Source organism: Uliginosibacterium sp. TH139, assembly GCF_002855595.1.
Taxonomy (GTDB): domain Bacteria; phylum Pseudomonadota; class Gammaproteobacteria; order Burkholderiales; family Rhodocyclaceae; genus Uliginosibacterium; species Uliginosibacterium aquaticum.
On sequence record NZ_PKRR01000012.1, the window covers coordinates 1 to 55482 of the forward strand.

The following is a 55482-nucleotide window of genomic DNA, read 5'->3' on the forward strand; positions in this document are numbered from 1 at the left end:
TCTTGAACTCTTCCGTGTACCGCTTGCTGCTCATAGACACCTCGACTTGGTCGCCAGTTTAAGGCTACGAAGTGTCTAGGAAGGCCGGGGCGATTCAGAATCAGACGCTGAGGGCGCAGGCGATCCACGGGCAAGTGCAGCTTTCGGCATAGCAGGCTGTTTGGTGTAGTGTGGCTCATGCGCAGGTGCAGCTTGCGGAAGGCGACACGCCGGGCTTTGATGATTTCTAGCCCAGACCATTCCAATTCAATCGTAGTGTTCATGCCTCGCCCCCTGTCAGAACATAGAGTGCAATGCGATGAAGTACGCCTGTTTCGGTCTCTTCCTGTACCCAAAGCTTTTCGATTTTATGACCTTGATCTTTTAGCTCTTTGATGCGCCCTGCGGGGTGCATGATCTCTAGATTTTTGCGGGCTTCAAAGGTGGAGACCGGGCCTGTTCTCAATCGATCCAGTAGTCGGGCGCGTTGTGCGGCGTTGCTTGTGTCAGTATAAATGGTTTGCATGTTCCCCTCCTTAGGCAGATTTGCGGATCTGCTTGACGCGGGAAATCAGCCACGCATTCACATCGCTTTCATACCAGCCTACGGCACGTGCGCCCAAGGCCACAGGGACGGGGAATTGCCCGGCTGCGATGTAGGCGTAAAGAGTGGAGCGCGAAAGCCCTGTGCGGGCTTCTACTTGGTTGCGCCGAAGGATGTTCAGCGTATTTGGATTTGCTTGGATTTGTGTACCCATGATTACCTCCTAAAGAGTTGTTCCGGCGGGTGCTGGAACTCATGGCTGCACTATCTCGTTTCTTGTTTTTGCTTATAAGCCTGTCTGCGCATAGAGGTTACGGTCTGCACGCAGAGGTTACTCTGTGCGTGCAGAGCGTATTTGTTTGGCGGCTTCTCCGATGTGCTTTTGAGCGGTTCTAAAAGAGATCGAAAACTCTTTTGCTGCTTTTTCGGCGGCAGCATCTTGGCTGCGGAAATTGTTTCTGTTGTCTTGGTACCAGTCGAACACCTTCTGCTTGGTCATGCGGTTATGCTTGTGCCGAGCATCGTTTGCTTTGCGTGTGACGGATCTTAATGCATCTTCTCCACCTTCTTTTTTTTCAAGATTTATTCCCGATTCCCAATCATGGTCTCCATGCGCTAGCCTGTACGCTTCTGATGCTTCATGCAGCAGGTCTAGAGCCTGTTTTGGGGTGTTTTGATGTATCTCTGCGGCCTCAAAAAACCACATAAGCGCATACATCATTTGCATATCAGTATTGGGCGGTCTGTTTTCTAAAGGCAGGTCACGGTGGAGTTCATCTGGTGTCTTTTCGTGCCAAATGGATTCGTGAGCAAAAAACGCCAAGCCTTCCTCTTCTGCTTGGCTGTCTATAGTTCCGTTGCTATCTAGCTCGTCATCTTCGGTGGATGAGCAATATTCGTGAATTATGATTGATTGTTTTATATCGAAATAGTCAAAGGTTCTTGTGGCGAAGGTTGCTAAGGCGGAGAAGTTTTCTTTGTACTTGTCTAGAAGATAGGTGCGAATCTGAGAAAAGCTGCGGGCCCATTTTTCTCCGAAAACCTCAGGCATGGAGGAGGATGAGAGCCGATCAGCACTAACAGACAGCGTTATCGCGCTAGATATGGCTGTTCGTTCTGCGTATTTCGAGAGGCTTTCTATGACTTGTGACCTGTCCTCTTCGGACAGATCTTCTTGTTGTTGCCGTGTGAGTAGCTGGTATTTTCTGAAATCCATGGCGTAGCCTTTTGTTCTTTGTTCTTTGTTCGTTGAATGGTTGCTGCGCTGGTAAGGGTTTTCCGGTTTTCGCCCTGTCGGGCTAGGCGCAGCAAGCCCGCTATGCTGCGTTGCCGTGCAGGGGAATGATCTCCGCCCCGGCTTTCAGCTTGTCCAGATAGTCCGCCCATTCCTGCATCATGGCTCTGCGTTGTGGCAGGTGTGCGGTGCGGTTGTAGGCGCGTCCATTGGGGTCGCGTACTGCGTGCGCCAGTTGGTGTTCGATCAGTTCGGGCCGTACGCCCAGCACTTCATCCAGAATCGTGCGCGCCATGGCCCGGAAGCCGTGACCGCTCATTTCGTCCTTGGCAAACCCCATGCGGCGTAGGGCGGCAAGGATGGCGTTATCACTCATGGGGCGGGCCGTGGTGCGGGCGCTGGGGAAGAGGTAGCGGCCTCGCCCGGTGTGGGCGTGCAATTCGCGCAGCAGGCTCACGGCTTGGGTGGATAGCGGCACCAGATGCGGCTCGCGCATCTTCATGCGTTCGGCGGGAATGTTCCACTCTGCGGCGTCCAGATCAATTTCGGCCCATTCGGCCTGGCGCAGTTCGCCAGGGCGCACAAATACCATCGGGGCGAGGCGCAGGGCGAAGCGGGTCGTATAAAAGCCCTTGTAATCGTCTATGGCGCGCAGCAGGGCGGCGACTTCGGCGGGCTTGGTGATCGCGGCTAGATGCGTTTCCTTAGGGGGCGGCAAGGCGCCTTTCAGGTCGCTGGTGGGGTCGCGTTCGGCCCGGCCTGTGGCGACGGCGTAGCGGAACACCTGCCCGGCGTTTTGCATGGCCCTGTGCGCGGTTTCCACGGCGCCGCGCCCTTCGATCTTGCGCAGGGTTTCCAGTAGTTCCGGGGGCTTGATGTCGGCAATGGGTTTGCTTCCCAGCCGGGGGAACAGGTCGCGCTCAAGGCGGCGCAAGATGCGCTCACCGTGGTTGGGCGTCCATTGTGCGGAAAACTTGGCATACCACTCGCGAGCGATGACTTCAAAGCTGTTGGCGGCTTTTTCTTCCCCTGCGGCCTTCTGTGCCTTGCGCTGTGCGCCGGGGTCGATGTCATTCGCCAGCAGCTTGCGGGCTTCGTCGCGTTTGTCGCGGGCTTCCTTGAGGCTCACGTCGGGATAGGTGCCAAGGGACAGCAGCTTTTCCTTGCCGCCGTATCGGTACTTGATGCGCCACCACTTACCCCCTGCCGGGGTAAGCAAGAGGAACAGCCCTTTTTCGTCAGCCATTTTGACCGGCTTGTCTGAGGGCTTGGCATTACGCACGGCGGTATCAGATAGCGGCATGGGGGTAACTCCGTCAGGGGGTAACTCAGCTACCCCGAAACTTACCCCCGCTTGCCCCTGGATTGCAATAGACTATTTCGGACTGCTATAGACGCAAAAAAAGCCAGAAGCCTTGATTTCTCTAGGTTTGCTGGCCTTCGTTGCACTGCTTTGGACTGCATTTTGGTGGAGGCGGGGGGAATCGAACCCCCGTCCGCAAGACTTCCACAACTGGATCTACATACTTAGCCGCTCTATTTTTGTTTAACCCTGCGCTTAGCCGACCGGCAGGCCGACGCAAGGCGAGTCACCTATGTTTTAGCTCCGCACCAAGTAACCCGATGCAGCACGAGTCCCTGTGAATGACGCTGCTGTAGGTTTTACCCCACCTGACCCAGAGACCAATCAGTGCAGCGGCTTAGGCCTTAAGCGGCCAGAGCGAATTGCTCGTCGTTGGCGAGTATAGATTTCCAGATGGATTTACGAGGTAACTGGGCCTCGGTATGCACCACATCGCTTCTTGACCCACGTCGAAGCCAGGTCGCCCCCGGTTCCGTAGCCGATGCCAACGCGCATCGGTAAAGCAGTTTCATTCTAGCGCGTTCGGCGCGCAGGGCAAAGCAAACTCGTTATTGCCCGGAATCGCCCTTCAGCGCACTTTCGAGCACTTTGGAGACTTGCTCGGAGAGCTCCGGCAGCAGGGTGGCGCGCATGTGTGCTGTGGTCTGCACGCGCAGGCGCTCGGAGAGACCCAGCAGTTCGCTGGCGATGATGGGGGGCAGCTCCTTGGCGAGCCACTGGTTCAGGCTCTGCGAGATCTGCGCATCGAGCTCGATGAGGCGTTCGCTCATGGCCGCGGCAGCGCCTTGTACGGCCTCCTGCCGGGCGGCCTGCAGGGCTGGCCATTGATTGATCTCAGCCTCTTCGCGGCCTTGGCGGATGGCGGCCTGCACGGCATGCTGCTGCATCTGACGCGCTTCGTGGAGGGTCTCGGCGCGCGCCTTGGCGACGGCCTCCTGAATGGCGTGTTGCTGTTCGACGCGCATTTCTTCGCGGACGCGTTCGACGGCTTCATCCACCGCGCGCTCGATGACCTCATCTGGTGGCAGCGGGCTCATGGGCTGGAATTGGCCGCTGGGTGTGTAGTCGTCGAGATCCAGATTCAGCGAAAAGGCTTCCTGCACGCGTGGCGGTACCGCAGGCGCGGTTTCGCTGACGGGTAGGGCTAGTGCGTCGGTGAGTTCAGGCAGCTCTTCCTCGACAACCTCGGTGAGCATTGGGAGTTCTTCTGCGTCCGGGCTTACGCCGCTGGTGCGGTTGCGGCGGATCAGGGCATCGGCCTTGCCTAGCAGGGCGCGATCAAGGGGAAGGTCATCGGCACTGGAGCTGTTCATGAATTTCCCTTGGACAGATCGAAGGCCTGCACCGGATGGGACTGCTGTTTGTAGAAGCGCCAGCGCTCGCGAGCGGTGACGCGACTGGCTTCGTCGGTGCCGACGATCTCGACAAGCTGGGCGTAGCGGGTATAGCCCTCCGGCAGATCGTCGGCAAGGTTCAGCAGCAGATCGTCATGGACTAGTTCTTCTGCCCTTCGTGCGATGAGGACCGGGGTGCGGGCCGCGAGCGGGGAGCTGGTTACAACGTGTGGAACGAAGGATAGCGGCTGCCGTGTCCACAGCAGGTTGTCGTAGCGCTGGGCAGTGCTGGCGTCCGGCGCGAAGACCACCACCTTGTGCCCGGCGCGTACGGCCTTGGTAGTGATGGCGCAGGCCGCCTCGAGGCGGTCCTGCGCATTGTGATAGAAGCGGACCTCGGTCACTGCCCGGCCCGTTGCAGCAGGAACTCGGCCAGCAGTGGCACCGGGCGGCCGGTCGCTCCCTTGTCTGCGCCGCTCTTCCAGGCGGTGCCGGCGATATCGAGGTGGGCCCACTTGTAGGCCTTGGTGAAACGCGACAGGAAGCAGGCGGCTGTGATGCTGCCGGCCGGTCGGCCGCCAATGTTTGCGATGTCGGCGAAGTTGCTTTTGAGTTGCTCCTGATATTCGTCGAAGAGCGGCAGCTGCCAGGCTCGGTCGCCTGCATTCTGGCCGGCGGCAAGTAGTTCAGCGGCGAGCGCGTCGTCATTGGCCAAGAGGCCGGAGGTGTGGTGGCCCAGGGCGATGATGCAGGCGCCGGTCAGGGTGGCGATATCCACCACGCAGGCGGGCTTGAACTGCTCGGCGTAGGTCAGCGCATCGCACAGGATCAGGCGGCCTTCTGCGTCCGTATTGAGGATCTCGATGGTCTGGCCAGACAGCGAGGTGACTACATCGCCCGGCTTGACGGCGGTGCCGCTGGGCAGGTTCTCGGTGGCTGGGATCAGGCCGACCAGGTTGATCGGCAGGCCCAGCTTGGCGACGGTGCGGAAGATCCCCAACACGGAGGCGGCGCCGCACATGTCGAACTTCATTTCGTCCATGCCTTCGCCCGGCTTCAGGGAGATGCCGCCGGAGTCGAAGGTGACGCCCTTGCCGACCAGTACGACCGGAGCCTCCTTGGCCTTGCCGCCCTTGTATTCGAGCACGATGAAGCGCGGCTCTTCGCGCGTACCCTGCGCCACGGACAGGAAGCTGCCCATGCCCAGCTCTTCAATGCCCTCGCGGTCGAAGACCTTGAGCTTGAGTTTGTATTCGCGAGCGAGGCTCTTGGCAGTGTCGGCCAGCGTGCTCGGAGTGCAGTAGTTGGCGGGCAGGTTGCCCAAATCGCGGGCCAGGGCCTGACCCGCAGCAATCGCTGCGCCTTGTTCGACGGCGCGCTTGGCGGCCGAGTCGCTCTTGCCCTGCAGGATGAAATCAAGCTTGGCGGGGCCGGCGGGCTTGTCTTCAGCCTTGGCCTTGATGGCTTCAAAACGGTAGGCGGTGTCGGCCAGCAGGGTCGTAGCGCTACGCAGGCTGGCGGGCAATTCGAGACCGGCGGCAACCAGATCGGTGGCCGCAAAGGCCGCGGATTTGGCCTTGCTGTTTGATAGCCACTTGCCGACGGCAAGCAACGCGGTGCGCAGGGTCTTGGCGTTCAGTTCAGTACGTTTGCCGAGGCTTACCACCAGTACGCGTTCGGCCGTGACGCCGGGCAGTGTGGGCAGGGCCAGCAGGCTGCCTGCCTTGTCGTCCAGGTCGCGCAGGCAAAGCTTGCCGAGCAGGCCCTGGCTGGCGGCGTCCGTGGCGGCGAACTGTGGGCCGGCTTCGCCATCGCTGCTGCGGGCAAGGATCAGGCAGTCGGTTTTGAGTTTCTCGGGGCTTGCTGCTTTTATGCTAAATTCCATGGCCTTTTCCTGATGTAGCGGCGGCGTGCGCCAATTGTCCGGACGCCTGATTATCCCCGCTGCAGCTTGATGCCGTCAAAGCGAGTACTCATTCCATCATGATTTTCCGCCGCGCAGCGATGCGCGAATTTGCAAGTACGGCGGCAGCGATCTTTGTTGCGCTGTTCTTCATTCTGGTTACGGTGATCCTTGTACGCCTGCTATCGCAGGCGGCGGGCGGTCGTCTGCCGGCCGATGCGGTGCTGGCGCTGATCGGTTTCTCGACCCTCAATCACCTGCCGGTCACACTGGCGCTGTCAGTGTTTGTGGCGGTGTTGTTGTCGCTCTCGCGCAGCTATCGCGATTCGGAAATGGTGGTGTGGTTTTCTTCCGGGCTCTCGTTGACCGCCTGGTTGCGGCCGGTGCTGGCCTTCGTTATGCCGATCGTGGTGGTGATCGCGGCGCTTTCGTTATTTCTGTCGCCGTGGGCGCAGGGCAAGGCGCTTGAGTATCGCAAGCGCCTCGAGACGCGGGATGAAGTTTCGCGGGTGGCGCCCGGCGTGTTCCGTGAATCCGTTTCGGCGCAGCGGGTGTTCTTTGTGGAATCGGTGGATCGCGAGGCTGGCAAGGTTCGCAATGTGTTCATCAATTCGTCCAAGGATGGTCGCCAGGATCTGACGGTGGCGGCTGAAGGGCTGGTCGAGTCGGCCTCCAATGGCGATCGTTTTGTGGTGCTTTTCAACGGTCATCGTTACGAAGGCGAGCCTGGTTCGGCCGAGTACCGCGTGATGGCGTTCGAACGTTATGCGGTGCGGATCGAGCCGAAAGAAATCGGGGTGATCGAATTCACTCCGCGCACGCTGACCACGCTCAATCTTTTCCTGCTCCCCAGTAATGCCAACAAGGCCGAGCTGGCCTGGCGTTTCGGGATTCCACTGGCGACCCTGTTGCTGGCTTTGCTGGCGATTCCGCTGTCTTTCGTAAACCCGCGTGCCGGGCGAGCCAATAGCCTGATCTTTGCAGTGCTGGCGTTTGCGGTCTATTTCAACCTGCTCGGGGTCAGCCAGGCCTGGATTGCCAAGGGCAAGCTGGATGTTCTGGCCGGCATGGCCTGCGTGCATGGCGGCATGTTCCTGTTACTGGTGCTGCTGTTTGGCTGGCGTATGTTGCCTGACCTGAGGCGTTTCAAGCGATGAAGACTGCTCGCGGCTATTTGCGCCGGGAAATCATTTATTCCACCCTGCTGGTGCTGGGGGCCTTTCTGTGCCTGTTTGCCTTCTTCGACTTTCTGGCTGAGCTCGAGGATCTGGGCAAGGAGGGCTACCGTCTCAAGCACGCGGTGATCTTTGTGGCGCTGTCGATCCCGAGCCGGGCCTACGAGGTCATGCCGATCGCGGTGCTGATCGGCACGCTTTACGCGCTGACCCAGTTTGCCCGCAATTCTGAACTCACCGTCCTGCGTGCGGCCGGCGTGTCCACGCGGCAGTTGCTGGTCGCCTTGATGCGCATCGGTCTGTTTTTCGTGGTGCTGACCTTCGTGCTGGGTGAATACGTGGCACCTCCGCTTGAGCGGATTGGCCAGAAGTGGCGTTTGCGAACGACCAATGCCACCGTGCCGCAGGAGTTGCGCACAGGAATGTGGATGCGCGATGGTCGTTTGTTCGTGAACGTGCAGCGCGTCCTGCCGGACGCCTCGCTCGAGATGGTGAAGATCTACGAGTTCGATTCTGAGCATCGTCTGGCGACACTCAACGTTGCCAAGCGCGGGGTGTATTCCGTAGAGCAGGGTTGGCTGCTCAGTGAAGTGGTGCAGACCCGCTTTCATGGCGACCGTACCGAGCTCTTGAATATCCCTTCCTTGCGTTGGGCTTCTGAACTTACGCCGGAGTTGATCAGTGTCGTGATGGTGACGCCAGAGCGCATGGCCCTGGCGAGTCTGTATCAGTACAAGCGCCATCTGGAAGCCAACTCACAGCGTACCGGGCGCTATGCCGTGGCGTTCTGGAAAAAGCTGGTCTACCCGCTGGTGACGCTGGTAATGATGGTCTTGGCACTCCCCTTCTGCCTGGGCAACCAGCGGTCGGTGAATGTGGGCGCGCGCGTGCTGACAGGCGTGATGCTGGGGATCGGTTTCTATCTGCTCAATGCCTTGTTTTCGAATCTGGGCGTGCTGAATGCCTGGCCGGCCTTGATGAGCGCCGCGCTGCCCAGCCTGTTGTTCTTCCTGCTGGCCGTTGGCCTGATGTGGAAAGTTGACCGGCGCTGAGTGCGGGTTCAGTGCTTAGTCGGCGTCCTGGCGCAAGGCCGGGTTGAAAACGATGCGGGTGCCGGCTAGCCGGTCGTGCGGGAATTGGCGTTCGCGATCGACGAAAGCGGTCCAGATCAAGCCGACTCCGCTCAAAAGCAGCAGCATGGAAGGCCAGGCCAGTGCGTAGCGCAGCAGGCTGCGCCCCAGCGAGGGTGGTAAGCCGCTGTTTGCGTCTACCAGTTGCAGCTGCCAGGTCTGCATGGCCAGGGTCTGGCCGCGCCGGTGCCAGAGCCAGATGAAGTACGCCCCCAGCAAAGCCAGCAGATGCAACCACTCAAGCCAGCCGGGCGGGGTGATGCCGAAAGCTACGCCCAGCGTGAGCAGGGGGGCTAGAAAGCCGAGGGCAAGCACGCCCAGCAGAAGCAGGGATTCATAAAGCATGGCGGCCAGGCGGCGACGCAGGCTGGCGAGTTCTACTTGCGGGCGGTTGGGCATTGGCGTGTAGCGCTTATTCGCGCTCGATTTCTTCTTCCGGGGGCGGAGGCGGTACTTCGACCGGCACAACGACAGGCACTACTGCTGGCGCACTGGCGGTGGCCACGCGAACGCGGGTGGAAGGGTTTTTCAGGGTAAGCGCCTTGGGCGGACGCAATTCAGTGGTGCGCGATTGAGTCGGTGCCGAAGCATCAGGGAGCGGTGTCGGCGCGGGTGAGCGCGCCAGTGCCGGGCTCTGGGCGCGCAGGCGGGCCTTTTCTTCTTCGGGCAGCGCCTGGTACTCCTGCCATTTGCGCTCTAGTGCCCGGCGTTGTTCGGGCGCGTTGGCTTGGAGCTGACGGTACTGGATACGTGCGAGTTCGCGCTGCGCAGGGGTCAGGCTCAGCCATTCCCGCATCCGGTCCTGCATGCGTGCCTGTTCGACATCGCTCAGGGCGGCGAAGCGGCGTGCGATGCCCAGCCAGCTCTGACGGCGCGAGTCTGGCAGTTTGTCCCACTCGCGGGCGAGCGGCGCCAGGGCCGTGCGTTGCTGGGCATTGAGCTGGCTCCAGCGCGGTTGGGCGCCGCCAGGCAGCAGGCCGCTGGTCTGCGCGTGAGCGCTGACCATTAGCCCGAGGATAAGGATTATTGTCGCGAGGAGTCGGCCAGCCACGACTGGAAGCCCCGGTCGAGATACGCGTCGATCGGCAGTTCATCGCTGAGCAGGGCAGAGTCGATGTCTTCCTGGCTCTCGATGTGTTGCAGTGACAGGGTCTGGTTGCCGGCCAGCAGCACCAGAACCAGGCCGAAGGCCATGGCCAGTGGGCGCAGACGCTCTTCGAGCCAGCTCCAGCCGGAGCGGCCAACGCTGGCCAGCGAGAGTTCGCCGGATTGTGTCGGCAAGCCGGCCAGCGCCGCCTGGCGGGCGGCGAAGAGGCGTTCGGTCACCGGCACGTCTAGTTGAGCGGTGCCCGCATTGAGCTGATTGCGTACAAACAGGCCCAGCTCGCGTTCTGCGGCGAAGTCCAGGGGGTAGGGGGATTGTTGGGGGGTCATAGTTCAATTCCTTTCGCACGCAGCGCAGCCGCCAGCGTGTGACTGGCCCGGGAGCAGTGCGTCTTTACGCTACCCTCGGAGCAGCCCATGGCGGCGGCTGTCTCGGCAATGTCCATTTCCTCCCAGTAACGCATGAGGAAGGCTTCGCGTTGACGCGCGGGCAGTTTGGATATTTCACTTTCTATGATGGACAGGGTTTGTGACTGTTCTAGGCGCCCTTGTGGTCCGGCAGGCAGCATGCCGGTGTCTGCGGTTTCGATGCTCTCCAGCGGATCTGGTTCCCCTTCCTCGCCGCTGCCGAAGGCTGAAAGCAGGCTGACCCACAGGTTGCGCACGCGGGAGCGGCGCATGTGGTCGCGGATGGCGTTCTGCAGAATGCGCTGAAACAGCAGGGGCAGCTCTTCCGCCGGGCGTGCCGCGTACTTCTCGGCGAGCTTGAGCATGGCTTCCTGCACCACATCCAGGGCGGCCTCCTCATCGCGCAGGGCGAACTGGGCTTGCCGGAAGGCGCGCCTTTCGACGCCGGCTAGGAAATCTGAGAGTTCGATGCGTGAAGCCAGAGTCTGACCTGTTGCCTGTGGGTGCGAACCGGCCGGCGCCTTGACCAATCCTGATGGCGCCGGTAAGGTAATGGGTTCTTTTGTTGGGGTGTGTGGGTGCGGGAATGGTCTTGACCGGTGCGGAAATTGTAGTGAGGTGCCTGCAGGAAGAAAAGGTCGAATACGTATTCGGCTATCCTGGCGGGGCTGTGCTTTTCCTGTACGACGAAATTTTCAAGCAGGACAAGTTCCGTCACGTATTGGTGCGCCATGAGCAGGCTGCTGTGCATGCGGCCGATGGTTACGCCCGTACCACACAGAACGTCGGTGTGGCCTTGGTGACCTCCGGCCCCGGCGCAACCAATGCTGTGACAGGCATTGCCACGGCCTACATGGACTCGATCCCACTGGTGATCATCAGCGGCCAGGTGCCAACTGCCGCCATCGGCCTGGATGCCTTCCAGGAAGTCGACACCGTGGGCATTACGCGTCCCTGCGTGAAGCACAATTTCCTGGTGCGGGATGTGCGTGACATCGCCGTGACCCTCAAGAAGGCATTCCACATTGCCCGTAGCGGTCGGCCAGGGCCGGTGCTGGTCGACATCCCGAAGGATGTGACCGCCCAGCGCTGCGAATACGCTTACCCCGAGCAGATCAGCATTCGCTCCTACAGCCCGACCCCACAGGCTGAGCCGGAACAGATCCGCAAGGCGCTGCAACTGCTGCTTGCTGCCAAGCGCCCGATGATCTACACCGGCGGTGGTGTGGTGCTGTCGAATGCCGCAGAGAAATTGACCCGGCTGGCACGTTTGCTGGGTTTCCCGGTGACCAACACCCTGATGGGGCTGGGCGGCTATCCCGCATCTGACAAACAGTTTGTCGGCATGCTGGGCATGCACGGGACTTATGAAGCCAACATGGGCATGCACTACTGCGACGTGCTGCTGGCCGTTGGGGCCCGTTTCGATGATCGCGTGATCGGCAATACCGCGCACTTTGCGCAGGAGCCGCGCAAGATCATTCATATCGATATCGATCCCTCGTCGATTTCCAAGCGCGTAAAGGTTGATGTACCCATCGTCGGAGACGTGGGTGATGTGCTGGATGCCATGATCGCCGGGCTGGAGTCTGGCGGGCGCCCGAATCCTGAGCTCACCAGCGCGTGGTGGCGCCAGGTGGATGAATGGCGCAGCCGTAACAGCATGGTCTACAAGAATTCCGACGAGATCATCAAACCGCAGTTCGTGGTCCAGAAACTGTGGGAAGTAACCGGCGGTGAGGCCTTCGTGGCCACGGACGTCGGCCAGCATCAGATGTGGGCGGCGCAGTATTACGGCTTTGATGAGCCGCGCCGCTGGGTGACTTCGGGCGGTCTTGGCACCATGGGGTTCGGTCTGCCTGCCGCCATGGGCGCGCAGCTGGCGCATCCGGATAAGCCGGTGGCCTGCATCACGGGCGAAGGGTCGATCCAGATGTGCATTCAGGAGCTTTCCACCTGCAAGCAGTATCGCCTGCCGATCAAGATCATTTCCCTGAACAACCGTTATCTGGGCATGGTGCGGCAGTGGCAGGAAATCTTCCACGGCAACCGCTACTCGGAGTCCTACATGGATTCGTTGCCTGATTTCGCTAAGCTCGCCGAGGCCTACGGCCATGTTGGCTTGCAGATCACCAAGCCAGGCGACGTGGAAGGCGCGCTGCGCGAAGCCTTTGCGCGCAAGAACGATCTGGTGTTCATGGACTTCCAGATTGATCAGACTGAAAACGTCTACCCGATGATCCAGGGTGGCAAGGGTCTCAACGAGATGATCCTGTCGTCCGAAGACCTGTAAGAGGCCTGCAGATGCGTCACGTACTTTCCCTGCTGCTTGAGAACGAATCCGGAGCACTGTCGCGCGTTTCGGGCCTGTTCTCCTCACGTGGCTACAACATTGAATCCCTGACCGTGGCACCGACCGAGGATGCCTCGTTGTCGCGCATGACCATCGTGACCAGTGGTTCGGACGAAGTCATTGAACAGATCACCAAGCAGCTCAACAAGCTGGTGGATGTGGTCAAGGTGATGGATGTCTCCGAGGCTGCTCATATCGAACGCGAGCTGATGCTCGTGAAGGTTCATGCGGTGGGCGCTGCACGTGAAGAAATGAAGCGCATGTCGGAGATTTTCCGTGGCCGCATCATCGATGTGACCGAATCGAGCTATGTCATCGAGCTGACGGGCACGCAGGACAAGCTTGATTCTTTCCTCGGCGCGATCGACTCCGCGCTGATTCTCGAAACCGTTCGTTCCGGGGTGTGCGGTCTAGGCCGTGGCGACCGGGTTCTGAAAGTTCAGTGACAAGCGACATGTGATACGTGGCTTGGCCACTTATCACGTATCACGTCTCACCCATCACATGGAGAAAACAATGAAGGTTTATTACGACAAGGACGCTGATCTCTCCCTCATCAAGGGCAAGCAGGTCGCCATCATCGGTTACGGCTCGCAAGGCCATGCCCACGCGCAGAACCTGCGTGACTCCGGCGTGAATGTGGTCGTTGGTCTGCGCAAGGGTGGTGCTTCGTGGTCCAAGGTTGAAGCCGCCGGCATCAAGGTTGCAGAAGTGAATGACGCGGTGAAGATGGCCGACGTGGTCATGATCCTGCTGCCGGACGAGAACATCCCCGAGGTGTACAAGAACAACGTCGAGCCGAATATCAAGCAAGGCGGCGTGCTGGCGTTTGCTCACGGCTTCAACGTGCATTACAACCAGGTCGTGCCGCGCGCTGATCTGGATGTGATCATGGTTGCCCCGAAGGGCCCGGGCCACACCGTGCGCTCCGAGTACCTGAAGGGTGGTGGCGTGCCGTCCCTGATCGCTGTGTATCAGGATCGTTCCGGCAAGGCCAAGGACATCGCTCTGTCCTACGCGGCAGCCAATGGCGGCACCAAGGGTGGCGTGATCGAGACCGATTTCCGCGAAGAAACTGAAACCGATCTGTTCGGCGAACAGGCTGTGCTCTGTGGCGGCGCTGTCGAGCTGGTGAAGATGGGCTTCGAAACCCTGACCGAAGCTGGCTACGCTCCCGAAATGGCCTACTTCGAGTGCCTGCACGAACTGAAGCTGATCGTCGATCTCATGTATGAAGGCGGTATCGCCAACATGAACTACTCGATCTCCAACAACGCCGAATACGGCGAGTACGTGACCGGCCCGGAAGTCATCAACGAGCAGTCCCGCGAAGCCATGCGCAATGCCCTGAAGCGCATCCAGACCGGTGAATACGCCAAGATGTTCATCCTCGAAGGCCGTACCAACTACCCGTCGATGACGGCTCGCCGTCGTCTGAACGCAGTGCACCCGATCGAAACCGTCGGCGGTCAGCTGCGTTCGATGATGCCGTGGATCTCCAAGAACAAGCTGGTTGATCAAAGCAAGAACTGATGTAGTTTTGCCTTGAGGGGGTAGAGGGAGTGGCTTTGGCCCCTGCCTCTGCCCCCTCGTTGTATTCTGCTGCAGTGAAACCGGAGCACATGCAGATGGTCTGCAAGGCTGCCGATGGCAACAAGGGAACACCATGAGCGATCCGATCCAGATGGATGAAGACACGCCTGAGGCCGATGTGCGCAAGCGTTCGCGTGCGATCTACATCCTGCCCAATCTGTTTACCAGCGCGGCGCTGTTCGCTGGTTTCTATTCCATCGTGCAAGCCATGAATGACCGCTTTGAACTGGCGGCCGTGGCAATCTTCATTGCTATGGTGCTGGATGGCTTGGATGGCCGTGTGGCACGCCTGACCAACACCCAGAGCCAGTTTGGTGCCGAATACGACTCGTTGTCCGACATGGTCGCCTTCGGTGCGGCGCCCGCGCTGGTGGCTTACGAGTGGGCCATGAAGGATCTGGGCAAGTTTGGTTGGGTGGCCGCCTTCATTTACTGCGTGAGTGCCGCCCTGCGGCTGGCGCGTTTCAATACCAATATTGCGGTGGTCGATAAGCGTTACTTCCAGGGCTTGCCCAGTCCGGCGGCTGCGGCATTGCTGACGGGTTTTATCTGGGTGGTTAATGATAACGGTATTGCTGGGACGGCTCATCTGGGCTGGATCCCCGTGCCTTGGTTGGCTGCAGGCTTCGCGATCTTTGCCGGCTTGTCGATGGTCAGCAATGTGCTGTTCTGGAGTGGCAAGAGCATCAATCTGCGCCGGGCCGTCCCGTTCTCGGTGGCGCTGGTGTTCATTGGCGCGCTGCTCGCGGTGCATTCCGATCCGCCCAGCGTGCTTTTCGGCCTCTTCGTGTGCTACGGCCTGTCGGGCTATGTGATGAGTCTGTGGCGTCGCCTGCGCAAGGCCCGCGCTGCAGCCCCCCGAATCAAGTAACAAGTTTTCCGGAGAAATTGTGATGACGGATCGTCTGGTCATTTTCGACACCACCCTGCGTGACGGCGAACAGAGCCCGGGCGCAGCCATGACCCGTGACGAGAAGGTGCGCATTGCGCGCCAGCTCGAGAAGATGCGCGTGGACGTGATCGAGGCCGGTTTTGCTGCCGCCTCGAACGGTGATTTCGAATCTGTGCGTGCCGTGGCTGAGGCCGTCAAGGATTCCACCGTGTGCTCGCTGGCACGTGCCAACGAGAAGGACATCGCGCGCGCCGGCGAAGCCATCAGGCCGGCTAATGCTGGGCGCATCCACACCTTCATCGCGACCAGTCCGATCCACATGGAGAAGAAGCTGCGCATGACGCCGGATCAGGTCGTCGAGCAGGCGGTGCGCGCTATCGGCTGGGCCCGTCAATTCACGGACGATGTGGAGTTCTCGGCCGAGGATGCCGGGCGCAGCGAGCTGGACTTTCTGTGCCGGGTATTCGATGAGGTCATCAAAGCTGGTGCGAAGACCATCAACGTGCCGGATACGGTCGGCTACAGCATGCCGGACCAGTACGCGGCCCTGATCCGCAGCCTGATCGAGCGCGTACCGAATGCGGACAAGGTGGTGTGGTCAGTGCATTGCCACAACGATCTCGGCCTCGCGGTCGCCAATTCGTTGGCTGCCGTGCGTGCTGGTGCGCGTCAGGTTGAATGTACGGTGAATGGCCTTGGCGAGCGTGCTGGCAATGCTGCGATGGAAGAGCTGGTGATGGCGATTCACACGCGCAGCGATGTCTTTCCGGTCACAACGCGCATTGACACCACGCAGATCGTGCCGGCTTCCAAGCTTGTATCGCAGATCACGGGTTACCCGGTGCAGCCGAACAAGGCCATCGTGGGGGCGAATGCCTTTGCGCATGAATCCGGCATTCACCAGGATGGCGTGCTCAAGCATCGTGAAACCTACGAAATCATGCGCGCCGAAGATGTGGGCTGGACCACCAATCGCCTTACTCTCGGCAAACTTTCCGGCCGCAATGCTTTCCGTGCGCGGATGCAGGATCTGGGCGTCGTGTTTGAATCCGAAGAGCAGCTCAACGCGGCCTTTGCGCGCTTCAAGGAGCTTGCAGACAAGAAGCAGGAAATCTTCGACGAGGATCTGCAGGCGCTGATGTCTGACGAAGTCGTGACGCCTGAGCAGGAGCACTACAAATTGCTGTCCTTGCGGGTGTGCTCGGAAACCGGCGAAGTGCCGTCTGCAGGAATTACGCTGTCGGTCGGCGGGGTTGAGCACAAGGCTGAGGCCAATGGCTCCGGGCCGGTCGATGGCGCTTTCAAGGCCATCGAATCGATCGCGCAGAGCGGTGCTGCGCTGCTGCTTTACTCGGTGAATGCGATCACCGGTGGCACCGATGCACAAGGCGAGGTTACGGTTCGCCTGAGTAAGGGTGACCGGGTAGTGAATGGTCAGGGCGCGGATACCGACATCATCATCGCTTCAGCCAAGGCCTACATCAATGCGCTGAACCGGCTGGAGTCGAGTGGCCTGCGCGTCGATCCGCAAGGCGAGGGTGTTTGATCAGGCGCTGGCAGGCGTCACAAAGGCGTGCTGCGGCACGCCTTTTTCGTTCACTGTCATGCCTTCTGGCGTGAAGGGGCGGATTGGCGGGCGAAGAGCGCACATAGGCAGAAAATGGCCAGCGCCAGCAGGGCTTCGCAGCCACCCAGCACTGCGCCGATGCCCTTGACGGTGCTGGCGCTCACCACGCCAAAGGTGAAATAGATCCAGATGGCCAGGCTCATCCACTGGAAGGTGTAGCGCCGCCCCTTCAGGAAACCGGGCAGGGCGGCCAAGAGTGGAAGCACTTTCAACACCAGCCAGGAGCCGCCAGGACGTAGCGGCGCCAGCCACAGTTCGGCGGCCAGGCACAGAGCGATCAGGGCCAGCAGGCAGACAGTGGCAGCAGTGCGGGTGACGGACAGGCTGGGCATTGGGGCGGACGGCGTTGGGCGTGGCCGTCTGAGTCGTTAGAATGCCCGCATTATACGGTTCTGGTGTTGCCCCCCGCCCCATGAAAGCACGATTCGCAGACCATCCCCTGTTCCAGTTTGCCCGGCTTGTACAGTACAAGTTCGGTGAAGTGCGGGTGATGCAGACCGCAGGTGCGCTGACCTACACGACCCTGCTGTCGCTGGTGCCGATGCTCACCGTAGTGCTTCTCGTGATGCGCCAGTTTTCGCCCTTCATGAAGCTCGGCGAGGGGATGCGCGGCTTCTTGTTGCAGAACCTGCTGCCGGAAAAGGCCGGCAAGGTGGTGGCGACCTACGCCTTGCAGTTCTCTGAGAAGGCCTCCAGCCTGACCATTGTCGGCACCGTCTTTCTGGTGGTCACCGCGATCATGCTGTTTGCGACCATCGACCGCACCATCAGCAGCATCTGGCTGATCCGCCGTCCGCGCCCCTGGTATGTGCGCATCCCGATCTACTGGTTGGCGCTGACGCTTGGGCCGGTGATCTTTGCGGTGGGCGTGGCGGCAACGGGGGATCTGATGCATGCCTCGCTCGGGATGATGGACAACCCCGCCGGCTGGCTGCGCAAGTTTGCCGACCGGGCCGCCACCGCCTTGCTACTGTCGGCACTCTTTGTATTTCTTTTCCACGTCGTGCCGAATCGGCGCCTGAAGTTCTGGCATGGCCTCGCCGGCGGGCTGGTGGCAGGTGTCGGGGTAGTACTGGTGCAGCGCCTGTTCGGTTTCTACCTAGCCAAACTACCCAATTTCACCCTGATTTACGGCACCTTCTCGGTACTGCCGATTTTCCTGATCTGGGTCTATCTGAGCTGGCTGGTTATCCTGTTGGGTGCCACCGTGGCCGCAGTGCTGCCCGCTTTCGGCATGCGTAGCCGCCTCTTGCCCCTGAGTCCGGCCGGCCGTGTGGTGGCGGTGATGCGCCTGGCACAGGCTTTGGTGGCAGCGCAGGATATCGGCCAGGCCGCCGAAGTTGACCAGCTTGCCGCGGCCTGTCGTATGACGCCTGGGCAGACCGAGCAGATGTTGGAGGACATGCGTCTGGCCGGATGGACGGTACGCACCGAGGATGGCGCGTGGATGCTGTGCGTGGCTGGCGAGGCCTTGCAACTGGGGGAGCTGATTTCCTGCCTAGTGATCGGCGTGCAGCGCAGCGAGGTGCTCGATGCTCGCTTCTCTGCGGCTGACCGGGCTTTGCTGGACTGCAGCCTGGGGGAGCTGCGCACAACCCTGGCGCGGCCGGTTGGGCGACTTTCTGCCCCGGGTGCGGGCTAGATCGGGTAGGGGTCGACCTCGAACTGAAACAGCTCCACATTCGAGGTCTGCAAGTCCAGACTCAGCAGGCGGCATTGCGCCACGTAGAGCCGGTCGATGTCGGAGATCAGTGAGAAGCGGCGCGAGATATAGGTGCCGGCCGGTGCCAGCACGGCCTGATGCTGGCGCAGAGCGGGCAAAACGGGTAGGACGAGTGCGCGAACCATGCCGGCCTCACGCTCGCTGCCCTTGAAACCGACCTGGATTGGAATCGCGCCGCGCGACAGCATCTGCAGGCCGATTTCGATCTGATTGACCGCGTCGCTGCGGATCCAGCGCACCACGCACAGGCTCCAAATGTCGCTGACATCGCGCCGCAAGGCAATCGCCATGCCGGCCAGCAAACCGCTGCTGCGTCCCTGCAGGGTCATGATGGCGTAGCCGCCGGGGCTTTCATTGACGACGCCCCATTCGCTGACCAGCGCCGGATCATCACCATGGCGCAGTACTGTCCAGATCGCAGTCAGACCCACGCAGGCCTGTACCGTGTATTCCTGCCGCCGTCGCGGCTGCTCGCGGCGTGGCGGCGTGGCCCAGCGGCTGCGCAGGCGTTCCAGCAGGGTGGCCGGATGTACATCCGGGAAGTCCGGATGTACATCCAGATCACCGCCGGTGCGACCGCTTTCGTGGCGGGCCAGCTGTTCGCCGGCACGGCGTGCCAGGCCGGTGGTTGAGAAATACAGCAGGCTGCGGCCTTCCGGCGCATCGCGCCGCACACAAGCCTGAGGCTCTGCACTGCCATAGGGGTCCAGCCAGTACCAGGCGCCATCCAGCGCAGGCGGGCGAATTTCCTGCACGCTGATACGGGAGAGGTATTCGGCGGCCCAGTCCAGCTCGGCCGGGGACAGGCTCTGCGGCTCCAGCGAGGCCATCGCGAGCAGGCGTTTGTAGGCGTAGAGCGCCGTTTCGACCGGGCTGGCAGCCTGTTCGAGTGCACCGGCTTCGCTGCGCGACATGGCGTAGAGGCGCCAGGCAATCCGCCAGGCCTCCGGCTCAGGATCGAGTCCGGCTTGACCCAAGGTGAGGTAGTTTTCGCCGAGCAGGCGAAGGGCACGTGCTGACGCGGTTTCGTTCAGACGTTTCTGCGGCGTGCCGGCACGGGCATCGGCATCGGTCAGGACACGTTCGAAGCCCTGGGCGACGCGCTTGAGGACCTCGGCGATCTGGCGCGCCCTGTTGAGCAAGGCGGCCGGCAGGGGCAGGGCTTCGCGGCGCAGTGCCTGACGGTGTTCCAGGCACAGGCGCAGCGCGCGGCCGTAGAAGAGTTCGATGCAGTGATGGAACTGCTGGCTGCTGATGGTCGGGCTGTGCAGGGCGTCGAGCTGCTGACCGAGCGCCAGGGCCTCGGCGGCAAGGTCGGCCGCAGGCTGGCCGCTGAGCCAGTCTAGGATCGGGCCGGTCGGGTCGGCGGAGAGGTCAGGGTCGATGGACATGCCATGCACGGCGAGGGACAGGAAGGCCAATTCTAGCCCGGATATCTCTCGTGGAAGAGGGGGGGCTCCGGCTTCTAGATTAAACTTGCCACTTTTGCCGCGCAGAACCCCATGGCCCGTAATCGTGAGGGCGACTATTCCAGTCCGCCCGTGTTCGACTCCCAGCTCAATGCCCTGAAGCTACCGCCTCACTCTGTCGAGGCAGAGCAATCTCTGGTGGGCGGCTTGCTGCTGGATAACTCGGCCTGGGATCGGGTTGCGGATCTGGTCAGTGAAGTCGATTTCTATCGCGACGAGCACCGCCGCATCTTCCACCACATTGCCAAACTGATCGAGCAGGGCAAGCCGGCCGACGTGGTGACGGTGTTCGAATCGCTCGACAAGAGTGGCGATGCGCAGCATGTGGGGGGGCTTGCCTATCTGGGCGAGGTGGCTAACAACACGCCGTCAGCGTCGAACGTGCGTCGTTACGCCGAGATCGTGCGCGAGCGGGCTATCCTGCGCAAACTGGTCACGGTGGGTGACGAGATCGCCTCTGGCGCGCTAGCCCCGGCCGGGCGCGACGCCAACCTGATTCTCGACGAGGCCGAGTCCAAAATTCTGTCGATTCGCGACGAGGGCGCGCGCCAGAACACCGGGTTTGTGCCGATCCAGCCGGTGTTGGGGCAGGTGGTGGAGCGTATCCAGGAGCTCTACGACCGTGACAACCCTGCGTCGGTGACCGGCGTGCCGACCGGTCTGGCAGATCTCGACAAGATGACCTCCGGCCTGCATGGCACTGACATGATCATCGTCGCCGGCCGCCCGGGTATGGGCAAGACCTCATTTGCACTGAACATTGCTGAATCGGTGGCGCTGGATGCTCAGTTGCCGGTGGCGATCTTCTCGATGGAAATGCCGGCCACCCAGCTGGTGATGCGCTTCATCTCCTCGGTGGGGCGGCTGGATCAGCACCGTTTGCGTACCGGCAAGCTCAATGATGACGAGTGGCAGCGTCTCTCATATTCGCTGGGCAAGTTGCATGAAGCGCCGATTTTCATCGACGAGACGCCGGGCCTCAACCCGATCGACTTGCGCGCCCGCGCCCGTCGTCTGCATCGCCAGCATGGTGGCAAGCTCGGCCTGATCATCATCGATTATCTGCAGCTGATGACTTCGCACAAGCAGAGCGATAACCGCACGGCCGAAATCTCGGAAATTTCGCGTTCGGTGAAGTCGCTCGCCAAGGAACTCAACGTGCCGATCATGGCGCTCTCGCAGCTCAACCGCAGTCTGGAACAGCGTGCCGACAAGCGCCCGATGGCCTCTGACTTGCGTGAATCCGGCGCGCTTGAGCAAGATGCGGACATCATCATGTTTGTGTACCGCGATGAGATCTACAACCCGGATACCCAGGACAAGGGCAAGGCCGAGCTGATTATCGCCAAGCATCGTAACGGCCCGACCGGCATGGTGCCGATGACCTTCATCGGCGAGTACACCCGTTTCGAGAATTACGTGCAGGGCGCCGGGTACTGAGTTCATGCCGTCAGCTCGCGCAGGCATTTCCTCCGGTTAACAGACTTTTACTTCCCGGAGCTTGCCGCACGGCGCTTTTTGCTGCGGCAGTTTGTTGCAGTACGTTACAATCCGGCGGCTTTACCGAGGCCGAAATATGACGGCCCGGCTTACCCAGTCTTGATATCAGGGGTTCATGCATGTCTGACGCCGTACAGCCCGGTGGCAAACCGGATCGCGAATTCTGCAGCACTAGTGATGCGGCCCAGATGCTGGGCGTGTCGCTGGGCACCGTGCAGCAGATGGTGGAAAACGGCCTTCTTGATGCGTGGAAAACGGCCGGTGGCCATCGCCGTATTCGCGTGACCTCGGTTGAAGCTTTCCTGCGCAAGCGTCAGGCAGGTCCGGTGACGACTCCGGCACCGTCGACCGAGTTGCGTGTGCTGATCGCCGAAGATGACCGCCTGATGCAGGCGCTTTACGAAAAGACGGTGGCAACCTGGGAGATGCCGATCAAGGTCAAGATCGTGGCTTCTGGCTTCGAAGGCCTGATGGAAATCGGTCGCAACCCGCCGGATCTGCTGGTGGCCGATCTGGTCATGCCGGATCTGGATGGTTTTGCAATGATTCGCAAGCTGCGTGACGATCCGCAACTGGCGGGTATGGACATCATCGTGGTGACCGGCCTGACCGCCGAGGACATCGAAGAGCAGGGTGGCCTGCCTGAAGATGTGCTGATTTACGGCAAGCCGATTCCATTCCGCGAGCTCAAGGGTTACATCCAGGCGCGCCTGATGCAGATGCAGCGCCGGGCTGTGCGACCCTGAGCCTTCCCGGAAGTAGAGATCGAACGGCAGCCTTGGCTGCCGTTTTTGTTTTCGATGCCCCGCCCTGTGTGCTCAGACCGCGCTGCGGTGGGCGATGTAGGCGCGCCAGCCGCTAAACGGGCTGATGTCTTCAGCCTCCGTGAGGGCCGTGTGTTCGCACAGGAAACCCTTGAGCGTTTCGCCGTTGTCCAGGATCAGGCTGCCGATGCCCAGCGGGGCTGGGATGCGGGCGACGAAATCACCAAAGGCGGCCGGGGCCAGCTCCCAGACCTCGACGGCGATGGCTACGCCACCTGAGCTGACCGCTTGCAGGCCGGGCTTGGGCGGCACGCTGCCGGGCAGAGCGTAGAGCCGGTAGGCCGGCGCGGTGTGACAGGCCCGTACGAAGCGGGCGGCGCGCTCGGTCAGTTCGTGATTCAGCGGCATGCCTGAGAGGTGGGCGCCGACCACTGCCAGGCGGATCCATGGGGCCTCCGGGGTGGCCGGCCATTCCATTCGTGCGCCTGGCGGCGGCAGTGCGTGGCGGGTGTGGCCGACGCGACAGTCGCTGCTGCGATGCAGGGTGTCGGCCAGGCGTGCAAGCGCGGCATCATGCCAGGCCGGTGCCAGCAGGGTGACACCGGCGGGCAGGCCGTCCGGGCGCAGTGGCCCGGGCACTGCCACGGCGCATAAATCCAGCAGGTTCGCGAAGTTGGTGTAATACCCGAGCTGGCTGTTGAGGCGCACCGGATCGGCCTGGATGGCATTGATCCGATGCTGGGTTGGCGCACTTGGCAGGGCCAAGAGGTCCAGGTTCCGCCATACGGGGGCGACCTGCTGGCGCAAGGCCTGCAGGCGGGTCTGCGCCTGCATGGCCTGTGCGGCGTCGAACTCGAGACCGCGTGCAATGACTGTGAGGACGGTCGGGTCCAGTGATTCGGGCTGGTTCTGTAGCATGCCCTTCGTGGCTTCGAGGCGTTCAGCCACCCAGGGGCCATCGTAGAGCAGCGCCGCCGTTGCAGCGAAAGGTGCGAAATCAAACTCGACCAGCTCGCCCAGCGTGGCGAGTTTTTCCAGCATGTCGGCGTAATGCGCCGCGGCTTGCGCGTCGCCAAAGAATTCGCGCTGCTCGGCGCGCAGCACGCCGATCCGGGGCCGGGCCGGCAAACCGGCCGCTTGCGCATGGCGTGACCATGGATCGGTAGGGTCCGCCCCGCCGGCGACACAGAGCACCTGCCAGGCTTCACTGGCGCTGATGGCGAATACCGACACGCAATCGAGTGAGCGGCAAGCGGGTACTACACCGGTGGTGGGGAGCCAGCCGCGCGTGGGTTTGGCGCCGACGATGTTGTTGAAGGCGGCCGGCACACGCCCGGAGCCTGCCGTGTCGGTCCCCAGTGCGAAGCTCACGCAGCCTTCCGAGACGACGACGGCCGAGCCTGAGCTGGAACCGCCGGAGATATGTTCGGTACTGAAGGTGGAGCTAGGGGTGCCATAGGGCGAGCGGGTGCCGACCAGGCCTGTGGCGAACTGGTCCAGGTTGGTCTTGCCGATGAGGATCGCGCCGGCATCGAGCAGGCGCTGCACCACTGTGGCATGAGCTTCTGCGATATAGCGGAAGGCGGGGCAGGCGGCGGTGGTGGGCAGGCCGGCGACATCGATGTTGTCCTTCACGGCAAACGGGATGCCGTAGAGCGGGCGCTGCGGGCCAGGGCCAAGTGCTTCCAGCTCCCGCGCGCGTTGCTGCAAGGCGGGGGCATCCAGGCGATAGATCCAGGCTGCCGGATTCGAGGCGGCCAGCAAGGGCTGCAATGCGCTGAGCAACTGTAGCGGCGTGAGTGCACCACTCGCATAGTCCTTTTGCAGGGCGGTAATGGAGAGATCGCGGCCAGAAGAGAGCGTCGAGTCGGTCATGGGAGCGTCCAGGTCGGTAGAGAGTGCTTGTATACAAGTAGGTGTGCAATCGTCGTGCCAACTTGACCGGGTGCTTACGGCTTCATTCAAGGTTTTGATTTTTATCGACTTGTTGGGCGTTCTTGAGCTCCGGGGGGCTGTCGCCGGGGCAGGGGTGCGCACCGCAGCGGGGGATGGCGTGGCACTCCGCCCGCTTCTGGTGCGGGGCGCCAACAGTTCCCCCAGCTCCCTGCCGGAGTGGCGCGGATCAGTCAGAGAAGGCTGGGGCGCTTGCCGCTACAAGGTTTGGGAGGGCGTGGCGGGAGGGCTGTTCAGCAGAGGCACAAGTAGGGGAACAGAAATTGCATTTGATCTTGTATGCAAGATTGTTTCCAGACCCCATGAAAGAGGAGCCCCCATGCAAAGCGAAGTGGTGATGAAGGAGAACCCCTGGCTGGCCTATGTAGAGCAGGTGGCTGTGCTGCAGGGGTATGCGCTGGATGCGCCGCAGCTCGCGCGGGTGGCGGAGCAGATGGCATTGGTGGCGCGTGTGGCGGCGCCGCTGCTGGCACTGCCACTGGCGGCCGCCGTGGAACCGGCGCCGATCTTTCGCCCATGAGCGCCGCAGAGGCGTGGCTGGGACGCAATGCCTGGCAGATGGCGGAGGGGGTGGCAGGCGGAGAGGTGAGCGCACGTGAGCTGGCAGAAGCCAGTTTTGCCCGCATGGATGAACGGGATGGAGCGCTCCTTGCCTATACCGACCAGACCCGCGAGCGCGCCCTGCGCGAGGCTGCCGCAGTGGATGCGCAGCGGGCACGGGGCGAAGCCCTGGCGCCGCTGGCTGGTGTGCCCTATGCCGTGAAGAATCTGTTCGACATCGCCGGCCTGCCGACCCTGGCCGGCGGGCACCGCGCGCGTACTGCGGGCCCGGCGGCCGCGGACGCCACCCTGGTCGCGCGTTCGGCCGCGGCCGGTGCCTGTCTGCTGGGTGGGCTGAACATGGATGCGTATGCCTATGGCTTCACCACCGAAAACAGCTTTCATGGCGTGACCCGGAATCCGCTCGATCCTAACCGCGTGGCGGGCGGCTCCTCGGGTGGCAGCGGCGCCGCGGTCGCGGCGGGGCTGTGCGCCTTCTCGCTGGGCTCGGATACCAATGGCTCAATCCGCGTGCCGGCTTCCTTCTGTGGCATCTACGGCCTCAAGCCCACCTACGGCGGGCTCTCACGGGGCGGCAGCATGCCTTTTGTGCACAGCATCGATCACGTCGGTCCCTTTGCGCGTTCGCCACGTGATCTGGCGCGGATCTTCGATGTGCTGAGCGGGCTTGATCTGCGGGACCAGGCCTGTCGGCGCGTAGTCGGTGCGGCGACCGAGGCCGCAGTACTACAGGCGCAGCAGCAGGGGCCGGGAGCGCTGCGGGTGGCGCGGCTGAGTGGCTACTTTGATCAATGGTCCGGCCCGGAGGCGCGCCGAGCCAGCGAGCGTGTGGCGCAGGCGCTGGCCGCCAGCGACGAGCTGGATATTGCCGATGTGGCGGCAGCTCGCGCCGGAGCCTTCGTGATCACCGCCAGCGAATCCGGCCAGCTCTACCGCCCGGCCTTGCAGACTTGGTATGAGGATATGGAGCCGAATAATCGGGACCGCATGCTCGCTGGCAGCCTCATTCCAGCCAGCTGGTATGTGCAGGCCCAGCGCTTCCGGCAGGTTTTTCTGCAGCGCCTGCTGGATTATTTCGAGCGCTTCGATCTGCTGATTGCGCCCGCTACGCCGGTCGTGGCGACGACGATTGCCCAGCCCGAGCTGAACTTGCCGGGCGGGCGGGTGCCCACGCGCCCCTCGATCGGCCTGCTGACCCAGCCGATTTCTTTCATCGGCCTGCCAGTGGTGGCGGTGCCGCTGCCCACAGACACAGCCCTGCCGATTGGTGTCCAGCTGATTGCTGCGCCGGGCCGGGAGGATGTGGCGCTGGCTGCGGCGGCGGTTCTGGAGGCGCAGGGCCTGTGTTTTCGTCAACCGTGGATCAGGGAGGGGTAATGCCGATCAATGATGAACGCATGTGTGCCGAGGTGAGCAAGGCCTCGGATCGCTACGAGGCGGCCTTACTGGTGAACGATCTGGCCGTGCTCGACGAGCTGTTCTGGAAGGATGGTCGGGTCGAACGGGTCAATGCTTCGGATGAGCAGGTCGGTATCGATACGATCCGGGCTTTCCGTGCGGCGCGTCCGCTGCGTGGCCTGGCGCGCGAACGGCTGGCTCGGCGCATCGTGTGTTTCGGCACCCACAGCGCCACCGTGAACATCGTTTTCCGGCGTAGTGTGGATGGCCGCATCGGCCGCCAGAGCCAGACCTGGGTGCGTTTCGGGACAGACTGGCGTATCGTCTTCGCTCACATCAGCTATCGCGAATGATGCCCGATGGCTGGCCCTCCACTGCCTTGAAGTGCGCATGAGCCCAGACGATCTCTCCTCCGCTTCCCCAGGCCTGGCCGGCTCGCGTGTCGATCACGTGTATGCCCGTGTCAAGGACGACATTTTTGAATTCCGTTTGCTGCCCGGCGATCGCTTCACCGAGAGCCAGGTGGCTGAGCGCCTTGGGGTGAGCCGCACGCCGGTGCGCGAGGCGCTCTACCGGCTGGAGCGGGAGGGGTATCTGTTCGTGCACTTCAGGAATGGCTGGAGCGTGCGTCCCTTTGATTTCGTGATGTTCGAGAATCTCTACGAGCTGCGCATGATCCTTGAGAGTGCGGCGGTGCGAAAACTCTGCGACCAGACCGATCTGAGCCATGTGGAGGTGCTCAAGGCCGTCTGGCTGGTGCCGGAGGAGGGGCGCGTGCGCGATGCCCGCGCGGCGGCCGAGCTCGATGAAATCTTTCACACTACCCTGGTGGATGCGGCAAACAACCCTGAGCTGGCCCGCGTGCATAACGATGTGATCGAGCGCATCCGCATCATCCGTCGGCTGGACTTCACCCAGGGCTACCGCGTGGAGCGCACTTACGAGGAGCACGCCCAGATCCTTCAGGCCATTCTGCGCCGGCGCGCCGATCAGGCTGTGCTGCTGCTTAACAGCCATATCGCCGAGAGCCGCGCCGAGGTGCGCAAGATCACCCTGCACCGGCTCCAGTCTGCGCGCCAGAGTTAGACTGCTCGCACCGCGGTGGCCAGTCTTTGCAAGGCCTCGTCCAGCAATGCCCGGCTGCAGCCGAAGTTCAGGCGCAGGAAGCCGTTCAGGCCGAAGTCGCGGCCGTCCGAGAGTCCCAGACCGTGTCGTTCGAAGTGGCGCTGCGGGTCGGTGAGGCCCAGCCCGCGGCAGTCCAGCCAGGCCAGATAAGTGGCTTCCACCGGCGCCATGGAGAGGCCCGGCAGGGCATTCACACCCGCCAGCAGGGCGCGCGCATTGCTCTGCAGGTAGGCCAGCAGGGCTTCACGCCAAGGGCCGCCGTCACGGTAGGCCGCTTCGCAGGCAACAAGGCCCAGCACGTTGACGTCCGGGATCAGGCCACGTGCGCTGGCCAGGTATTGTTTGCGCAGATGGGCATTCGGGATCACTGCGAAGGCGCAGCCGAGGGCCGGGATGTTCCAGGTTTTCGAGGGCGCCATCAGGGTGATGCTGCGCTGGGCAATGGCTTCATCCAGCGCGGCGATCGGCAGATAGGGCTGGGCCGAATCGATCACCAGGCCGCAGTGGATGTCATCCGAGCAGATCAGCCAGTCATGTTTTTCGGCGTGCCATGCGAGGCGGGTGAGCTCTTCGCGGGTCCACACTCGGCCGACCGGGTTGTGCGGATTGCACAGCATCAGGAGGCGCGCGCTCTGGGTGGCGAGCAGTGCGTCGAGGCCATTCCAGTCATATTCCCAGCGCCCGCCCTTGAGCACCAGCTCGCTGCGCACCAGGCGGCGCTGGTGATTGTCCGGCGCCAGCAGCATCGGCGGGTAGATCGGCGGGAAGGTCAGCACGCCGTCGCCGGGGTCGCCAGCGAGGCGGCAGGCGAGGTTGAAGCCTTGTACCACGCCGGGCAGGAAAACCAGCCAGTCTGGCTCGATCTGCCAGTCGTGATCGCGCGCGATGCCTTCCACGATGGCTTCGCGCAGGGCTGTGGAGACATGGGCATAGCCGAATACGCCGTGATCGAGACGGGCCTGAAGGGCTTCACGCACGGCGGGGGGCGCGGCGAAATCCATATCGGCCACCCACATTGGCAGCACGTCGCGATGAGCATAGCGTTGCCACTTGATGCTGTCTGAGTGACGGCGGTCGGGCGGGGTATCAAAGTCAAAAGCCATGGTGTGGAATTCCTGAAGTGATCAGGGATTGTAGGGCGGGCGCGCGTAAAAGAAGAGGGCGCCGCAGCGCCCTCCTTGAAGCAGGTTTGAGCTGGCTCAGACTGCCAAATGCTCAAACAGCGGGGTGGAGAGATAACGCTCACCGAAGCTCGGGATGATCACCACAGTGGTCTTGCCGGCATTCTCCGGGCGGCGCGCCACGGCCAGCGCTGCCGAAACCGCTGCACCGCTGGAAATGCCGACCAGCAGGCCTTCTTCGGTGGCCATTCGGCGGGCGATGTCGAAGGTGTCAGCGTTGCTCACGCGCAGTACTTCGTCATACACGCCGGTGTTGAGGATGCCCGGCACGAAGCCGGCTCCGATGCCCTGAATCGGGTGCGGGCCGCGCGCGCCACCGGAGAGCACCGGGCTGGCGTCGGGTTCCACGGCAAAGACCTGTACTGAGGGTTTCTTGGCCTTGAGCACTTCGCCCACGCCAGTGACCGTACCACCGGTGCCGACGCCGGCGACGAAGAGGTCGACGGTGCCGTCAGTGTCGCGCCAGATTTCTTCGGCCGTGGTGTGGCGGTGAATCTCGGGGTTGGCCGGGTTCTCGAACTGCTGCGGGATGAAGTAGCGTGAGTCCGCAGCGGCAAGGTCTTGCGCGCGCTTGATCGCGCCCGGCATGCCTTCCGGCCCCGGGGTGAGGATCAGCTCGGCACCGTAGGCCTTGAGCAGCAGGCGGCGCTCACGGCTCATGGTTTCGGGCATTACGAAGGCGCACTTGTAGCCTTTGGCCGCACAGACCATGGCCAGACCGATGCCGGTGTTGCCGGAGGTTGGCTCCAGCACGATGGTGTCCGGGCCGATCTTGCCGGCCTTCTCGGCCGCTTCGATCATGGCTGCGGCGATCCGGTCCTTCACGCTGTGGGCCGGGTTGAAGAACTCGAGTTTGGCCAGCACGCGGCCGTTGATGCCGGCGGCGAGGCGATTGAGTTGCACCAGCGGGGTGTTGCCGATCAGCTCGGTGACATTGGCGGCGATCTTCATGCAGTCTCTCCTTGAGTGGAATACCGGGCGATTCTATGCCGGGCCCGCTGGAATGAGGAGCCTGGCAAGGGGAATGAGAAAGGGGCCCAAAGGCCCCTTGTGGATTCAGTGCATGCTTACTTGGCCGCACCCGGGCCCGAGTTGCGGAACTCGAACAGGCGGTTGGCCGGGAACACGGTGGCGACCTTCGGGTTGCCGAACTGCACGGTCTGCGCCTTCTCGGAATCGAAGGGGCGGCTGGTGGTGGCGGCCTTGTTCCAGGGTGACTCGGCGTCGATGTGAGCGCCGATCCAGGAGCTGCGGATTACCAGCATGCCATTGGGCATGTGTACCTTGTCGTCCTTGGCCTTGTAGGTGCCGCTGCTGTCATCCCAGGCACGGCCCAGGCTGATCTTCTTGCCTTCCTTGTTGGCATCCGAGGTGAACTTGGAGTTGGTCACCAGATAGCCGAAGGGGTAGATGTCGGGATGGCTGGGGGCGAACACGAAGCCGCCTTCGGCGCCTTCACGATCGGTCAGGGACTTGAATTCCACCTTGTCGAAAACAGTCACAGCGTGGCCGAAGATGAAGTCCACATCACCCTCGATGTAGCTGTTGGTGATGAAGACGCGATTGATCGTGGCGCGATCCTTTGATTTCACCATCAGCGTGTCCTGATTGCCGAGGAGGCGCACATTGTCGAGGATCACCTTGTCACCGCGGGTGTTCAGGGCCACCGCCTGGGTGCCGCTCTTGGGATTGGGGCGCTCGTCGTAGTCGTTCGAGATGGTCAGGTTCTTGGCCTGGAAGCCATCCGAGTAGGCGAGGAAGGTGCTGCTGCCGGAGGTGCCGTAGGTGTCAGCGCCTTTGCGGCCTTCGCAGGCGTTGGCGGTGGCTTCCTTGTCCTTCTTGCTGCCGCTGGCGAGGTTGCTCACGATCAGCACCTTGCTGGCATCGCCGTCCAGGCCATAGAAGGTGACCGGTGCGGTTTCCTTCAGGCAGATCTGTTCACGGTAGGTGCCGGGCTTGACCAGTACATACACGCGCTCGCTGCCGCCCTTGGCGGTGAGGGTGTCGACAACCGACTGGATGGTCTTGTGTGTGCCGCTGCCATCGGCCGCGACGATGTAGGTGGGCTTGAGCTTGGCGACATCGCCGATGCCATTGGTGAGCGGGTCCCACGGATCATTGCTCGGCTCTTCGATCAGGCCGCCCTTGGCGAAATAGGCCGCCATGGTCTGGCCGGCCGCCTTGTCGACGGCCAGTTGCGGACGCTTGGCGGTGCTGGTGGCCAGCGGGCCTTCCAGCGACGTGGCGCAGGCGCCCAGCAGCAGGGCAGACAACACGGCAAGGCTCAGAGTCTTCTGATAAGTCTTCACGCAAATCCTCCTTGGAATGGAGCAGGCAGAACCCTGCTCGTGGAACCGGAAACAGGAATCTACGCCGCTGCCCCAGCCTCTGCCAAGTGCATTTCTTTTGCATGTTGGCCGGGAACAACGAGCGAATGCCGACCCCACCGCAAAACAAGCGGAAGGTGTCGGTCAGGGAATTGAAAATGACGAAAAGGAGGAGGCGCGAAAAGCCGTGTGACGGGCGTTGGTGGTGCTCAGAGCGAACGGATCTTGCCGAGCAGGGCGGTGGTGGAGCGATCCACTTCAAAGGGGATGGAGTGTACGCTGCCGCCCCAGCCGAGTACTTCGGTGTAGCCGACGATCTTCTCGACCGGCCAGTCGCCACCCTTGACCAGGATATCGGGGCGGCATTCGAGGATGCGTGCGATGGGCGTGTCCTCGTCGAACCAGGTCACCATGTCGGCACAGCGCAGGGCGGCCATTACGGCGGCGCGATCTTCCTGGGTGTTGATCGGGCGGTCATCGCCCTTGCCCTGACGTTTTACGGAAGCGTCGGTGTTCAGCGCCACGATCATCGAGGCGCCGAGTGCACGTGCTTGGGCCAGATAGGTCACATGGCCGCGGTGGATGATGTCGAAGCAGCCGTTGGTGAACACCAGCGGGCGCGGCAATTCGGCGATGCGGCGGGCGAGATCTTCGGGGGCGACGATGCGGGATTCGAATTCGGGGCGGGCGTAGCTCATGGCGGCAGGCATGCAAAGGGTTGAAGCCGCCAGTTTAGCAGCCACGCCGGGCCTGGCGCGGCTTGCCGAAGCGCCGCTTGCTCAGACCCTGAAACGCTCCAGCGCGACATTGATATCGCGCGCCATCACGCTCAGCGAGGACACCGATTCACTGGCACCGCGCACCGAGCGCTCGGCCTCTTCGAGCATGGTGGCGATGCGCTCGACCTGGGTGGCGATATTGGTGCTGGCCGCGTTCTGTTCGGCGGTGGCGTGCGCCACATCGTGGATCTTGTCGAGCGTGGAGCGGGTGCTGCTGCTGATCTCGCGCAGCGAGCAGGCAGCCTCTTCTGCACGTGAAACGCTTTGCGTCACCTGTGGCCCGGCCGCCTGCATGCTGCTGACCACGGCGCTGATTTCGGCCTGGATGGCGATGATGGTGCGGTTGATTTCCTGGGTGGCGCGCGCGGTGCGCTCGGCCAGCTTGCGAACCTCGTCAGCCACCACGGCGAAGCCGCGTCCCTGTTCTCCTGCCCGCGCTGCTTCGATGGCGGCATTCAGGGCGAGCAGATTGGTCTGCTCGGCAATCTCCTGAATCTCGTTGGCGATGCCGCCGATCTGGCGTGATTGTTGGTCCAGCTTGCCGATCTGGTGGGTGGCCGAGTCGATTTGCTGGGCGACCTTCTGGAATTCGCTGGCGGCGCCGGCTATCTGGCCTTCCCCGCTGCTGGCCAGTTCCGCCGTGTGACTGGAATGACCTTCGGTTTCGTGAGCACTGTCGGCAATCATGCCTACGCTGACCGTCATCTCCTCGACCGAGGCGGCGGTAGACGCCGTGGCTTCGGCAGAGTCGGTAGCCGCCTCGCTGATTTCGCTCATGGTGCGGTCGATCTCGCCGGCCGTGCGAGCCAGCGCTGATGATTGAGCCTGAATCTGGCTGATCATGGCCTTGAGGCTCTCGCACATGCTCGCCAGTGAGGCGATCAGGCTGCCCGGCGGGGGGCTGCCGAGGCTCAGATTCAGCTCGCCGGCGGCCATGTGGTTGACCATTTCGGCAGCATAGGCCGGATCGCCGCCGAGCTGGGCGTAGATGCGTCGCGAGGAGTAGATGGCAAAGCCGATCGAGGCCGCGAGGATCAGAGCGCTGACCAGCAGCATGCGCAGGGCGTAGGAGAGGAAGGTGGCATCGATATCGTCGGTGAAGAAGCCGGTGCCGACCGTCCAGCCCCAGGGCTCGAACACGGTCACGCCGTTGAGCTTGTTCAGGAGGTCTTCGGGCTTGGCGCCGGGTTTGGCGGTGGGGATGTCGGCAAAGGCGATCTTGCCCTGCTTGGCTAGCGCTTCGCGGTAGACCTCGACGACATGGCGGCCATCGGCCATCTTGGCGCCTTTGTCCACCTTGCCGAGGCGGGCCGGATTGACGTGGGCAACGAAGACGTCCTCCGCGTTGCGTGCGAACAGGTAGTTGTTTTCGTTGCGCAGGCCGGCGAGTGCTTCAGCCGCGCGTGCCTGGGCTTCCTGGCGGCTGAGTTTGCCGGAGGTTTCCTGGGCGTGCAGGTGCTCGAAGAGGCCGATCGACATCTTCAGCAGATTTTCGATCTGGGCATGGCGCTCAGCCTGCATGCTGGCACGCAGGCTGTAGAGGCCGAAGCTGCCTACCAGCAGCAAGCCCACGGCGCCCATGGCGATCATCACGATCAGTCGGGTACTCAGCTTCATGGTCATGTTCCCTTTTGGACAGATCCAGAAGCCTGTCAACGGCAAGAGCAGGAAATGACTTGACTGTCCTTCAGGACGGGGACGTGGCGTGCCAGTCGTGCAGCGCGAGCAGGGTGTCTGCCATGCCAGCCAGATAGCGCACACCGTCAATGGCGGCAGGCTTGTCGGCAAGGTGGCGTCCTCCGGCCCAGATCTGTGTGCCGGGGGCAAGATCGGCGGCCAGGGTGCGCAGGCCGTTGAAGGCCGCGCGGGCTGGAAAGGCGCCGCTGAAGGACAGCAGGATGACGTCGAAGCCGCCGTTCTGCGCCGTCTTGCGGATGTCTTCCAGCGGTGTCTGGGCGCCCAGTGAGGTGCAGGCCGCACCATGGCTGGCGAGCAGGGCCTGGGCAAAGAGCAGGCCGAGGCTGTGCAATTCGTTCGGAAAGGTGGTCAGCAGCACGCGCGGGCTGCCGGTGCGGATGGGCAGGGTTGTGAGTGCCGCCCGCAACAGGTTCTGCATCTGCTCTGTATATAAATGCTCATGCGCCACTCCGAGTTCGCCGCGCGCCCAGGCCGCTCCGATAGCGATCGACAGCGGGGTGGCGAAGTGGAGCACAAAGTCTTCCAGCCCGAGCGCCTGCAGGCGTTCCTGGAGTGCTGAACTAAGAGCGTCTGCTGCACTGGCTTGTAGCAAGCCGAGCATCCCCTGGATCTCGGCAGGTAGAGCGGCAGGCGCATCGCGCTGCACCAGCAGCGCAGCGAAATCAGTCGGCGAGGCGGCAAAGAGTTTTCCCGGGCGATGACCCTGGTCCATCAGGCGGCGGATCTGGCGCAGGCGCTCAACCTGTTCGCGCGGATAAATGCGCTCGCCATTGGCATCACGCAAGGGTTGCGGGAAGCCATAGCGCTTCTCCCAGACCCTCAGGGTGTCCTTGAGCAGGCCGGTATCCCGCTCCACGGCGGCGATTGAGAGCAGGCCTGGCGCGTCCGGCCGTGTTTCTGCAGACGAGGGCTGATCGCCTATGGCGGTGGCCAGTTTGCTGCGCGGCGATAGTCTGGAGGAAGACATTCAATAGTTGACCTGTATCAATCTGCTGTCTATCGTAGAGTCACGCATCTGGTTTGTCTAGGACAAAACTTGATTCGGATCCCCCGCAAAGCATGACCGTTACGTCCCTGAACGAGCCGCATTCCAAGGGCTGAAGCCCACCCGACCGGAGCCTGCAATGAAATTGAACGATATCCCCGCAGGGGGAGAGGCCTTATCACGCCGCGATTCAGGCGCCTCACGCCGGATTGCGGTGATCGGTGGCGGGATTGCTGGTCTCGGTACGGCCTGGCTGCTTGGGCGTCGGCATGCGGTGACGTTGTTCGAGGCCGGCCACTACGCCGGTGGCCACGCCAATACGGTGGACATCACGGTTGATGGCGTGACGCATCCGGTTGATACCGGTTTTCTGGTTTTCAATCGCCGCACCTATCCAAATCTGTGTGGCCTGTTCCGTGCGCTGGATGTGCCGATCGCTGCAAGCGACATGTCCTTCGGCGTGAGCCTGCAGCAGGAGGGCATCGAGTGGGCCGGTACCGACCTCACGACCCTCTTTGCCCAGTATTCGAATCTGGTGCGGCCCGCGTTCTGGGGCATGCTGCGCGATCTGCGCCGCTTCAATGCCGAGACTACTCGGCTGGCGCGCGAACATGCGGCGCCGGATGTTTCGCTCGGTGAATACCTTGACGCCAACGGCTATGGCGAGGCCTTTCGCCACTGGTATCTGCTGCCGATGGGGGCGGCGATCTGGTCCTGCCCTACCGAGCAGATGCTGGCTTATCCGCTCGCCACCTTCCTGCGGTTCTGCCACAACCATGGCTTGCTCCAGGTGCTCGATCGCCCGCAGTGGATGACGGTGCGGGGCGGCTCGCGTGAATACGTGAAGCGGATGTTGCCGGGTATTCCCGATTTGCGTCTGAATTCACCGGTGGCCGGCGTGCGTCGCGATGCTGCGGGCGTGAGCGTGCTGACGGCGGCCGGTGCCGAGCATTTCGATGCCGTGGTGTTTGCCTGTCATAGCGACACCACTTTGCGCATCCTGGGTGACCAGGCCAGCGTGGGGGAGCGCTCGGTGCTCGGTGCGGTGCGCTATCAGCCCAATCGCGCACTGCTGCACACTGATCCGGCGCTGCTGCCGGCGCGGCAGAAAGTCTGGTCTGCGTGGAACTACCTGACCGGCACCGGCCAGGCCGATCAGCGTCCGGTGAGCGTGTCCTATCTGCTCAACCAGCTCCAGCCGCTGCCTTTCAAATCACCGGTGGTGGTGTCACTGAACCCCTTCCGGGAGCCCGCACCAGAGCATCTGATTGCCAGCTTCGAGTACGACCATCCGGTCTTCGATCAGCGAGCCATCGATGCCCAGGCGCATCTGCCGATGCTGCAGGGCCAGCAACACACCTGGTTTGCAGGCGCCTGGACGGGCTATGGTTTTCATGAAGATGGCATCAAGTCCGCAGTCGACGTGGCCGCCATGCTCGGCGTGGTGGCGCCCTGGAAGGCGCGTCAGTTCGATTTCGCCGGAGCGACGGCATGAACACCGCGCCTGGCCTGGCGTTTGGCGCGGTGATGCATGAGCGCTTCGCGCCGGTCACGAACCGCTTCAGCTACGCCATGTTCACCGTCTGCCTGCCACTCTCGCGTCTCGAAGATGCCGCTTCGCCGCTGCTGGGAATCGAGCGCCTGCGTCTGTTTTCCTTCTACCGCAGGGATCACGGTGCGCGTGATGGCTCGCCCTTGCTGCCCTGGTTGCGGGCCATCCTGCAGCGCAAGGGGCTGGCGGAGGTCTGCGATGGCGAAGTGATGCTGCAGACCATGCCGCGCCTCTTTGGCTTTGTCTTCAACCCGGTCAGCTTTTGGTATTGCCTGGATCGGGAGGGCCGCGTGCGGGCGGTGCTGGCCGAGGTAAGCAACACCTTTGGCGAGCGCCACAACTACCTGATTGCGCATGAAGACCAGCGCGAAATCCGGGCTGGCGATGAGCTGCGTGCGCGTAAGGTTTTCCATGTTTCGCCTTTCTATCCGGTGCGCGGCGAATACCGCTTCCGTTTCCATACCGCCGGCCAGCATCTGGCGGTGGTGATCGATTATTTCGACGGTGGCTTGCTGCAGCTCGCGACCCGCGTCTCCGGCCGCCTGCAGCCCCTGAGCGCAGCGAACCTATTCAAGGCCTGGCTGCGTTGCCCGCTGCTCACGCTTGGTGTGGTGGCCCGCATCAATCTTCAGGCGCTGCGCCTGCTGGCCCGGCGCGTCACTTTTTTCCGCAAACCCGCAGCTCCGATCGAGGAGACCACATGAACGCCCGAAGCGATGGCAGCGTGATCAACGCTGCTGAACTCAGCCCCACTTTGCCGGCACTGCGCCGCAAGCCCTCCCGCGCCATGCGCCTGTTGCTGGACATGCTGGCCAGGATCGAAGGCGGTAGCCTGCTGCTGCGCCTGCCCGATGGCAGCAGCCATCTCCTGGGCAGCGGGCCACAGGCAGCTACGCTCACCCTGCATGACGAAGCCGTTTTCGGCCGCATCCTCGCCGCCGGTTCCATTGGTTTCGCTGAAGCCTTCATGGACGGCGCCTGGGAGACGGACCATCTGCCGGCGCTGCTGACCCTGCTGGCCCAGAACCGCGCTGTGCTGGAGCGGGCCATTCATGGCAATGCCCTGCGCCTGGCCGGGCACTGGCTGTGGCATCGCCTGCGCGCCAATACCCGGCGTGGCTCTAAGAAGAACATCGAGGCGCATTACGACCTTGGCAACGATTTCTATCGCCTGTGGCTCGATCGCACGATGAGCTACTCCAGCGCCCTGTGGCCGACCCCGGACGCCAGCTTCGAGGAGGCCCAGCTTGAGAAGTATCGCCACGCCCTGCGCAGCATCGGGGTGCAACCGGGTCAGCATATTCTTGAGATCGGCTGCGGCTGGGGTGGGCTGGCCGAGGTTGCATGCAAGGAGTTCGGCGCCCGCGTGAGCGGGGTGACGCTCTCACACGAGCAGCTGGCCTGGGCGCGCGAGCGCGCCGAGCGCGAAGGCTTCGCGGACCGCGCTGAATTCAAACTCTGCGATTACCGCGATCTCACCGGGCAGTACGACCACATCGTCTCCATTGAGATGATCGAGGCGGTGGGCGAGGCCTTCTGGCCTTCCTACTTCGCTCAACTGCGCGCCCTGCTCAAGCCGGGCGGGCGAGCCGTGGTCCAGGCGATCACTATCGACAATCGCCTGTTTGCCCACTACCGCAAGGATGTGGACTTCATCCAGCGCTACATCTTCCCAGGCGGCATGCTGCCTTCGCCGGAGGTGTTTCGTGCCCAGTCCGCCAAGGCTGGCCTGCAGCCAGTGGCCGAGCGTGCCTTCGGACTGGATTACGCGCGCACTCTGAACGAGTGGCTGCAGCGCTTCAATGCACAGCTTGATGCGGTGCATGCGCAAGGTTTTGACGCACGTTTCGTGCGCATGTGGCAGTTCTACCTCGGCTACTGCGAAGCCGGCTTCCGCGCCCGCAATACGGATGTGTGGCAGTACGTGCTGAGCCACCGCGGGGCTTGAACGCCATGCTCCGCGTTCTGTGCCTCCTGCTCATCAGCCTGTTCGCCGGCAGCGTCTTTGCGCTGCCCGAGGCCGCACGCCAGAACGCGCCGGACTGGCGGGCGCTGGGCCAGGGTGAGATGCGCTGGTTCGGCCTGCGCCTGTATGGCGCCGAGCTGTGGGTGCGCGGTGCCGGATGGTCACGCGAGGGGCCCTTTGCGCTCAAGCTGACCTATGCCCGTGAGATTCCCGGGGGGCGGATCGTGGATGCCAGCGTGGGCGAGTTGCGCCGCCTGGGCTACCGCGATGAAGTGCAGCTCGTGCGCTGGCGTGAGCACATGACCCGCGCCTTTCCGGATGTGCGGGCCGGGGACAGCATCACTGGCGTGTTTCTGCCCGGGCGCGGTGTGCAGTTCTGGTTCGGTGAGCAGCTGCGCGCGGAAGTGACGGATCTGGAGTTCGCGCACGCCTTCTTTGATATCTGGCTAGATCCGCGTACCCGTGAGCCGGCATTGCGCGAACGCTTGCTGGGTTTGCGCGGATGAGCAGCGACGCGGCCGGTGCGCGTGCGTCTTCCGCCACGGTGCCCAAGCTCTCCGCCGCAAGCTTGCTGGCTTACGGTTTGCTGGGTTTGCCGCTGGCCTTCGTGGCCCTGCCGATCTATGTCCATCTACCCAAGCTCTACGCCGACTTTGGTTTGTCGCTTGCCACGATCGGCGCAGTGCTGCTCGCGGCGCGTTTGTGGGATGCCGTCATCGACCCGCTGATCGGCTGCTGGGGCGATCGTGCCCGGGATCGGCGCCGGGCCATTTTTGCGGCCGTGCCATTGCTGGGTGCTGGTTTTCTCGGTCTGGTGCAGCCCCCGGTCGGGGCGGGCGCGGCCTGGTTGCTGGGCATGCTGCTGCTGGTCTATCTGGGCTATTCGCTGGCTTCGGTCAATCACCATGCGCTGGGGGCCGAGCTTTCGCCGGATCCGCAGGAGCGCACCCGCATTACCGCCATACGTGAGGGGCTGGCCTTGTTCGGTGTGGTGCTGGCCGCTGTGCTGCCAGGCCTGCTTGGGGCGACACTGGCCGAGGGCCTGGCACGGCTGGCCTGGTTGTTTGCCGGGGTTCTGGTGCTGGCTGTACTGGCGCTGCGTCGGCTTGCACCGCTTGCGGCGCTCGCTCCGGCAGCCCGCATGAGTCTGCATGCGGCTTTGCGCAGTCGGCGCTTTCGGCGCCTCTTGGCGGTTTTCGCGCTCAGCGGCATTGCGGCGGCAATTCCGGCCTCGCTGCTGCTTTTTTTCGTAGCCGATGTGTTGCAGGCCGAGGCGCAGTCTGGTTCCTTCCTTGCCATCTACTTCGTGGCCGGGGCGGCGGGCCTGCCGCTGTGGGTGTGGCTGGCACGGCGGCGCGGCAAGATCTTCGCCTGGGGCTGCGGCATGCTGCTGGCGGTGGGCGTCTTTGGCTGGGCTGCCACGCTGGGCGCAGGCGAAGTGCTGGCTTTTGGCCTGATCTGTGCGCTGTCGGGGATTGCGCTGGGGGCGGATCTGGCTTTGCCGCCCTCCATTCTCGCGGACCTGATTACGCGCGAAGGGGGCGGGGCGGGCAGTTACTTTGGCTGGTGGAACTTCGTCGCCAAACTGAATCTCGCGCTGGCAGCTGGCGTGTCGCTGCCCCTGCTGGGCTGGCTGGGTTATGTGCCGGGCGGGCGGGATGAAACCGGCTTGCTGGCACTGGCCTGGATCTATGCCGGGGTTCCGGCGTTTCTCAAACTCATGTCACTGCTGCTGCTCATTCGGCAGCGCAAGGAGATCGCATCATGAAACGCACACTGCTCGGGCTGATCGCAGGCCTGTTCCTGCTGGCGGGCTGCGCCAGCGTCGAGGTGGGGGACTACCGTGCCGAAAAACCCGCGCTCGATTTGCGGCAGTACTTCAATGGCCGTCTGGATGCCTGGGGCATGTTCCAGGATCGCTCCGGCAAGGTGATCAAACGCTTTCATGTGGCAATGCGGGCCAGTTGGCAGGGCGAGGTCGGCACGCTGGACGAGGATTTCACCTATTCGGACGGCACCAAGCAGAAGCGCATCTGGACCCTCACGCGCCAGCCTGACGGCAGCTACATTGGCCGCGCGGACGACGTAGTGGGCGAGGCGCGTGGCGAGCTGGCCGGCAATGCGCTGCGCTGGCGCTATGTGCTGGCCCTGCCGGTGGATGGCAAGGTGTACAACGTGAATTTCGATGACTGGATGTACCTCATCGATGACAAGGTGATGCTCAACCGCTCCTTCATGAGCAAATTCGGCTTCGAGCTGGGGCAGGTGACCTTGTCATTTACGAAACAGGACTGAGTTCAGCAGCCTGCGCCGGAGTGCCGGATGGCGCGCTCACGGGGCTGGTCAGCAGAGGATTGTGATGAAGCCCTTAAATCCGAAGATCACCGATTGGCGTGGCCGCCGCGTGTGGCTTATCGGCGCCTCGACCGGCATTGGCGAGGCGCTGGCGCGCGAACTCTCCGCGCTGGGCGCGCGGCTCATGCTGAGCGCCCGCAATGCTGATCGCTTGAGCCAGCTCGCGCGGGAACTGCCCGGTGCGCTCATCCTGCCGCTGGACATCAGCCGGAGTGAGGCGTTGCAGCCTTTGGCGCAGGAGGTAGAGCGTCTGCTCGGCGGGCTGGATGTGGTGGTTTTCAATGCGGGCACCTATCAGCCATTGCGGGCCTGGGAGCTCACGCCGCAGAACATCCGTGCCACGTTGGAGGTGAACCTGCTGGGTGTGATGGACGGAGTGGCCGCCGTGCTGCCGGCCATGCTGGCGGCCGGGCAGGGGCATCTGGTGATCGTGGGTAGCGTGGCGGGCTATCGTGGTTTGCCCAAGGCGGCGGTATACGGCCCCTCCAAAGCTGCGCTGATCAACTTTGCCGAATCGATCTGGCTGGATCTTGCGCCGCGCGGCGTTGCCGTGAGTCTCGTCAACCCCGGTTTCGTGGCGACACCGCTGACTGCGCAGAACGATTTCCGCATGCCGGCGCTGATCAGCGCGCATGAAGCGGCCACGCAGATCCTTGCCGGGCTGGCGCGGGGTGAATTCGAAATCCACTTTCCGAAACGCTTCTCACGCTTTCTCAAACTGCTGCGCCTCTTGCCGGCGCGGCTCTACTTCGCGCTTGTGTCACGGACGGCTCGCTGATGGAAAACACCCTGCAAGGACTCGTCGAGTGGTACCAGACCCTCAGCCCTGACAGCGTCGCCCGGGCGGGTGAGTTTTACGCGCCGCAGGCGCACTTCAAGGATCCCTTCAATGATGTGCGCGGTGTGCCGGCCATCGAACGGATCTTCCTTCATATGTTCGCGCAGCTGGAGTCCCCGCGTTTTGTGGTGCGTGACGTGTGCCGTGGGGAGGGCAGCGCCATGTTGTGCTGGGACTTCGCTTTTTCGGTCCGTGGCGTTGCATATCGGCTACAAGGCAGCAGTCGGCTGGAATTTGACCCGAATGGGCAGGTTTCATCCCACGTGGATTACTGGGACCCCGCAGAAGCCCTGTTCATGCGGGTTCCGCTGCTTGGCTGGGTGTTGCGAAAACTTTACAAAAGCCTTTCCGCCACCTGAGGGCTTGCGTATTGCGTCACGTTTTTTAGAGTACTCTTCCGGCACAACATCAACAGGCCCTTGCGGCCCCAGAGACAGGCGGGTGGAGTGATGAACGTATTTGCGCGCAATATCCTTCTGGTCGATGACCATGCCCTTTTGCAGCATGCCTTGAAGGCCATGCTCGAACCGATTCTGGCGGGGGGGGGAAATCATCTGTGCTGCATCAGCTCAGGAAGCCGTTGCCGCGTTGCGGGCGGGCAAGACCTTCCACCTCGTGTTGCTGGATCTGAAACTGCCTGACAGCGACGGCCTGCGACTGATGACGCTGCTGCGCCGCGAAGTTCCGGGCGTGCCGGTGGCGATCTTCTCTGGTCAGGATGCTCCGATCTATCGCCAGCTTGCGCGTGAGGCCGAAGCCGATGGCTTCCTGTCCAAGTCCATGGACCCGAGTGCGCTCGTCGATGGCGTGCGCACCCTGCTGGCCGGCCGTCGCTTCTATGACGATCAGCTTGAGCGCAACCGGGGCAATGGCAGCAACGGCGAGTCGCGTCCGCGCCCCAAGCTGAGCCCCAAGCAGGAGCGCGTGCTGTGCTGTCTGATGGAAGGGCTCTCCAACAAGGAGATAGCCCAGCGCCTGGATCTTTCCGAGCGCACCGTGAAGATGCACTTGACCTCGGTGTACCACGTGCTGGGCGTGAATACCCGCTCACAGGCCATTCTCGTGGGCCAGACCCTGAATCTGTCGATGCCGCCGGAAGATGCGTGAAGCGGTAACCGGCAGCCCCGCCGCCCGTTTGCTGCTATACATGCGCCTGCTGATGGTGGCGGGCTGTGTTGCCTGTCTCGGTGTATTGCTTGGCCATGATGGCCTGACGATCCTGGGTGTGTTGTGGAGCGTTTTTGCTGCGGGCATCTTTGCTGCCCTGTGGTATTTGCTCGAGCGTTTGCAACGTTTGCCCGCCAGGATTGAGGTGCTCGCTACGCCGCAGCAGCAGGAGGGAGAATTCCTCTCTGCGATGGGCCACGATCTGCGCCAGCCAGCCCAGGCCATCGCGCTCTTTGCGGCGACCTTGTCGGCCCACCCCTTACCCGACTCCTCGCGCAAGCTGGTCAGCGGCATCGAGTCAGCGGTGGAGCAACTCTCCGAGCAGCTCGAAGCGGTGTTTGCGATTGCCAAGCTGGAGGCCGGCCGAGTCGAATGCAGCACAAGACCGCTGTCACTTGACGGCTTGTTCTCGCAAGCAATCAACAGCCATCTGGATGAAGCGCACGAGCGCCAGTTGCACTTGCGCCACGTGCCTACCGCGCGCCGGGTGCTGGGGGATGAAGCGATGCTGCTTAAGGCCATTGATCGCATGGTGGCGCATGCCGTGGCGATTACTGGTGAAGGTGGTGGGGTCGTGCTGGGTGCTCGCCAGCGCGGCTCCATGGTGCTGATTGAGGTATGGGACAGCAGCGAGGGGATTGCGGTTGAGCTGTTGCCACAGGTTTTCATCCCGGGGTCCAGCTACGGTCAGAACCTCAAGGATCGTGGTCTGGGGCTGGTGCTTGCGCGCCGCCTTGCTGTCCTGCAGGGCGGTCAGCTGACACTGGCTTCGCGTGCCGGGCGGGGTTGTCTGTTGCGCCTGGCGCTTCCGGCTGCCTGAGTCGTCTCCCGCGGAAAAAGCAAAGGGCCGCATTGCGCGGCCCTTTTTACGTCTGGCTTATTGTGCCGGCGCTGCTGGCTGGCTTGGTTGGACGCTGAGTTGCCGGGCTTTCTCCGGCGAAATGACTTCGATCACGTTGACGACCTTGCGGACCCCTGAGGTCGAGCGGGCGACCTGTGCCGCAACATTGGCTTCGGTTTCGGTCAGCAGGCCCATGAGATAGACCGTGCCGGACTCGCTGACGACTTTCACATTGTTGGCCGACAGCTCCTTGGCATTGACCAGGCGGGTCTTCACCGAGGAGGTCAGCCAGGCGTCATTGCTGCGCGCAGTGAAGGAGGCTGGGTAGCCGATGCTCACTTCGTTATAAACCTCCAGTACATTCGGCACGCTGCGGGCATGGGCTTCGACTTCGGCGCGACTGGCTTCGTCAATTGCCTGTCCAGTCAGCAATACCCAGCGGTGGTAAGCCGTGGCCGAGACATTGGTCTTGGCTTCAAGCGCAGCCGGGAAGCCACGGTTGAACTTGTGTTCGATTTCCGTATCCATCAGTTGTTCGCTGTAGGCACGGCGGTCCATCGTGGAGGCTACTCCAGTGCCTACGCCGGCAACTACCAGCGGGACGCAAGCTTGCAGCAATCCGCCAGCAACGAGGATGCAGCTCAGGGTTCGCAGTTTCATTTCATTCCTCTCCCATCAGCAGACAGTCGATGCCATCACAGATGCAGTGGATGGCGAGCAGGTGGATTTCCTGGATCCGGGCGGTGCGCTCATGTGGCACGCAGACGTGTACATCGCCTTCGCGCAGCATGCCGGCAAGCATGCCGCCGCCTTTGCCGGTGAGCGCTACCACGCGCAGGTCACGTTCATGGGCCGCTTCGATGGCCGCGAGGATGTTGGGTGAATCACCGCTGGTGGAAATCGCCAGCAGCACATCATGCGGCTGGCCCAGCGCACGAACCTGCTTGGCGTAAACTTGTTCCCAGGAGTAGTCGTTGGCGATGGCACTCATGGTCGAGCTATCGACCGACAAGGCAATGGCTGCCAGCTCTGGGCGCTCGCGTTCGTAGCGACCGATCAACTCGGAGGCGAAGTGCTGGGCATCTGCTGCCGAGCCGCCGTTGCCGCAGGCGAGGATCTTGCCGTTGGAGAGCAGGGTTTGCACCATCAGTTCAGCGGCATCTGCCAGCGGCAGCGAGAGCTGCTCGGCGGCAGCCAGTTTTGTCTGGGCGCTGTCTTCGAAGTGCAGGGCGATGCGGGAAGCGAGATCCATCGTGCTTACACCGCCAGACCAGTCAGCTCATCACAACCCAGGGCGATGTTCATGCACTGAATGGCCGCGCCGGAAGCGCCCTTGCCGAGGTTGTCAAAACGGGCGACGAGCAGGATCTGCCCGGCATGGCCAAACACGAAGAGCTCGGCACGGTTGGTATCGTTGCAGCGCGTGGCGGGCAGGAAACCGGCTTCCACCACTTCGCTACCGCCCAGCGGCATCACCTTCACGCAGGCTTCGTCGGCGTAGTAACGCTTCAGTTCAGCATGCACGGCCTCTGGCGTGAGGCCGTTCAGCAGACGCGGCAGCAGCGGCACCGATACCAGCATGCCTTGCGCAAACGGGCCGACCACCGGGCTGAATATAGGAGCGTGGGCGATGCCTGTCAGCGCCTGCATTTCCGGCAGGTGCTTGTGGCCGAGGCCTAGCGCATAGATACGTGGTGAGAGCATGTGATCGGGCAGGGCGCCCTGGCCTTCGTAGTCGGCAATCATTTCCTTGCCGCCGCCGCTGTAGCCGGTGAGCGAAGTGCAAGTGAGCGGGTAGTCCGCTGGCACCAGACCTGCCGCGACCAGTGGCGCTATCGTCAGGATGAAACCGGTGGCGTGGCAGCCCGGTACGGCAATGCGCTGGGAGCTGCGCAGGCGTTCGCGCTGGCCATGCAGTTCGGGCAAGCCATAGACCCAGTCCGGATTCGTGCGATGGGCGGTGCTGGCATCCAGGAAACGGGTGCGGGTGTTGCCTGCTGCCAGCAGGGCGACAGATTCCTTGGAGGCCGCATCAGGCAGACACAGGAAGACTACGTCGGCGGCGTTGATGTACTCGGCCTTAACGGCGGGATCCTTGCGCTTGTCTTCGGGGATCGTGAGGACTTCGACGTCTGCGCGGCCAGCCAGCCGCTCGTCGATCTTGAGTCCGGTGGTGCCGTGACGGCCGTCGATGAAAACCTTGTAAGTCATGGATGCCTCTGGGGATGTCTGCTTCTTCAGAGCGGATTGTAAACGAGAGGTTCAAAAAGAACCCGGCCCTTGGGCGATCAGAGCTGCCGCCGGGTGTGCGTCGCAACAAAACAAAACCCCCGCCGGTTGCCCGGAGGGGGTTTTGTACGCGATCAATGCTGCCGATTCGTGACCGGATCGGCGTCAGCAGAGATTTAGCGAGCTTGCCAGCCGCCGTCGACGTTCACGATGGCGCCGTTCACGTAGTCAGAAGCTTCGGAAGCCAGGAACACTGCGGTGCCGGCCAGGTCTTCCGGCTCGCCCCAGCGACCGACCGGGATGCGATCCAGGATGGCCTTGTTGCGGGCTTCGTCAGCGCGGATCGGAGCGGTGTTGGCGGTAGCGATATAGCCCGGGGCGATACCGTTACAGTTGATGCCCTTGGCGCCCATTTCGTTGGCGATCAGCTTGGTGATACCCGCGATGCCGTGCTTGGATGCGGTGTAACCCGGCACCAGGATGCCGCCTTGATAGGAGAGCATCGAGCAGATGTTGATGATCTTGCCCTTGCCGTTGCGGCCAACCACGTGGCGGCAGAAAGCTTGCGACAGGTACATCGGTGCATACAGGTTGATCTGCATGACGAAGTCGAAGTCTTCTTCGGTGTGCTCGAGGAAGGGCGCGCGGCGGATGGTGCCCGCCACGTTTGCCAGGATGTCGACTTGACCAGCCAGCGCGACGGCCTGATCGATCACGCTTTGCGGCGCGCCCTTGGCGGTCAGGTTGGCTTGCAGGTACCAGTATTTGCCACCGGCCTTGGCGACAGCGGCTTCCATGGCGGCGGTCGATTCGGCGGCCATCGGTGCGAAGTCGGCACAGATGACGTTAGCGCCAGCTTCAGCCAGCTTGGCAGCGATAGCAGCGCCAATGCCTTGGGCACCACCGGTAACGAGGGCGACCTTGCCCTTCAGATCAAACGGATTGCTCATTCTGTAACTCTCCCGATATTGAAAAAGCCCGCTCGTAAGGGGAAGGGGCTGAGGCACCGTGACGCCCTGGCTGCCGCCTACGGTCTGAAACCGAAGGCGGGAGTGTAAGCCAGCCGGTTTACAGGAACCAGACCGGGCGACACAAAAGCCCTCCGAGTTTACCCGAATCCATAAGGTGTGGCACTTGCGATAGCCACAGGCTTTTGCTTGAGCGGGTTGGATTTGCGCAGGATCAAGGCCGGGGCGGGAGCGGTGCAGCCACCTCGATCTCGATCCGCCGGCGCGGATCCACATGAGCGCGCAGACGGCTGATGCGGGCTTCCAGTGCTTGGCCCTGATCCAGTGCCTGGGCAACCGCGCCGTTGTCCGAGCGCGGCAGGTAGCCCAGCGCCTGCCCCTGCCAGTCGACACGCACCGCCAGGGCATCGTAGGGGTTGGCGGCTTCGCGGCTGAGGCTCAGTGCGTCACCTTCACGCAAGTGCGGCCAGAGCTGTTCGGCGCTGTGATGACTGAAGCCGGCGAGGGCGCTACGTTGCAGGACGAGGCGCGGATGCTGGGCGAGGGCGGGGGAGATGCCAAGGAGCAGGGCGGCAAGCAGCGGGCCACGCATATCAGGTGCGCTCCATGCTGAAGGCAGCCTGGATCCATTCCGGAGCATGGGCATCCAGCTCGTTCAGAAGTACTGCATCAAAGCGGCAGGGGCGTTGGCGGTAAACGCTCCCGGCGCCTTGTAGCCAGTATTTTGCGGCCAGCACGATGCGCCGCTGCTTGGTTGGGGTGATGCTGGCGGCGGCGCCGCCGAAGTCGCGGTGGCGGCGCAGACGGACTTCGACGAAGGCAATGTGACCGGCATGCTCGGCGATCAGATCAATCTCGCCGCCCTTGCAACGCACGTTGCGGGCCAGGATCCGTGCGCCGCGTGCAACCAGATAGGCCTCGGCCAGCCGCTCGGCCTGCACACCCGAGCCTTGCAGCGCATGGCGGCGCAGCAGACAATCGAGCACTTTCCGGAATCCCGCGATCAAAGCGTCCATGGCCATCCTGCTCAACGAAGAAAATCCGCTCCACGCCTCGCCGGCATTGTATGTGGTGGCCACCCCGCTCGGTAACCGGCTGGACATCAGTCTGCGCGCGCTGGCCGTGCTGCGGGTGGTGGGGACGATTGCAGCGGAAGACACCCGCCACAGCCTGCGTCTCCTCGATGCGCATGGCATTAGTTCGAAGATGCTCGCGCTGCACGAGCACAACGAGCAGGAGGGCGCGACGCGCATCATCGCTCTGCTCGAAGCCGGCCAGCATGTGGCCCTGATTACCGATGCCGGTACGCCGGCCGTATCCGATCCCGGTGCGCGGCTGGTGGCGCGTGTGCAGGAGGCGGGCTTTCCGGTGGTGCCGGTGCCCGGGGCCTGTGCGGCGATTGCGGCACTCTCGGCTTCGGGTCTGGCGGCGGCGCATTTCCATTTTCACGGCTTCCTGCCGCCCAAGCCGACAGCGCGCCGCACGACGCTTGAAGGCCTGCGCGGCATCGATGCGGCACTGGTGTTCTACGAGGCACCGCACCGCGTGCTGGAGACGGTCGAAGATCTGGCTGCCGTGCTGGAGCCTGAGCGCGAGCTGGTGTTTGCGCGCGAGCTGACCAAGCTCTTCGAGCAGATCGCGCGCATGCCGCTGGGGGCCGCACTGGAATGGTTGCGCGCGGACCCGAATCGCCAGCGCGGCGAGTTCGTGCTGCTGGTGGGGCCGGCACCGCAACGCGAGGGCCTTCCACCCGAAGCCGAGCGGGTGCTGAAGCTGCTGCTGGCCGAGTTGCCGCTCAAAACAGCGGCCAAGCTGGCGGCCGAGATTACCGGTGCGGCCAAGAATGCGCTGTATGAACTGGGCCTGCGCCTGAAGGCTTGAGTCGCTCGCTCAGTCGCTCGCCACCCGCTCCTCGCGCAGGTTCTGCTGGTACTCGCGCGGGGTGCAGCCCAGTTCGCGGCGGAACACTGCATGCATGTACTGCAGCGAGGTGAAACCGCACTGCACGGCAATCCGGCTGCATGAGAGCTGACCATCGCGCAGCAGGTCCTGAGCCCGGCCAAGCTTGGTATGCATGATCTCGTCATGCACCGTGTAGCCTAGCTCCTTGCGGAAATAGGCGTCCAGCGTCGAGCGGGCGATCCCGAGATGATCCACGACCTGTTCGGCCTTGATGCCTTGGGCGGCGTACTGGCGGATGTAATGGCGGGCGCGCATCACATACGGGTTGCTCAGCGGACGATGCTGACTGGAGGCCGCAACATGAATGCCGCTTGGCGCCACCAGCACCGGAGCGGCGTGCTCGCGGCCCCCGCGCAGCAGGCGGTGGAGCAGGTGGGCGGCGGTGCGCCCCATCTGGTCGGTGCCCTGGATCACCGAGCTGAGCGGGATGCGCGAAAGCGTGCGGGTGAGCGGATCGTTGTCGATACCGATGATGGCCACCGCTTCCGGCACAGGGATCTCGGCGCTGAGGCAGGCCTGCAGGATGTGACGCGCGCGCGCGTCATTCACGGCGATGATGCCGATGGGTTTCGGTAATTGCTGCAGCCAGTCGATCAGCTGCTGCTGGGCGCCTTGCCAGCTCTGGGCTTCGGTTGTGCTGCCACGAAAGAGCGAGCCTTCGGCGCCGGTTTCAGCGAGCAGCTCGTTGAAGGCCTGCTCGCGCTCCTGGGCCCAGCGGTTGCGTGGCGTGGGGGGCGTGCTGTACATCGCGAAACGTGGCAGGCCGGCGCCCATCAGGTGTTCAAAGGCGCAGCGCACCAGCTGGTGGTTATCCGTTGCCACATAGGGGATGCCCGCTGGGTAGTGGGCCGGGTCAGCGTAGGAGCTGCCGACGGCCACCACCGGACATTGGATGCCGGTCAGTGCGCTAGCGATGTCCGGGTCGTCGAAGTCGGCGATGATGCCGTCGCCCTGCCAGCCGGCCATGTTTTCAGGGCGGCAGCGAAAGTCTTCTTCCATGAAGAGCTCCCAGGCGGCCCGAGTGGAACCGAGGTAGGCGCCAATGCCGGCAACAATCTCGCGGTCATAGACCTTGTTGGCATTGAAGAGCAGGGCAATGCGATGAGACTGCAGGCCGCTGCTGGCCGGGCCGGAAGAAAAGCCAAGGCTGCTCATTGCCGCCCCCTGCCTTGCGCGGTGCGGCGTTTCTGCCAGGTCGGATATTCCTGCTCGAGCAGCGCGCGTGGCAGTTCGGTAAACCAGTTGTATTTGACGCGTCGCTCGTAGGCAATTTCGGCGAAATCACTGCGCTTGACGCTGTCGCGCGAGCTGAACAGGGGCTTGCCGCTGTCCAGATCGTAGAAGCGTGCCCAGGTGCCGGGAGCGGCGGGGTCCTTGACCAGCACATAGTCGAAGCCCATCTCCAGTGTGCGGTCCTCGCGCTTGATGCGTTTCTGGCCAGGCAGGCGGGCAGCCTTGAGCCAGTTCGCCCCATCCTGCACGGCACGCACCACGGCAGGCGAAGGCTGTTCCAGACTCATCAGGAAGCGCAACACATTCACGCTCTCGCCGCCGCTGATCGAGGGAAGCTCGTAGGAGCGGCCCATGGCTGGCGCCAGTGTGTTCTCGTCGTACTGGGCGCACCAGCCGGCTTTCTTGCCGCCTACCACGAGCTGGGTCTTGAGGATCAGATCGATGCCACGGCGCAGGGCATCCTGTGCGCGAGTGCGGCGGGCGGTGTCTACGAAGCGGAATTCGGCCGTGGGCTGAGCAATATCGCGCATCACTTCGAGCACGTTGGCCATCGCATCATCATTGAAGGTGATGCGCTTCTTGTAGCCGACCGGATCGGGCCAGAACTGTTGCCAGCCGCCATTGGCAAGCTGGGCGGCGAAGATGTAGTCGAGGCCACGATTGAAACCGGCGCGGTACTTCTCGTCGCCGAAGGCGCTGAAGGCGCGGGCCAGCACCTTGATCTGCTTCATCGTGGAATCGTTGTCGATCGTGGATTTGCCGCGCCAGCCTGTCAGTGCCGCCGTATTCACCGGCACCAGCATATTCACCGTACGCTCAAGCTTGGGCCAGCCGCCGTCGGCATTTTGATAGCCGAGTACGACATCGGCGAGCTGGCGACCTTCGGCGCTGTTGTAAAAGGCCGCACTCTGCTCGGTCATGCTGGCCTCGGTGATCTTGCCGCCGCTGGCTTGCTGACTGATCTTGCTGGAGGCAGGCAGGATGAAGGTGGCCGAGAAGCGCTGGCGCGCTTCATCCCATTTCGGGAAGGCGCCAAACAGGCTGAAAGTGGTTTCGAGCGGCAGCCACAGACTGCCATTGCGCCACTCCGGCGCGATGCCTAGATCGACCGGGCTGCCATTGCGTTCGGCGCGGCTCTCTCCTGCATGCGCGCTCAGGCTGATGCCGGCCAGACTGTAGCGGCCGCTGTGGCTGGCGGCGTCGAGCTGAGCCTCGCCACCGAGTAGTCCGATGATGTCCTGGATCGGTGCGAACATTTTCTTGCCCGGCTTCAGTTCGGGCTGGGTGTACTGCCCTTCTTCGAGCTCCTGGTAGCCGCCATCCATGGAGAAATTCGGCTCGCCCATGATCAGGGCAATGCTGACCAATTGGCTCTGCGCTGCCCCGGGCACGCTTGTACTGGCGGCTGCAGGCGGGCGTTCTTGCTGGACTGCACAGGCAGCGCAGAGCAGGGCAAGGGCGCTGAGAGCGAGCGGGCGGCGGAGGCGGGCGGGCATGGTGAGTCTCCTGATCGATTTTCTTGCGGCGGGCGCTGAGGCACGCTCATGCGGCGGCAGTATAATCAAATCAGTCAGTTTTTGATGTACGTACATCAACTTTGGTCCCAACCTAAACCCGCGAACCCGAAAAACATGAGCCCCGTGAGCAAGCTTCGAACCAAGATCCATGACGTGGCCCAGGCTGCCGGCGTGAGCGTGGCCACGGTGGACCGGGTGCTCAACAAGCGCCCGGGCGTGCGTCAGCAGACCGTGGCAAAGGTGGAGGCGGTGCTGCGTCAGCTTAACTACAAGCCGGATGTGCACGCCGCGCGTCTGTCGCGGGGGCGCGACTTGCGCTTGGTGTTTCTGTTGCCGCGTGGCCACAACACTTTCATGAGCTTGCTTGCTGACGAGGTGCGTGCCACGGCCGAGCGCCTGGCCTTTGAGCGCTGCCTGATCGAACTGCGGCATGTGGAGGCCTTTGATGGTCCGGCTGTTGCCGGCACCCTCAATGCACTCGATGCTGCGGACTGGGATGGCGTGGCCGTCGTGGCGCCGGATGCGCCGGGCGTGCGCGAGGCCATCGATGCCTGCGTGGCGCGCGGCCTGCGGCTGGTGACCCTGGTGTCGGATCTGCCTTCCTCTGCCCGGCAACACTTTGTGGGGGTCGACAACATTGCTGCCGGCCGTGTTGCGGGCCGCTTGCTGGGGCGCTTCAATGCCGGGCGCAGTGGGCGAATTGCCCTGATCGCTGGTTCCATGACCCTGCGTGACCATATGGAGCGTCACCTGGGGTGCGAGCAGGTGCTGCGCGCCGAGTTTCCGGGCTTGTTGAGCTTGCCGGTAGTGGAGGGGCGTGATGAGGCGGAGACAACGGCAGGGGTCGCACGGCGGCTGCTGGCCGCGCATCCGGACATCGTGGGTCTCTACAATATTGGCGCCGGCAATCGCGGCCTGATCGAGGCCTTGCGCGAACTGCGTCGCCCCGGCGAAGTGGTCAGCGTGGCCCATGAACTTACCCCGCATGTGCGCCAGGCGCTGCTTGATGGAGTCTATGACGCAATCATTTGTCAGGATCCGGCGCATGAAGTGCGTAGTGCGGTGCGGGTACTGCAGGCCTTGTGCGAAGGCGGTGAAATCGTGCGTACCCAGGAGCGGATCCGCATCGAAGTGTTCCTCAAGGACAATCTTCCCTGACTGCCGGTCTGCCACCTCAAACATGGATTCAGCTTTGTTCTGAAACCTGCCTTGTGGCTTTATGAATTTCACCAGTGTGATCGCAGGCATCTTTTGATCAACGATAATCAGAAAATGCTTTCGAACCCGCATGCTGCGGCGAAAATCTGATCCACAAGAGGTGTCGTTTGAGCTGCTATCTGGGCATCGATCTGGGAACGTCCGAAGTCAAAGTGCTCCTGCTGGATGATCAGCATCAGCGCCTCGCGACAGCGGCCCATCCGCTGGGATTGTCGCGACCTGTCCCGCTCTGGGCTGAGCAGAATCCGGCTGACTGGTGGCAGGCCTGCTGTGCCGCGCTCGACGAGCTGGCTGCCAGCTATCCGCAATTCATGGCCCGGGTGCGCGGCATCGGCCTCTCGGGTCAGATGCATGGCGCGGTGCTGCTGGGCGAGGGTGATGCGGTGTTGCGCCCGGCGATCCTGTGGAATGACGGCCGCTCGCAGGCCGAGTGCCAGGAGATGATGGATGAGTGCCCGGCGCTGGCGCAGATTGCCGGCAATCTGGCGATGCCCGGTTTTACCGCGCCCAAGCTGCGCTGGCTGGCGAAGCATGAGCCGGCGGTGTTTGCCGCGATACATAGCGTGCTGCTGCCGAAAGACTGGCTGCGCCTGAAGCTCTCCGGCGAGAAAGTCTCCGAGATGTCGGACGCCGCCGGCACGCTGTGGCTGGATGTGGCGCAGCGCGATTGGTCGGACGAGTTGCTGGCCCTGTGTGGTCTCACTCGGGCGCAGATGCCGTGCCTGGTGGAAGGCAGTGAAGTGTCGGCACGCCTGTTGCCGGCGCTGGCGGCGCGCTGGGGCTTGCCCTCCGAGGTGTTGATTGCTGGTGGTGGGGGCGACAATGCCGCCAGCGCGGTCGGCATCGGTGCGGTGCAGCCTGGCGCTGGCTTCCTCTCGCTGGGCACTTCGGGCGTGCTGTTTGTGGTGAACGACGCCTTCCGGCCCAACCCGCAATCTGCCGTGCATGCCTTCTGCCACGCCTTGCCGGGGCGCTGGCACCAGATGAGCGTGATGCTCTCGGCGGCGAGTTGCCTGAAGTGGGTGACCCAACTCACCGGGCGTGTCGACGAGGCCGCGCTGCTGGCCGAAGTGGCACAGCTCGATGTGGCCGCGCGTGAGGCGGCACCGATCTTCCTGCCCTATCTCTCGGGCGAGCGCACGCCGCACAACGATCCGCATGCGCAGGGCGTGTTCTTTGGCCTGGGCTTCACACACGCCGGCGCTGATCTTGGCTGGAGCGTACTTGAAGGCGTGGCTTTCGCTTTCCGCGATGGCCTCGCGGCCTTGCAGAGCGCTGGCACCCGCGTGGCGCAGCTGTCACTGGTGGGTGGTGGCGCGAGAAGTGCCCTGTGGGCGCAACTGCTGGCCGATGTGCTGCAGACCGAGATCGTGACTCACGCGGGGGGCGAGGCCGGCGGCGCGCTGGGCGCAGCACGCCTGGCTTGGCTCGCCGATGGGGGCGAGGAGACCCGCGTGTGCGTGGCGCCGCCTGTGGCTGAACGCGTCATTCCCGCGCCGCCGAACGCATCTCTCGAATCCCGCTACCAGCGCTTCCGCGCGCTGTATGCCGCGCTGAAGAGCGAATTTCAGTGCTGACTCTTTTCTGAATTCAAACCTGAAGGACTCTGCTTCATGACTTCCTATTTCGCCAACATTCCCGCCATCGCCTATGAGGGCCCGGAGAGTCGCAATCTGCTCGCCTTCCGCTGGTATGACAAGGACCGCGTCGTGCTGGGCCGCCGCATGGAAGACCAGCTGCGTTTTGCGGTGTGCTACTGGCATAACTTTTGTTGGGGCGGCGGTGACCCCTTTGGCGGTAACACCTTCGAGCGCCCGTGGTTTCAGGGCGCATCGCCCCTGCAGCTGGCCGAGCAGAAGGCTGAGTCTGCTTTCGAGTTCCTGAGCAAGCTGGGCGTGCCCTATTACTGCTTCCATGATCGCGATGTGGCCCCGGAAGGCGCCACGCCGCGCGAATCCCACGCCAACTTCCGCCACATGGTGACTCAGCTCGCCGCGCATCAGGCGCGTACCGGCGTGAAGCTCTTGTGGGGCACGGCCAATCTGTTCAGCCATCGCCGTTTCATGTCCGGCGCGGCGAGCAACCCGGATCCGGAGCTGTTTGCGATGGCCGCCGCGCAGGTGCGTGATGCGCTGGACGCTACGCTGGAACTCGGCGGCGAGAACTATGTGTTGTGGGGCGGCCGTGAAGGCTATGAAAGCCTGCTGAATACGGATCTCGCGCGCGAGATGGACCAGCTTGGCCGCTTCCTGACGCTGGTGGTGGAGCACAAGCATCGCATCGGCTTCAAGGGCCTGATCCTGATTGAGCCGAAGCCGCGCGAGCCTTCCAAGCATCAGTACGATTTCGACACCGCCACGGTGTACGGCTTCCTCAAGCGCTACGGGCTGGAAAAGGAAGTGGCGGTGAATATCGAGGCCAACCACGCCACGCTCTCTGGCCACAGCTTCGAGCACGAGATTGCCACTGCACAGGCGCTGGGCATCTTCGGCAGCATCGACATGAACCGCGGCGATGCGCAGCTGGGCTGGGATACCGACCAGTTCCCGAACAACATCCCGGAAACCGCGCTGGCCCTGTATCACATCTACAAGCACGGCGGCTTCAGCAGTGGCGGCCTGAACTTCGATGCCAAGGTTCGGCGCCAGTCCATCGACGCCGAGGACCTCTTCCTGGCCCACATCGGCGGCATGGATGTGTGCGCCCGTGCCTTGCTGATCGCTGAGCAGATGATCAAGGATGGTGGTCTGCAAGCTGCCGTCGATCAGCGCTATGCCGGCTGGAACGGCGATCTGGGCCAGGGGATCCTGGGGGGGGAACTGAGCCTCGCGGATCTGGCCGATCGTGTGCTGGAAGGCAACCGTGATGTGGCGCCGGTATCCGGGCGGCAGGAGTGGTATGAAAATCTCCTCAATCGTTTTTGCTGAAAAATTGTAGGGCGGGCTTCAGCTCGCCGCGATGCAGTCTGGCGGCCTGAAGTCCGCCCTACGGAGAAGAAATGAGCAACAGCACACCGCACTGGGGCCAAGGCCCTGAGGGGCAGCGCAAGGCCGATCTGGGGAACGGTTTCTACCTGAACCCGATCATGCCGGGCGATCACCCCGATCCTTCCATCCTCAAGGATGGCGAGGATTACTACATGACCTTCTCCACCTTTGATGCCTATCCCGGTCTGGTGATCTGGCACTCGAAGGATCTGGTGAACTGGCAACCGGTCGGCGCCGCCTTGAAGAAGCCGATAGGTTCGGTGTGGGCGCCGGAACTCACCAAGCACGAGGGGCGCTACTACCTCTACATCCCGACCCGGCTCAAGAATCAGGGCCTGCAGGGGCGCGGCTCGATCTATGTGATCTGGGCCGACGACATTCGTGGGCCGTGGAGCGAGCCGATCGATCTGGGCAACCCGCGCATCGACCCCGGTCATGCCGTGGGTGAGGACGGCAAGCGCTACCTCTTCCTGTCTGGCGGCGACCGTGTGCAGCTGGCCGATGATGGCCTCTCCATCGTCGGCGAGATGGAGCATGTGTATGACGG

58 protein-coding genes and 1 other RNA gene (1 of these 59 only partly in view) are annotated in these 55482 nt (G+C 62.9%); 29 read left to right on the top strand and 30 right to left on the bottom strand.

Going from position 1 to position 55482, the window contains the following annotated elements; all coding sequences use genetic code 11:
• From C0V76_RS20140 to C0V76_RS18490, 9 genes are all read right to left on the bottom strand, one after another.
• The coding region (locus C0V76_RS20140) for a hypothetical protein (protein WP_216821797.1) at positions 1-263 on the bottom strand (263 nt) is incomplete at its 3' end.
• The gene (locus tag C0V76_RS18455; protein ID WP_101944383.1) at positions 260-505 is read right to left on the bottom strand and encodes a helix-turn-helix domain-containing protein; all 246 of its coding nucleotides are present in this window, start codon (positions 503-505) and stop codon (positions 260-262) included. The genes C0V76_RS18455 and C0V76_RS20140, both read right to left, overlap by 4 nt.
• A gap of 10 nt (positions 506-515) precedes the next feature.
• The gene (locus tag C0V76_RS18460; protein ID WP_101944384.1) at positions 516-737 is read right to left on the bottom strand and encodes an AlpA family transcriptional regulator; all 222 of its coding nucleotides are present in this window, start codon (positions 735-737) and stop codon (positions 516-518) included.
• A gap of 117 nt (positions 738-854) precedes the next feature.
• Positions 855-1739, bottom strand: coding sequence for a hypothetical protein (locus C0V76_RS18465; protein ID WP_101944385.1), 885 nt, complete (start codon positions 1737-1739; stop codon positions 855-857).
• Between the two features lie 100 nt (positions 1740-1839).
• Complete coding sequence (locus C0V76_RS18470; protein WP_101944386.1) at positions 1840-3060, bottom strand: integrase arm-type DNA-binding domain-containing protein; 1221 nt, start codon at positions 3058-3060, stop codon at positions 1840-1842.
• Between the two features lie 163 nt (positions 3061-3223).
• Positions 3224-3588: a transfer-messenger RNA gene (ssrA, locus tag C0V76_RS18475) on the bottom strand.
• Positions 3589-3668: 80 nt separating this feature from the next.
• Entirely contained in the window at positions 3669-4433 is a 765-nt protein-coding gene (locus C0V76_RS18480; protein WP_101944387.1) for a hypothetical protein, read from the bottom strand.
• Positions 4430-4858, bottom strand: a complete 429-nt coding sequence (locus C0V76_RS18485) for a DNA polymerase III subunit chi (protein WP_101944388.1) — start codon at positions 4856-4858, stop codon at positions 4430-4432. Before C0V76_RS18485 ends, C0V76_RS18480 begins: the two co-directional genes overlap by 4 nt.
• The gene (locus tag C0V76_RS18490) at positions 4855-6339 is read right to left on the bottom strand and encodes a leucyl aminopeptidase (protein ID WP_101944389.1); all 1485 of its coding nucleotides are present in this window, start codon (positions 6337-6339) and stop codon (positions 4855-4857) included. Before C0V76_RS18490 ends, C0V76_RS18485 begins: the two co-directional genes overlap by 4 nt.
• Positions 6340-6437: 98 nt before the next feature.
• Between C0V76_RS18490 and lptF the strand changes: the two genes are divergently transcribed.
• Both lptF and lptG read left to right on the top strand, forming a co-directional pair.
• Positions 6438-7514 (top strand): LPS export ABC transporter permease LptF, encoded by a 1077-nt coding sequence (gene lptF / locus C0V76_RS18495; protein WP_101944390.1) that lies wholly within the window; start codon positions 6438-6440, stop codon positions 7512-7514.
• A complete protein-coding gene (lptG, locus tag C0V76_RS18500; protein ID WP_101944391.1) occupies positions 7511-8584 on the top strand; it encodes an LPS export ABC transporter permease LptG in 1074 nt (357 codons plus the stop codon). The genes lptF and lptG overlap by 4 nt, the downstream gene beginning before the upstream one ends.
• Before the next feature lie 15 nt (positions 8585-8599).
• Here the strand turns inward: lptG and C0V76_RS18505 are convergent, their stop codons facing one another.
• From C0V76_RS18505 to C0V76_RS18520, 4 genes are read right to left on the bottom strand one after another with little or no spacing between them, the layout of a single operon-like run.
• Positions 8600-9061, bottom strand: coding sequence for an RDD family protein (locus C0V76_RS18505; RefSeq protein ID WP_101944392.1), 462 nt, complete (start codon positions 9059-9061; stop codon positions 8600-8602).
• A gap of 13 nt (positions 9062-9074) precedes the next feature.
• The gene (locus tag C0V76_RS18510; protein WP_101944393.1) at positions 9075-9668 is read right to left on the bottom strand and encodes a DUF3106 domain-containing protein; all 594 of its coding nucleotides are present in this window, start codon (positions 9666-9668) and stop codon (positions 9075-9077) included.
• Between the two features lie 17 nt (positions 9669-9685).
• On the bottom strand, positions 9686-10096 hold the full coding sequence (locus tag C0V76_RS18515) for a DUF3619 family protein (protein WP_101944394.1): 411 nt from the start codon (positions 10094-10096) through the stop codon (positions 9686-9688).
• Entirely contained in the window at positions 10093-10704 is a 612-nt protein-coding gene (locus C0V76_RS18520; RefSeq protein WP_101944395.1) for an RNA polymerase sigma factor, read from the bottom strand. The genes C0V76_RS18515 and C0V76_RS18520 overlap by 4 nt, the downstream gene beginning before the upstream one ends.
• 56 nt (positions 10705-10760) lie before the next feature.
• Here C0V76_RS18520 and C0V76_RS18525 point away from each other — a divergent pair, with 56 nt between their 5' ends.
• The 5 genes from C0V76_RS18525 to C0V76_RS18545 all read left to right on the top strand — a co-directional run bounded on the left by C0V76_RS18525 (position 10761) and on the right by C0V76_RS18545 (position 16558).
• The gene (locus tag C0V76_RS18525; protein ID WP_101944396.1) at positions 10761-12467 is read left to right on the top strand and encodes an acetolactate synthase 3 catalytic subunit; all 1707 of its coding nucleotides are present in this window, start codon (positions 10761-10763) and stop codon (positions 12465-12467) included.
• Between the two features lie 11 nt (positions 12468-12478).
• The gene (ilvN, locus tag C0V76_RS18530; protein ID WP_101944397.1) at positions 12479-12973 is read left to right on the top strand and encodes an acetolactate synthase small subunit; all 495 of its coding nucleotides are present in this window, start codon (positions 12479-12481) and stop codon (positions 12971-12973) included.
• Between the two features lie 58 nt (positions 12974-13031).
• Positions 13032-14060, top strand: a complete 1029-nt coding sequence (gene ilvC / locus C0V76_RS18535) for a ketol-acid reductoisomerase (protein WP_158239289.1) — start codon at positions 13032-13034, stop codon at positions 14058-14060.
• A 133-nt stretch (positions 14061-14193) separates the two neighbouring features.
• Positions 14194-14991, top strand: coding sequence for a CDP-diacylglycerol--serine O-phosphatidyltransferase (pssA, locus tag C0V76_RS18540; RefSeq protein ID WP_101944399.1), 798 nt, complete (start codon positions 14194-14196; stop codon positions 14989-14991).
• Positions 14992-15013: 22 nt separating this feature from the next.
• On the top strand, positions 15014-16558 hold the full coding sequence (locus tag C0V76_RS18545; protein ID WP_101944400.1) for a 2-isopropylmalate synthase: 1545 nt from the start codon (positions 15014-15016) through the stop codon (positions 16556-16558).
• Between the two features lie 56 nt (positions 16559-16614).
• Here C0V76_RS18545 and C0V76_RS18550 read toward each other — a convergent pair whose 3' ends face one another.
• Positions 16615-16971, bottom strand: coding sequence for a DUF2069 domain-containing protein (locus C0V76_RS18550; protein ID WP_101944401.1), 357 nt, complete (start codon positions 16969-16971; stop codon positions 16615-16617).
• 80 nt (positions 16972-17051) lie between these two features.
• On the opposite strand from C0V76_RS18550, the gene C0V76_RS18555 reads away from it, so the two are divergent.
• Positions 17052-18281 (top strand): YihY family inner membrane protein, encoded by a 1230-nt coding sequence (locus tag C0V76_RS18555; protein WP_158239290.1) that lies wholly within the window; start codon positions 17052-17054, stop codon positions 18279-18281.
• Here the strand turns inward: C0V76_RS18555 and C0V76_RS18560 are convergent.
• Positions 18278-19753, bottom strand: a complete 1476-nt coding sequence (locus C0V76_RS18560; RefSeq protein WP_143707471.1) for a hypothetical protein — start codon at positions 19751-19753, stop codon at positions 18278-18280. The two genes, C0V76_RS18555 and C0V76_RS18560, sit on opposite strands and share 4 nt — an antisense overlap.
• A 111-nt stretch (positions 19754-19864) precedes the next feature.
• Between C0V76_RS18560 and dnaB the strand changes: the two genes are divergently transcribed.
• Together dnaB and C0V76_RS18570 are read left to right on the top strand one after the other, a co-directional pair.
• Positions 19865-21271 (top strand): replicative DNA helicase, encoded by a 1407-nt coding sequence (gene dnaB / locus C0V76_RS18565; protein ID WP_101944404.1) that lies wholly within the window; start codon positions 19865-19867, stop codon positions 21269-21271.
• A gap of 179 nt (positions 21272-21450) precedes the next feature.
• Positions 21451-22077, top strand: a complete 627-nt coding sequence (locus C0V76_RS18570; protein WP_101944405.1) for a response regulator — start codon at positions 21451-21453, stop codon at positions 22075-22077.
• A 72-nt stretch (positions 22078-22149) separates the two neighbouring features.
• Here the strand turns inward: C0V76_RS18570 and atzF are convergent, their stop codons facing one another.
• Positions 22150-23970, bottom strand: a complete 1821-nt coding sequence (gene atzF / locus C0V76_RS18575; RefSeq protein WP_101944406.1) for an allophanate hydrolase — start codon at positions 23968-23970, stop codon at positions 22150-22152.
• A gap of 397 nt (positions 23971-24367) precedes the next feature.
• On the opposite strand from atzF, the gene C0V76_RS19975 reads away from it, so the two are divergent.
• The 4 genes from C0V76_RS19975 to C0V76_RS18595 are packed head-to-tail and all read left to right on the top strand — an operon-like array spanning position 24368 to position 27093.
• Positions 24368-24568 carry an AtzG-like protein gene (locus C0V76_RS19975; protein WP_158239291.1) on the top strand — a complete coding sequence of 67 codons (201 nt, stop codon included), beginning with the start codon at positions 24368-24370 and terminating at the stop codon, positions 24566-24568.
• Complete coding sequence (locus tag C0V76_RS18585) at positions 24565-25986, top strand: AtzE family amidohydrolase (protein WP_173894020.1); 1422 nt, start codon at positions 24565-24567, stop codon at positions 25984-25986. The genes C0V76_RS19975 and C0V76_RS18585 overlap by 4 nt, the downstream gene beginning before the upstream one ends.
• A complete protein-coding gene (locus C0V76_RS18590) occupies positions 25986-26360 on the top strand; it encodes an AtzH-like domain-containing protein (RefSeq protein ID WP_101944408.1) in 375 nt (124 codons plus the stop codon). The genes C0V76_RS18585 and C0V76_RS18590 overlap by 1 nt, the downstream gene beginning before the upstream one ends.
• Positions 26361-26397: 37 nt before the next feature.
• The gene (locus C0V76_RS18595; RefSeq protein WP_101944409.1) at positions 26398-27093 is read left to right on the top strand and encodes a GntR family transcriptional regulator; all 696 of its coding nucleotides are present in this window, start codon (positions 26398-26400) and stop codon (positions 27091-27093) included.
• Here C0V76_RS18595 and C0V76_RS18600 read toward each other — a convergent pair.
• The 6 genes from C0V76_RS18600 to C0V76_RS18625 form a co-directional block, all read right to left on the bottom strand.
• Complete coding sequence (locus tag C0V76_RS18600; RefSeq protein ID WP_101944410.1) at positions 27090-28235, bottom strand: MalY/PatB family protein; 1146 nt, start codon at positions 28233-28235, stop codon at positions 27090-27092. The two genes, C0V76_RS18595 and C0V76_RS18600, sit on opposite strands and share 4 nt — an antisense overlap.
• Before the next feature lie 96 nt (positions 28236-28331).
• On the bottom strand, positions 28332-29264 hold the full coding sequence (gene cysK, locus C0V76_RS18605; RefSeq protein WP_101944411.1) for a cysteine synthase A: 933 nt from the start codon (positions 29262-29264) through the stop codon (positions 28332-28334).
• A gap of 116 nt (positions 29265-29380) precedes the next feature.
• Complete coding sequence (locus C0V76_RS18610) at positions 29381-30622, bottom strand: pectinesterase family protein (RefSeq protein ID WP_101944412.1); 1242 nt, start codon at positions 30620-30622, stop codon at positions 29381-29383.
• Positions 30623-30849: 227 nt separating this feature from the next.
• The gene (gene rfaE2 / locus C0V76_RS18615; RefSeq protein WP_101944468.1) at positions 30850-31338 is read right to left on the bottom strand and encodes a D-glycero-beta-D-manno-heptose 1-phosphate adenylyltransferase; all 489 of its coding nucleotides are present in this window, start codon (positions 31336-31338) and stop codon (positions 30850-30852) included.
• A gap of 81 nt (positions 31339-31419) precedes the next feature.
• Positions 31420-33036, bottom strand: a complete 1617-nt coding sequence (locus C0V76_RS18620) for a methyl-accepting chemotaxis protein (RefSeq protein WP_101944413.1) — start codon at positions 33034-33036, stop codon at positions 31420-31422.
• Positions 33037-33106: 70 nt separating this feature from the next.
• Positions 33107-34084: a MerR family transcriptional regulator gene (locus tag C0V76_RS18625; RefSeq protein ID WP_101944414.1), complete on the bottom strand. Its 978-nt coding sequence runs from the start codon at positions 34082-34084 to the stop codon at positions 33107-33109.
• Positions 34085-34241: 157 nt separating this feature from the next.
• Between C0V76_RS18625 and C0V76_RS18630 the strand changes: the two genes are divergently transcribed.
• The 10 genes from C0V76_RS18630 (at position 34242) to C0V76_RS18675 (ending at position 42800) form a co-directional block, all read left to right on the top strand.
• Positions 34242-35597 (top strand): NAD(P)/FAD-dependent oxidoreductase, encoded by a 1356-nt coding sequence (locus C0V76_RS18630; RefSeq protein WP_101944415.1) that lies wholly within the window; start codon positions 34242-34244, stop codon positions 35595-35597.
• Positions 35594-36358: a DUF1365 domain-containing protein gene (locus tag C0V76_RS18635; RefSeq protein WP_101944416.1), complete on the top strand. Its 765-nt coding sequence runs from the start codon at positions 35594-35596 to the stop codon at positions 36356-36358. Before C0V76_RS18630 ends, C0V76_RS18635 begins: the two co-directional genes overlap by 4 nt.
• Positions 36355-37602, top strand: a complete 1248-nt coding sequence (locus C0V76_RS18640) for a cyclopropane-fatty-acyl-phospholipid synthase family protein (protein WP_101944417.1) — start codon at positions 36355-36357, stop codon at positions 37600-37602. The genes C0V76_RS18635 and C0V76_RS18640 overlap by 4 nt, the downstream gene beginning before the upstream one ends.
• A gap of 5 nt (positions 37603-37607) precedes the next feature.
• A complete protein-coding gene (locus C0V76_RS18645) occupies positions 37608-38126 on the top strand; it encodes a chalcone isomerase family protein (RefSeq protein ID WP_101944418.1) in 519 nt (172 codons plus the stop codon).
• Positions 38123-39388 (top strand): MFS transporter, encoded by a 1266-nt coding sequence (locus C0V76_RS18650; RefSeq protein WP_101944419.1) that lies wholly within the window; start codon positions 38123-38125, stop codon positions 39386-39388. Before C0V76_RS18645 ends, C0V76_RS18650 begins: the two co-directional genes overlap by 4 nt.
• Positions 39385-39915 (top strand): DUF3833 domain-containing protein, encoded by a 531-nt coding sequence (locus C0V76_RS18655; protein WP_101944420.1) that lies wholly within the window; start codon positions 39385-39387, stop codon positions 39913-39915. The genes C0V76_RS18650 and C0V76_RS18655 overlap by 4 nt, the downstream gene beginning before the upstream one ends.
• A gap of 64 nt (positions 39916-39979) precedes the next feature.
• Positions 39980-40753 carry an SDR family oxidoreductase gene (locus C0V76_RS18660; RefSeq protein ID WP_101944421.1) on the top strand — a complete coding sequence of 258 codons (774 nt, stop codon included), beginning with the start codon at positions 39980-39982 and terminating at the stop codon, positions 40751-40753.
• Positions 40753-41172, top strand: a complete 420-nt coding sequence (locus tag C0V76_RS18665) for a nuclear transport factor 2 family protein (protein ID WP_101944422.1) — start codon at positions 40753-40755, stop codon at positions 41170-41172. The genes C0V76_RS18660 and C0V76_RS18665 overlap by 1 nt, the downstream gene beginning before the upstream one ends.
• 193 nt (positions 41173-41365) lie before the next feature.
• Entirely contained in the window at positions 41366-41920 is a 555-nt protein-coding gene (locus C0V76_RS18670) for a LuxR C-terminal-related transcriptional regulator (RefSeq protein ID WP_256376439.1), read from the top strand.
• Positions 41913-42800, top strand: coding sequence for a HAMP domain-containing sensor histidine kinase (locus C0V76_RS18675; protein WP_101944424.1), 888 nt, complete (start codon positions 41913-41915; stop codon positions 42798-42800). The genes C0V76_RS18670 and C0V76_RS18675 overlap by 8 nt, the downstream gene beginning before the upstream one ends.
• Before the next feature lie 57 nt (positions 42801-42857).
• On the opposite strand, the gene C0V76_RS18680 is transcribed toward C0V76_RS18675, so the two are convergent.
• From C0V76_RS18680 to C0V76_RS18705, 6 genes are all read right to left on the bottom strand, one after another.
• Positions 42858-43481, bottom strand: a complete 624-nt coding sequence (locus C0V76_RS18680) for a BON domain-containing protein (RefSeq protein ID WP_101944425.1) — start codon at positions 43479-43481, stop codon at positions 42858-42860.
• Position 43482: 1 nt separating this feature from the next.
• Positions 43483-44073: a phosphoheptose isomerase gene (locus tag C0V76_RS18685; protein WP_101944426.1), complete on the bottom strand. Its 591-nt coding sequence runs from the start codon at positions 44071-44073 to the stop codon at positions 43483-43485.
• 5 nt (positions 44074-44078) lie between these two features.
• The gene (argC, locus tag C0V76_RS18690) at positions 44079-45032 is read right to left on the bottom strand and encodes an N-acetyl-gamma-glutamyl-phosphate reductase (protein ID WP_101944427.1); all 954 of its coding nucleotides are present in this window, start codon (positions 45030-45032) and stop codon (positions 44079-44081) included.
• A gap of 194 nt (positions 45033-45226) precedes the next feature.
• Complete coding sequence (locus tag C0V76_RS18695) at positions 45227-46000, bottom strand: SDR family oxidoreductase (RefSeq protein WP_101944428.1); 774 nt, start codon at positions 45998-46000, stop codon at positions 45227-45229.
• A gap of 232 nt (positions 46001-46232) precedes the next feature.
• Positions 46233-46610, bottom strand: coding sequence for an HIRAN domain-containing protein (locus C0V76_RS18700; RefSeq protein ID WP_101944429.1), 378 nt, complete (start codon positions 46608-46610; stop codon positions 46233-46235).
• A 1-nt stretch (position 46611) separates the two neighbouring features.
• A complete protein-coding gene (locus C0V76_RS18705) occupies positions 46612-47034 on the bottom strand; it encodes a YraN family protein (protein ID WP_101944430.1) in 423 nt (140 codons plus the stop codon).
• On the opposite strand from C0V76_RS18705, the gene rsmI reads away from it, so the two are divergent.
• On the top strand, positions 47033-47899 hold the full coding sequence (gene rsmI, locus C0V76_RS18710) for a 16S rRNA (cytidine(1402)-2'-O)-methyltransferase (RefSeq protein WP_101944431.1): 867 nt from the start codon (positions 47033-47035) through the stop codon (positions 47897-47899). The two genes, C0V76_RS18705 and rsmI, sit on opposite strands and share 2 nt — an antisense overlap.
• Positions 47900-47908: 9 nt before the next feature.
• Here rsmI and C0V76_RS18715 read toward each other — a convergent pair whose 3' ends face one another.
• Both C0V76_RS18715 and pelA read right to left on the bottom strand, forming a co-directional pair.
• Positions 47909-49135, bottom strand: coding sequence for a DNA-binding transcriptional regulator (locus C0V76_RS18715; protein ID WP_101944432.1), 1227 nt, complete (start codon positions 49133-49135; stop codon positions 47909-47911).
• Positions 49132-50709, bottom strand: coding sequence for a pectate lyase (pelA, locus tag C0V76_RS18720; RefSeq protein ID WP_158239292.1), 1578 nt, complete (start codon positions 50707-50709; stop codon positions 49132-49134). Before pelA ends, C0V76_RS18715 begins: the two co-directional genes overlap by 4 nt.
• 144 nt (positions 50710-50853) lie before the next feature.
• Between pelA and C0V76_RS18725 the strand changes: the two genes are divergently transcribed.
• The 4 genes from C0V76_RS18725 to C0V76_RS18740 all read left to right on the top strand — a co-directional run.
• A complete protein-coding gene (locus C0V76_RS18725; RefSeq protein ID WP_216821798.1) occupies positions 50854-51888 on the top strand; it encodes a LacI family DNA-binding transcriptional regulator in 1035 nt (344 codons plus the stop codon).
• Between the two features lie 167 nt (positions 51889-52055).
• Positions 52056-53525 (top strand): xylulokinase, encoded by a 1470-nt coding sequence (gene xylB, locus C0V76_RS18730; RefSeq protein WP_101944435.1) that lies wholly within the window; start codon positions 52056-52058, stop codon positions 53523-53525.
• A 36-nt stretch (positions 53526-53561) separates the two neighbouring features.
• Entirely contained in the window at positions 53562-54875 is a 1314-nt protein-coding gene (xylA, locus tag C0V76_RS18735) for a xylose isomerase (RefSeq protein WP_101944436.1), read from the top strand.
• Between the two features lie 71 nt (positions 54876-54946).
• Positions 54947-55482, top strand: the start of a protein-coding gene (locus C0V76_RS18740; protein ID WP_101944437.1) for a family 43 glycosylhydrolase. The gene runs 997 nt beyond the window's last position; 536 of the gene's 1533 nt are visible here — the first part of the coding sequence; the start codon lies at positions 54947-54949; its stop codon lies beyond the right edge, outside the window.

Coding starts and splice junctions, on each gene's coding strand:
- C0V76_RS18695 (WP_101944428.1), bottom strand. CDS start 46,000: ATGAGCAATCCGTTTGATCTGAAGGGCAAGGTCGCCCTCGTTACCGGT.
- rfaE2 (WP_101944468.1), bottom strand. CDS start 31,338: ATGAGCTACGCCCGCCCCGAATTCGAATCCCGCATCGTCGCCCCCGAA.
- xylA (WP_101944436.1), top strand. CDS start 53,562: ATGACTTCCTATTTCGCCAACATTCCCGCCATCGCCTATGAGGGCCCG.
- C0V76_RS18655 (WP_101944420.1), top strand. CDS start 39,385: ATGAAACGCACACTGCTCGGGCTGATCGCAGGCCTGTTCCTGCTGGCG.
- C0V76_RS18470 (WP_101944386.1), bottom strand. CDS start 3,060: ATGCCGCTATCTGATACCGCCGTGCGTAATGCCAAGCCCTCAGACAAG.
- C0V76_RS18660 (WP_101944421.1), top strand. CDS start 39,980: ATGAAGCCCTTAAATCCGAAGATCACCGATTGGCGTGGCCGCCGCGTG.
- C0V76_RS18455 (WP_101944383.1), bottom strand. CDS start 505: ATGCAAACCATTTATACTGACACAAGCAACGCCGCACAACGCGCCCGA.
- C0V76_RS18550 (WP_101944401.1), bottom strand. CDS start 16,971: ATGCCCAGCCTGTCCGTCACCCGCACTGCTGCCACTGTCTGCCTGCTG.
- argC (WP_101944427.1), bottom strand. CDS start 45,032: ATGACTTACAAGGTTTTCATCGACGGCCGTCACGGCACCACCGGACTC.
- pelA (WP_158239292.1), bottom strand. CDS start 50,709: ATGCCCGCCCGCCTCCGCCGCCCGCTCGCTCTCAGCGCCCTTGCCCTG.
- C0V76_RS18510 (WP_101944393.1), bottom strand. CDS start 9,668: ATGGTCAGCGCTCACGCGCAGACCAGCGGCCTGCTGCCTGGCGGCGCC.
- C0V76_RS18630 (WP_101944415.1), top strand. CDS start 34,242: ATGAAATTGAACGATATCCCCGCAGGGGGAGAGGCCTTATCACGCCGC.
- C0V76_RS18685 (WP_101944426.1), bottom strand. CDS start 44,073: ATGGATCTCGCTTCCCGCATCGCCCTGCACTTCGAAGACAGCGCCCAG.
- C0V76_RS18525 (WP_101944396.1), top strand. CDS start 10,761: ATGGTCTTGACCGGTGCGGAAATTGTAGTGAGGTGCCTGCAGGAAGAA.
- C0V76_RS18555 (WP_158239290.1), top strand. CDS start 17,052: ATGAAAGCACGATTCGCAGACCATCCCCTGTTCCAGTTTGCCCGGCTT.
- C0V76_RS18465 (WP_101944385.1), bottom strand. CDS start 1,739: ATGGATTTCAGAAAATACCAGCTACTCACACGGCAACAACAAGAAGAT.
- C0V76_RS19975 (WP_158239291.1), top strand. CDS start 24,368: ATGCAAAGCGAAGTGGTGATGAAGGAGAACCCCTGGCTGGCCTATGTA.
- C0V76_RS18480 (WP_101944387.1), bottom strand. CDS start 4,433: ATGAACAGCTCCAGTGCCGATGACCTTCCCCTTGATCGCGCCCTGCTA.
- C0V76_RS18505 (WP_101944392.1), bottom strand. CDS start 9,061: ATGCCCAACCGCCCGCAAGTAGAACTCGCCAGCCTGCGTCGCCGCCTG.
- atzF (WP_101944406.1), bottom strand. CDS start 23,970: ATGACCGACTCGACGCTCTCTTCTGGCCGCGATCTCTCCATTACCGCC.
- C0V76_RS18590 (WP_101944408.1), top strand. CDS start 25,986: ATGCCGATCAATGATGAACGCATGTGTGCCGAGGTGAGCAAGGCCTCG.
- C0V76_RS18545 (WP_101944400.1), top strand. CDS start 15,014: ATGACGGATCGTCTGGTCATTTTCGACACCACCCTGCGTGACGGCGAA.
- C0V76_RS18705 (WP_101944430.1), bottom strand. CDS start 47,034: ATGGACGCTTTGATCGCGGGATTCCGGAAAGTGCTCGATTGTCTGCTG.
- C0V76_RS18635 (WP_101944416.1), top strand. CDS start 35,594: ATGAACACCGCGCCTGGCCTGGCGTTTGGCGCGGTGATGCATGAGCGC.
- lptG (WP_101944391.1), top strand. CDS start 7,511: ATGAAGACTGCTCGCGGCTATTTGCGCCGGGAAATCATTTATTCCACC.
- C0V76_RS18640 (WP_101944417.1), top strand. CDS start 36,355: ATGAACGCCCGAAGCGATGGCAGCGTGATCAACGCTGCTGAACTCAGC.
- pssA (WP_101944399.1), top strand. CDS start 14,194: ATGAGCGATCCGATCCAGATGGATGAAGACACGCCTGAGGCCGATGTG.
- C0V76_RS18490 (WP_101944389.1), bottom strand. CDS start 6,339: ATGGAATTTAGCATAAAAGCAGCAAGCCCCGAGAAACTCAAAACCGAC.
- C0V76_RS18570 (WP_101944405.1), top strand. CDS start 21,451: ATGTCTGACGCCGTACAGCCCGGTGGCAAACCGGATCGCGAATTCTGC.
- C0V76_RS18625 (WP_101944414.1), bottom strand. CDS start 34,084: ATGTCTTCCTCCAGACTATCGCCGCGCAGCAAACTGGCCACCGCCATA.
- lptF (WP_101944390.1), top strand. CDS start 6,438: ATGATTTTCCGCCGCGCAGCGATGCGCGAATTTGCAAGTACGGCGGCA.
- C0V76_RS18650 (WP_101944419.1), top strand. CDS start 38,123: ATGAGCAGCGACGCGGCCGGTGCGCGTGCGTCTTCCGCCACGGTGCCC.
- C0V76_RS18515 (WP_101944394.1), bottom strand. CDS start 10,096: ATGACCCCCCAACAATCCCCCTACCCCCTGGACTTCGCCGCAGAACGC.
- C0V76_RS18645 (WP_101944418.1), top strand. CDS start 37,608: ATGCTCCGCGTTCTGTGCCTCCTGCTCATCAGCCTGTTCGCCGGCAGC.
- C0V76_RS18560 (WP_143707471.1), bottom strand. CDS start 19,753: ATGTCCATCGACCCTGACCTCTCCGCCGACCCGACCGGCCCGATCCTA.
- C0V76_RS18460 (WP_101944384.1), bottom strand. CDS start 737: ATGGGTACACAAATCCAAGCAAATCCAAATACGCTGAACATCCTTCGG.
- C0V76_RS18585 (WP_173894020.1), top strand. CDS start 24,565: ATGAGCGCCGCAGAGGCGTGGCTGGGACGCAATGCCTGGCAGATGGCG.
- dnaB (WP_101944404.1), top strand. CDS start 19,865: ATGGCCCGTAATCGTGAGGGCGACTATTCCAGTCCGCCCGTGTTCGAC.
- ilvN (WP_101944397.1), top strand. CDS start 12,479: ATGCGTCACGTACTTTCCCTGCTGCTTGAGAACGAATCCGGAGCACTG.
- C0V76_RS18595 (WP_101944409.1), top strand. CDS start 26,398: ATGAGCCCAGACGATCTCTCCTCCGCTTCCCCAGGCCTGGCCGGCTCG.
- rsmI (WP_101944431.1), top strand. CDS start 47,033: ATGGCCATCCTGCTCAACGAAGAAAATCCGCTCCACGCCTCGCCGGCA.
- C0V76_RS18600 (WP_101944410.1), bottom strand. CDS start 28,235: ATGGCTTTTGACTTTGATACCCCGCCCGACCGCCGTCACTCAGACAGC.
- C0V76_RS18665 (WP_101944422.1), top strand. CDS start 40,753: ATGGAAAACACCCTGCAAGGACTCGTCGAGTGGTACCAGACCCTCAGC.
- C0V76_RS18715 (WP_101944432.1), bottom strand. CDS start 49,135: ATGAGCAGCCTTGGCTTTTCTTCCGGCCCGGCCAGCAGCGGCCTGCAG.
- cysK (WP_101944411.1), bottom strand. CDS start 29,264: ATGAAGATCGCCGCCAATGTCACCGAGCTGATCGGCAACACCCCGCTG.
- C0V76_RS18620 (WP_101944413.1), bottom strand. CDS start 33,036: ATGAAGCTGAGTACCCGACTGATCGTGATGATCGCCATGGGCGCCGTG.
- ilvC (WP_158239289.1), top strand. CDS start 13,032: ATGGAGAAAACAATGAAGGTTTATTACGACAAGGACGCTGATCTCTCC.
- C0V76_RS18700 (WP_101944429.1), bottom strand. CDS start 46,610: ATGCGTGGCCCGCTGCTTGCCGCCCTGCTCCTTGGCATCTCCCCCGCC.
- C0V76_RS18680 (WP_101944425.1), bottom strand. CDS start 43,481: ATGAAACTGCGAACCCTGAGCTGCATCCTCGTTGCTGGCGGATTGCTG.
- C0V76_RS18675 (WP_101944424.1), top strand. CDS start 41,913: ATGCGTGAAGCGGTAACCGGCAGCCCCGCCGCCCGTTTGCTGCTATAC.